Below are 57671 nucleotides of genomic sequence, written 5' to 3'. Positions count from 1 at the left end.
CTTTTCCGACGTAACCGCATGCTAAATAGCCCTCGCTCGGCTCAATAAAACGAAAACCATCCTGATATAGGACAGAAATATTGCGTTTGACTGCCGGATGATCATACATATGCACATTCATGGCGGGCGCAATCCATACCGGAGCTGTTGCCGCTAACAAGGTTGTTGTCAGCATATCATCTGCAATGCCGTTGGCCAATTTACCAATCACATTGGCCGTAGCCGGCGCTACGATAATCAGGTCGGCCCAGTCAGCCGCGTCTATATGAGAGATGACGCTTGGATTTTGTTCTTTAAATGTATCTGTATATACTTCATGGCGGCTCAATGCCTGAAATGTCAGCGGTGATACGAACTGGCACGCAGATTCAGTCATAATGACTTTAACATTTGCCCCCGCCTGCACCAGTTTGCTTGTCAGCGCACAGGCTTTATAAACAGCGATGCCTCCGCTCACGCAAAGTAACACATTTCGATTGTTCAGCAATGACTTCTCCCCCTCTGCGATATAAAAACAGCACGGAAAAAAATAACAACCTACATGATATAGGTTGCTACTTGTGCTACTATTCGCGGTCTTCCTTTTCAAACGAAAGCAGGCCTGCATCAATTTCTTCTAAAGCTTTGCCTACATATTTGTGTGAAATCGTATGTTCAATCATCTGGTCTTTTTTGATTTGCATTTCACGCGCGCGTCTAGCAGAAACGGTTACGAGCGTGTATTTTGAATCCAATTTATTCATTAATGAGTCAATTGACGGATCTAACATCAGTTATTCAACCTCCAGCATTTTCTTATATCTTGGTGCAACGCGCTCACGCTTCAAATGTTCCGCGAGAACGATTGCTTTAATTTTGTCGCAAGCCGTTTCGATATTATCATTTTCCACAACGTAATCATATGCGTCCATCATTTCGATCTCAGCTTTGGCGGCTTTCATGCGATTTTCAATCAGAGCATCTGTTTCCGTTCCTCTTGTCACAATTCTGTTCTTCAGTTCAGAAAGACTTGGAGGCGCAAGGAAAATAAACAAGCCTTCCGGGAAAGCATTTCTCACTTGAAGAGCGCCTTGAACTTCGATTTCTAAAAAGACGTCTTTTCCTTCTTGGAGCGTCTGTTCAACATAATCGACCGGAGTGCCGTAATAATTGCCTACATATTCCGCCCATTCAAGCAGCTTATTGTCTGCAATCATTTGCTCAAATTCTTCTCTCGTTTTGAAAAAATAATCGACTCCGTTCACTTCGCCCTCACGCGGGTTTCTCGTTGTTACTGAAATCGAATACTCGAATTTTGTGTCTTCCTGCGAAAAAATCGCTTGCCGAACCGTTCCTTTACCAACTCCTGAGGGACCTGAGAGAACGATTAATAACCCTCTTTCTTTCATGCGGCAATTACCCCTGCCCTTCATCCATAATTTCTTCTTTAACAGAAAGTCTGTGTGCAACTGTCTCAGGCTGGACGGCAGATAAGATAATGTGATCACTATCCATGACGACAACTGCACGGGTTCTTCGTCCGTATGTAGCGTCAATTAGCATTCCGCGGTCTCTTGCATCCTGGATCATCCGTTTGATTGGCGCAGACTCCGGGCTGACAATCGAAATCATCCGATTGGCGGAGATAATATTGCCAAATCCGATATTAATCAGTTTAATCGTCATCTTCTACGTTCCCCCTGTAAAATAGACGTCTCTAGTTTAACCTAGCAAGTCCGTCTGTAAACAATACGCACAGTTACTATTCTATATTTTGCACTTGTTCTTTTATTTTTTCAATAGAACTTTTCATTTCGACGACAAGCTTTGTGATCTGGTGATCATTTGCTTTTGAGCCGATTGTATTTGCTTCCCGATTCAGCTCTTGGACAAGAAAGTCGAGTTTGCGCCCGACAGCTCCGCCTTCAGCTAATATATCACGAAACTGAGCGAAGTGGCTCTTCAGCCTTGTAATCTCTTCTGTAATATCAGAGCGATCTGCAAAAATAGCGCATTCTGTAACAAGCCGGCTCTCATCCAACACGTCTTCGGTCCATTCCTTTATTCTGGCGTAAAGCCGTTCCCTGTAACGAGATACCGCATCGGCTGCCAAAGATTCGGTCTTTTCGGCCAGCTCTTCAAGCTGGTCAATATGCATCAGACAGTCTTTGGCTAGAAGCAGCCCCTCTTTTTCGCGCATCTCACAGAGTCCTTTTACAGCTTCCTCTGCAGCAGCTGTTAGTAACTCCTCAAGCTTTTCATTTTGGGTCTGTTCCTCATGAATCTGGACGACATGTTCAAGCTTGAAGAAGTCCATGACATCAGGCTCTGCGGACAATTGATATCGCTTTTTCATATCCTCTGCAGCTGCGACAAACTCATCGAGTAGCGGCCAATCAATGTCCAGCCTTCTCTCTACGAGCATATCACTGTCAACGGAGACGAAAAGCTCAATTCTTCCGCGCTGTATGTACTGCAGAATCGTCTGTTTCAGCTTATCTTCTAAATATAGCAAAGGCCTTGGCAAACGAGCGTTCACTTCTTTAAACCTGTAATTCACAGATTTAAGTTCAACGCTTACAGAGAGTTCATCTTGTGTTTTGCTTGCACTGCCGAAGCCTGTCATACTCCGTATCATAAATAAAACACCTAATTTCTTCCCTGTTCTCAAAATAAAAGGGCAATAGACATGCTATTACCCCTAAGATTATATCATATGAATTTATTTTTTTCTTGTCAAAAGTGACCCCGCCAGCAAAAAAGTAGGGATGGCCGACATGCCGATGACAAGCATCCAGTCTCCCGGCGTGATGGCAACCGTGTGGAAAATCGGCTGGAGCGGCGGATAGTAAATAACCACCAGCATCAGTAAAATTGATGACAATACAGCGCCGATCAGATACAAGTTTTCAAACGGATTTCTGGAAAAAACAGAAGTTTCGCTCCGGCAGTCAAATACGTGAATAAGCTGAGCCAGCACCAACGTCGCAAACGCAATTGTCTGAGCATAAGACAAATTCTCAGGATTGCGGTGATACACGATGATAAAAGCCAAAATTGTGGCAGCACCAATTAAAAATCCTCTGGAGACCACCTTCCATCCAAGCTTGCGGGCAAACACCCCTTCTTTCGGGTGACGCGGCTTCCGCTTCATAACGTCACCTTCCGGCTGATCCATGCCGAGCGCCATCGCCGGCAATCCATCTGTCACCAAGTTTACCCACAAAATCTGAATCGGCACGAGCGGCAACGGAAGGGCAAGCAGCATGGCGAAAAGCATGACCAGAATTTCTCCTACGTTAGAAGCCAGCAGGTATCGGATAAATTTTCTAATATTTTCATAAATATTTCTGCCTTCTTTAATCGCTGATTTGATGGTTGCAAAATTATCATCTACGAGAATGAGGGATGATGCTTCCTTCGCCACATCCGTTCCTGTAATCCCCATGGCAACGCCAATGTCAGCCTGCTTGATAGCGGGAGCGTCATTGACGCCGTCTCCTGTCATCGCAACGATATGTCCGTTTTCCTGATACGCTTTAACAATTTTCAATTTATGCTCAGGAGAAACGCGGGCAAACACATACACATCCTCCACTACGTCAGAAAGCTCTTCTTGTGAAAGCTCATTCAGCATCTGGCCGTCCATGATTTTTCCGTTTTTCGGGAGGAGACGCAAATCTTTCGCTATAGCTTTTGCTGTCTCAACATGATCCCCTGTAATCATGACGGTCTTAATTCCCGCTTCACGGCATTCTTTAATCGCCTGTCTGACTTCAGGCCGCGGCGGATCAATGATGCCTGAAAGGCCAAGCATTGTCAGATCTTTTTCCGCCTGCTCCATTGACGGTGTTTCCCCTGCTTTTACCGGTCTATAGGCAACAGCAATCGTCCGGAGCGCCTGGGAAGCCAGCTGCCGTAATACTGCCTCTGTTTCTGCTTTTCTCTCATTTGAGAAAGGGGCGGCAGAGCCGTCATAATAAATACGGTTGGACCGCTGCATCAGGACATCCGGCGCGCCTTTCGTAATGATATAGCGCTTTTTGTCCTGATCCTCTACAATGACGGTCATCATTTTTCGTGCTGAATCAAACGGAAACTCCTCAACCACCCGGTAATGAGATTCCACAAACTCCTTTGAAAAGCCGCCTTTTCTTGCCGCAGTGAGCAGCGCCCCCTCTGTCGGATCTCCGTCAAGCACATAGTCACCGTTTCTTTTCTCAATATTCGAGTTGTTACAAAGCGCGCCGAATAACAGCATTTGCTCAAGCGGCTTATGCTGATTCACACTGACCTCTTTATCGTTCAGTGTGAAGCCTCCTTTCGGATCGTAACCCGTGCCTGACACTCTCCATGTTTTTCCTCCGGACCATACATGTGTGACCGTCATTTTGTTTTGCGTCATCGTTCCTGTTTTGTCTGAACAAATAATAGAGGCACACCCAAGCGTCTCAACCGCTGGAAGCTTTCTCACGATTGATTTTTGCTTGATCATACGCTGTACACCCAATGACAGCGCTACTGTCACAATGGCTGGAAGCCCTTCTGGTATGGCGGCTACCGCTAGTGAGACACCGGCTAAAAACATACTGTACAGATCGTGTCCCTGGATCACGCCGACAGCGACAACGAGTACGGTAAGCAGCAAAGCGACAACAATTAAAATTTTTCCGAGCTGCTCGAGCCTTCTTTGCAGCGGGGTCGACAGAGTTCCCGCCGATTCAAGCATGTCAGCGATTTTCCCCATAGCCGTGTTCATTCCTGTACCGACGACAACACCGACACCGCTGCCGCGGGTGACGATGGTTCCCATAAAGGCCATATTCGTAATATCCCCCAGCGACACATCGGGTTTTTTCAATTTATCCGCATGTTTCACAACCGGGATTGACTCTCCGGTTAACGCTGATTCTTCAATTTCCAGGCTTTTCGCTTCGACAATCCGGACATCTGCTCCAATCCGGTCGCCGCTTGTAAACTTCACAATGTCGCCCGGCACCAGTTCTTTAGAAGGAATCTTTGTCCAGCTTCCTTCCCTGAGCGCCATCACATGAGGAGTTGACAGCTCTTTTAATGCCTGAAGAGATTGCTCTGCACGCCGTTCTTGAAAAAACCCAAGTATGCCATTCACAAACACAATCGCAATAATCGCAACCGCATCCACATATTCACCAAGAAACCCTGAAATGAGTGTTGCCGCAAGCAGCACAAGCACCATAAAATCTTTAAACTGGGCTAAAAACAAAATAAGCGCTGATGTTTTTTTCCCTTCTTGAAGCTCGTTTGGCCCATGCTTGTCGAGGCGTTTTTTCACCTCTTTTTCAGTTAATCCTTGTTTCATGGACGTATTTGTTGCCTCTAATAAATCTGTTTGTCCCATTTCATGAAACTTCATTCCGCTCGTCCACTCCCCTGCTCTCTTATAGAGATATCACTCTATAAGCATGCTTATTCTGACTCGTCCCATTTCATGCTATAATTATCGAATGCAGGAAGAATGGAGAGGGTGTATTATATATGTCGTTTGATGGCATGTTTACATACGGAATGACACACGAACTGAACGAGCGAATAATGGGCGGACGGATCACGAAAGTCCATCAGCCTTATAAGCACGATGTGATTTTTCACATCCGTGCCAATGGAAAGAACCAAAAACTTTTATTATCGGCACACCCAAGCTATTCACGGGTGCATATCACGGCCCAAACGTATGAAAACCCGAGTGAACCACCGATGTTTTGCATGCTGCTGAGAAAGCATATTGAAGGCGGATTTATTGAAAAAATTGAACAGGCGGGGCTTGACCGCATTATGATTTTTCATATTAAAAGCCGCAATGAAATCGGTGATGAAACGCATCGAAAGCTTTATGTCGAAATTATGGGCCGCCACAGCAATATCATTCTGACGGACGGAGAGGAAAATGCGATCATCGACGGGCTGAAACATTTATCCCCGTCAATGAACAGCTACCGTACCGTACTGCCGGGCTACGATTATAAGCTTCCGCCAGCCCAGGATAAGATCCCGCCGCTTGAAGCAACTGAAGACGACATTTTGCGTCATCTCAGTTTTCAAGAAGGGCGGCTAGATAAACAAATTGTTGACCATTTTTCCGGTGTTTCTCCGCTGTTCGCAAAAGAAGCTGTCCACAGAGCGGGCCTTGCCAACAAAGTAACACTTCCAACAGCACTGCTGGAGCTCTTTAGAGAGGTAAGGGAGCACCGCTTTATCCCTAACATTACGACTGTTAACGGGAAGGATTATTTTTATCTGCTGGAGCTGACTCACCTTAAAGGAGAAGCACGCCGCTTCGATTCGTTAAGTGAGCTGCTGGACCGCTTTTATTTCGGAAAAGCTGAGCGGGACCGGGTTAAACAGCAGGCCCAGGATCTTGAGCGGTTTGTTGTGAATGAACGGAAAAAGAACGCCAACAAAATCAAAAAACTGGAAAAAACACTGGAGTATTCGGAAAATGCTAAGGAATTTCAGCTTTACGGGGAGCTGCTGACTGCAAATTTATATATGATGAAAAAAGGCGACAAACAGGCTGAAGTCATCAACTACTATGATGAGGAAAATCCGACAATTACCATCCCGCTGAATCCGAACAAAACGCCTTCAGAGAATGCGCAGGCCTATTTCACTAAGTATCAGAAGGCGAAAAACTCAGTTGCCGTTGTCGAAGAACAGATCAGGCTGGCACAGCAAGAAATTGAATACTTCGATCAGCTGATTCAGCAGCTGTCGTCCGCTTCTCCGCGTGATATCAGTGAAATCAGAGAAGAGCTTGTGGAGGGGAAATATTTACGACCTAAGCAGCAAAAAGGACAGAAAAAACAAAAACAGAACAACCCTGTTTTAGAAACATACGAATCTTCTTCCGGTATCACTATTTTAGTCGGCAAAAACAACCGCCAAAACGAGTATTTAACGACCAAAGCAGCAGCAAGAGACGACATATGGCTTCACACGAAGGATATTCCGGGCTCCCATGTCGTCATCAGAAGCAGCGAACCTGATGAACAAACAATTATAGAAGCCGCCACAATCGCAGCTTATTTTTCAAAAGCAAAAGATTCAAGTTCTGTGCCTGTTGATTATACAAAAATCAGGCATGTCAAAAAGCCGAACGGCGCAAAGCCAGGCTTCGTGACTTATGACAGCCAGCATACCGTCTTTGTCACACCTGATGCGGATACTGTCATCAAGCTGAAAAAAAGCTGAGCAGCACAAAGAAAAGCCAGAGCATTGTATGCTCTGGCTTATTTCTTTCTTCTTACCTGATAAAGCCTGTCAACTTCAGCGACAAAATCGCCTTCAATCAGTTTATCCACTTTTTCAGCAAGCTCTTTTGTGTGCTTTGGACTGGCTCCGCTTGTAGAGACAGACACCGTTACATGCCCTCTTTTTACGATTTTCGGCATATACACATTACCCAACTCAGCATTACTGGCACAGTTGACAAGCTGGGAAGACGATGCGTTTTGAGCAATCTCTTTATTCACAGCGGCATCATCCGTTGCGGCAATAATCAAAAAAGCATCGAGATAATCCTCTTTCTCAATCTTTCGGCTCAGCCACTTGATCTGGCGATTGTCTGCCATCTGCCTGATTTCGGGTTCCGCAACCGGACTGACAATTGTAATATCCGCTCCCTCTGATAGCACCGATTTCAGCCTTCTGAGCGCAATGTTGCCGCCCCCTGCAATCACAACCTTTTTCTTCTGCAAACTAATGTGAAGCGGGAGCATATAAACCTCCGTCAAAATCAAATTGCCCCTCATGGTTGTCGGCCGTTTCTTTCACACGATGTAAAAACGCCTTTTTCACATGCGGGTGGAAACCGATATAGGAAGAGAGGTAGACATTTGGATTTTCCGCCTTCAATTTCTGGACCTCACGTTCAATCTCATTCATCAGCATCCCGGTAAACAGCAAATACGGAACAATAAAGGTCGTCACGCAGTCATCTTTTTTCAGTTCAGAAAGAATCTCTTTGTAATTGGGACCGCATGCTGTCATAAAACATGGAATCACTTCGCTGACGGGCATGATGTTTTGAAGCAATCCGGCAATTCCGGTTACGTCTCTTTTTACACCTGGGTCTGAGCTTCCCCTGCCGATGAGCACAACCCTGGCGTTTTCGTACGGAACACCTATGTCTTTAACACGATGATAGACCGCTTTGACCACTTCTTCGTTAATCCCGATCGGACTTCCGTATGAAATACGGACTGAAGGATAACGGGACGCGGCACGCGCAATTTCTTCCGGAATATCATGTTTGGCATGTGCAGCCGTTAAAAGAAGCAGAGGCACCACTGCGATATGAGTGGCGCCTTGCTTCACACATGCTTCAAACCCTGTCTCAATTGCCGGCTCCTGCAGCTCTAAAAAACTGATTTCCTGAACAGGCGCAGAGATGTGCGCTTTGCATCCTTCCAAAAATGCAGCGGCCTCTTGCTGCGCCTTTTTTACCCGACTGCCGTGGCCAACATATAAAATCGCTTGTTTCATTTACAACGCCTCGCTTAAATCTTGTTTTTTCAGCTCAGATTCAAACCATTCCAGCTTATAGTGATAATTTACAACATTTCCTACGACAATTAAACTCGGATTTTTAATGTCTTCTTTTTTCACCGTTTCTGAAAGGGTGTCAACTGTACAAAAAACAGATTTTTGCTTGTCCGTTGTTCCCCAATGAATAAACGCTGCCGGAGTAGCACCGTCCCGGCCGTTTTCCAGGAGTTTTTTTTCGATCTGCTGCACATTTTTAATGCCCATATAGATGACAAGTGTATCAATCCCTGTGGCCAGCGCTTTCCACTTTTCCTCAAAATCCTCTTCTTTTTTATAATGCCCCGTTACAAAAGCCACGTTAGAGCCCGCGTCCCGATGAGTGACAGGAATCCCGGCATAAGCAGCTGCCGCGATTCCCGATGTAATACCGGGGACAATTTCAAACGGAATGCCATTTTCAGAAAGGCATTCCGCTTCTTCTCCCCCTCTGCCGAACACAAATGGGTCTCCGCCTTTCAATCTGACAACGGTTTTCCCTTTTTGCGCATACTTCACAAGAAACCGATTGATGGTTTCCTGCTTCATTGTATGAAAATCTGGAAGCTTCCCGCAGTAGATCAGGTCCGCCTGCTCCTTGGCATATTGCAAAATCTCTTTATTTACTAATCTGTCATATAGGATTACGTCAGCTTTTTCAATGGCTTTCAGCGCTTTAATTGTCAGCAGATCAGGATCTCCGGGACCTGCTCCTACAATATATACTTTCCCCATCGTCTTTCCCCCGATCTATTCGAGTTCTTCCAGAACGTTCGCTGCGATGTTGTTCTAGTTTGCATTTTTTCGGCATCTGAGAAGAACACAGCTGAGCGGCGTTTAGCTCAATTGCTGCTTTACAAACTCGATCAGCTGATTTTTGCACTCTTCACGATCATATTGTCCTGAGTCAAGGACGAGCTCAGGGGCTTCCGGCTCTTCATAAGGAGAATCAATGCCCGTGAAGAACGGAATTTCCCCGTTTCTTGCTTTTTTGTAGAGCCCTTTTGGATCTCTTTGTTCACAAATATCGAGGTCGCATTTAATGTAAACTTCGTTAAATTCGCCTGCTTCCACAAGCTGGCGAACCTGGTCTCTGTCCTCGCGGAAAGGAGAGATAAAAGCAGTGATGACAATGGTGCCCTGCTGCACAAAAAGTTTTGCCACCTCTCCGATTCGGCGGATGTTTTCTTTTCGGTCTTCGTCAGAAAAACCGAGATCTTTATTTAAACCGTGGCGAATGTTGTCACCATCCAGCACAATAACTTGGTAGCCTTGTTCAAAAAGTTCTCTCGCAGCAGCATTGGCAATGGTTGATTTGCCTGAACCGCTTAAACCCGTCAGCCAGAGAATGGAGCTTTTATGTTTGTTTTTTTGCTGATACTCTTCTTTTGTAATAGAGGCTTCATGCCATACAATATCGCGATTTGTCACTGCCAGTCCTCCTTAAGAAACGCCTGCTTCTTCTTTTTTCTTCATGCCTTTAATTAACACTTCTACAACTTCTGCGCGGCTGAATTCTGCAGGCGGCAACACACCGTCTCTCAGCATCCCTCTCACCTTGGTGCCTGATAAAATCACGTGATGCTCTCTGCCATGCGGGCACGTTTTTGCCGTTCCCATATTTCCGCATTTTTCGCAGAAGAAGCTGTGCTCGAATTTCAGCGGTGTAATGCCGAGTTCTTCTGATTTAAATGTGTCAAACAGCTCCTGGGCTTCGTACGTGCCGTAATAGTCACCGACACCGGCGTGATCGCGGCCGACAATGAAATGTGTGCAGCCGTAGTTTTTTCTGACAAGTGCATGGAAAATCGCTTCTCTCGGACCGGCATAACGCATTGCAGCCAAGAAAACACCAAGGAAGACACGGTCTTTCGGGTAATAGTTGTCAAGAAGCACTTGATAGCTTTCCATCCGGACATCAGCCGGGATGTCATCAGATTTTGTTTCGCCGACAAGCGGATTTAAAAACAAACCGTCCACTGTCTCAAGAGCCGTTTTTTGAATATATTCATGCGCTCTGTGAACAGGATTTCTTGTTTGGAAACCGACAATTGTTTCCCAGCCTTTTTCTTCAAACTGGCGTCTTGTTTCCGCCGGTTCAAATGTAAACTCAGGGAATTGTTTAGAAGCTTTTTTAATCAATGTGATAGGACCGCCGATATATGTATCGCCGCGGCTGAACAGCTTTTTCACACCCGGATGAGCCTGATCATCTGTTTTATACACGTTAACAGCTTCTTTTTGTTTGTCAGGCACGTATAAGTCTTCGATTTGGATAACGCCGTATGTTTCTCCGTCATACGTTAATTTTACTGTTTCGCCGACTGACAGTTCGGCTGCTTTTTGTGCATCTACCGGCAGCGTGATCGGAAGAGACCATACAACACCGGAAGCAAGACGCATGTTTTCAACAACAGATACGTAATCCTTCTCATTAAAGAAGCCTTCGATCGGGCTGTATCCGCCGATTCCGATCAATTCCAGGTCAGCAAAAGAAATCAAATCAAGTTCAATTTCTTTCTGAATGCCGCTTACATCATATGACTCATTTACTCGGTTTACCAGTTTTCCTCCATGTGGTGCTAAACTCATAATATTCATTTCCTCCTAGTTAACAGATAAAATAACTCAGATTAATAGTTAAATTCCCCCGCCTTGATCGTGGACAGAGCGTCTCTCTTTACGAATGGCTTTTGTCAGGCTGACGGCACCGCCTGCAGCTAAAAGCACACTTACCATGATAAAGATTGAATAATAATCCGCCTTTAAAAACATAGAGACAAGCAAATAAGAGATGGATAAAGATAAAAACGGCGACACGATCCATACTTTCAGCATCGTTTGAACGACCTGTTTATGAAATACGTTTGGGCCGTTTTTCGCCATGCCTATTCCGATAATAGACGATGACGTTACTTGCGCCAAGGGTACTGGCATTCCAAATATAGAACTGATAATCACCAGTCCTGCTCCTGTTCCGGATAGGAGAATGCCTTCTCCTTTTGAAAACCTTGTAATTTTCTTCCCGTTTGTTTCTAATACCCTGCGGCCTAATATCAGTGCGCCCAGAGCTACAAAAGCTCCCCCATACAGGGTTCCTTTCTCTACATCCAGTACGCCGGCAGCCACTAACGGGCCAACGGCATTCGCCACATTATTCATGCCCGCAGAGAACGCTTCAAAAAAACCAGCGCATAGCAAAAGGATGCCAAGGACGTTTTGTTTTCGGGAAGACGTAATTTCAATCTTAAAATAACGAAACAGCTTTGCTACAAAAAATGTGAAACCGAAAGCGAACAGCGGAACGAAAATCCAAAATGAAACAATAATCAGAAGATTGTTTACAAACAACACTTTGTACGCCACGCCCACGCCGACAACTGCCCCGACCGTCACTTCACTTGTCGATAAAGGAATGCCGAGCAGATTAGCTGTAAATAGCGACAGCGCAGCAGCCCCGATAATGATGCAAACAATCGTCAGTGTAATCGTCTGTTCGGGGATAATCCCAGAGCTGATGGTTTTCACAACTTCGCCCCCGCCAATGACAGCCCCGGCCAGCACACCAACGGCGCATATGATCAAAGCGTAGGTTTTCTTTTTGATGGCCCCAGATCCGTAAGCAACTCCCATTGAAGCTGCAGCGCCGCTTGCGCCAATATTCACTGCAAAAAACAAGCTAAATAAAATAGCGGCTAATTCCATTTTGCAGCTCCTTATTCATGCAGTCCGCATTCTGTTTTCGCCATACCGTTCCATCTTCCTGAGCGCAAGTCCTCTGCAGTAAATGCAGGTGACGTACAAGGCGCGCAGCCAATACTTGGATACCCTTGGTCGTGGAGCGGATTGTAGTCCAGCTCATTTCGAGAAGTGTATCTCCAGATGTCTTTCCAAGTCCAATGGATAAGCGGGCAAACTTTTACTGATTTGAATTTCTCATCTTTGTTCAAAAAATTCGTATTGGCACGGCTTGGCCCTTGATCGCGGCGCAGGCCGGAAAGCCATGCCGGGTGGCCGGAAAGCGCCTCTCTTAAAGGAACGATCTTTCTGAGATAGCAGCATTGATTCGGCTCTCTTTCCCACAGTTTATCACCGTGTTCTTCTGCCTGTTCCTCAAGAGTAAGGTTCGGTTTCTTCAGGATGATATGAAGGCCGGGATAGCGCTCCTTGACGCGTTCTATCGTTTCATAGGTTTCTTTAAAATGAAGCCCTGTATCGAGAAATACAATCTCTGCGTCTTTTTTCACTTTATAGATTAAGTCAATCAGAACGATTCCTTCAATTCCGAAACTGCAGGCATAAACAAGCTGATTGCCGTAATGGCCGTAAGCCCATTTTAAAACTGACAGCGCCCCTTTATAAGGATCGTCCTCTGGAAATGTAATCGTTGGTTCTTCCCAATTATCGTACGTTAACATTTCTTCTTTCCTCCTTTCGGAGACAAACAAACAGTAGCTTTCTGCCGGTTGTCTTTTCCCATTGTAATGTGATGCGGCTGCTGTTTTCTCCGTAAACAGCCCCTCTTAAAATAAAAAACTTTCAATCCGGCGGAAAGAAAGACAGGAACTGCATGTAGCCCTTATCTTTCAAAATGGAATACATTTTGCTGGAAGTAGCACCTTACACATTGTGCAGGTTGCCGGGCTTCATAGGACCAGTCCCTCAGCCGCTCTTGATAAGTTTTTCAGATTTGTAGTAAATTTTAGCACAATTCTAACATAAGTCAACCCGAGTTTTTTTATAGGATTAATAAAAAAACAGACCCAAAGGCCTGTTTTCAATCGTGGCAAGGCATTAAAGCTCTTCAATTTATTTTTTAATTTTTAAACCAATCTTTTGACTCGGGATTCATTTTCCATGTTTGCAGCTTCTTCAGGTCGTCTGTATGAATATTTCCATTTTCAAGTGCAACCTCTGTCAGTGTGTCATAATCAGTTAACGAGTAGTATGGAAGATCAGCCTCAGCAAACGCTTCCTGCGCTTTAGGAAGTCCGTACGTAAAGATTGATACTACACCAAGCACTTCACAGCCAGCGGCTTTTAGAGCTGCTGCAGCTTCGAGTACGCTGCCCCCTGTGGAAATTAAATCTTCAATGACAACTGTTTTTTGGCCTTTTTGAACGGCACCCTCAATTTGATTGCCTTTTCCGTGTGCTTTTGGTTTGCTTCTCACATAACACATCGGCAGGTTCAAACGGTCAGCCGCCAATGCCGCATGAGGGATACCTGCTGTCGCTGTTCCTGCGATCATCTCAGCTTCCGGGAAATGCTCCTGGATAAGCTTGCTGATGCCTGCAGCAACATCATTTCTTACCTCTGGGAAAGAAAGGGTAAGGCGATTGTCACAGTAAATTGGCGATAAAATGCCGCTCGCCCATGTAAACGGATCGTTTGGGCGTAAAAATACAGCTTGAATGTCTAATAGATGTTTTGCGATGATTTGTTTCATTGTTTGATTCCCTCCCATTCGAGTTTGACAGCTTCATAGGCTTTCAGCGGATTTGCAGCTTTTGTAATAGAGCGTCCTACAACAATGGCTGATGACCCTTTTTCTCTTGCTATAGAAGGCGTTGCGACACGCACTTGATCATTCGCAGTGTCTGCTGACATACGGATACCCGGGGTCACCGTCAGAAACGACGGCGACACTGCTTCGTAAATGGCTTTTGCTTCATGGACGGAGCACACCACTCCATCAAGTCCGCTATTCTCCGCCAGTTTGCTGTAGTGCACTACCGTGTCAATGAGAGGCTTTCTGATGAGCAGCTCCTCCTTCACCATTTGTTCAGAAGTGCTTGTCAGCTGGGTTACCGCAATAAGTGACGGACGTTTTTTTCCTGCCGGCGTGCCTTCCTCTAAGCCTTCCAGGGCTGCTTCCATCATTTTTTTGCCTCCGGCTGCGTGAACATTGACAAGATCGACTCCGAGGCAGGCAAGACGCTTCATTGCTTTATTTACTGTGGTCGGTATGTCATGGAGCTTCAAATCTAAAAAGATCTCACAGTTTCTTTCTTTTAATTGTGCAATGATGGCCGGGCCTTCTTGATAAAAAAGCTCCATCCCGACCTTCACAAATAATGGTTCTTTGTGAAAAGGCGCTAAAAACGACAGTGTTTCTTCAGCTGATGCAAAATCAAGCGCGATGATGGGCAGGTTGTTTTTCATGATTCCAGCTCCTTCCGATGCATTCTTCAACAGATTCATAGCCGTATTGGCGTAAAACAGCAGGGAGCTGTTCAATGATGTCAGGGCATGCGAAAGGATTCACGAAATTTGCTGTTCCGACAGCGACCGCACTTGCTCCAGCCAGAAGAAATTCCAATGCGTCTTCGGCTGTCTGAATGCCTCCCATCCCAATAATCGGAATGCTGACAGCCTGGCTGACCTCATACACCATGCGGATGGCAACAGGCTTTACAGCAGGACCCGAAAGCCCTCCTGTTTTATTGGCTAATATCGGCTTACCTGATTTTAAATCGAGCCTCATGCCGATTAATGTGTTGATCATCGTTAGACCATCCGCACCAGCCTCTTCGATCGCTACTGCAATTTCTGTGATGTTTGCCACATTCGGAGATAGCTTCACATATACAGGCACATCTGACACTTCTTTAACCGCTTTCGTTAAATCAGCAGCCATGGCAGGATTTGTGCCAAAAGCAATTCCGCCTGTTTTGACGTTCGGACAGGAAATATTCAGTTCAAGTGCGTGTACATTAGGCGCTTTACTGATATGCTCTGCCACTTCAACATAATCCTCGACCTGCGAGCCGGCGACATTGGCAATAATAGGCGTATCAAATTGTTCAAGCCATGGCAGCTCATTTTCTATGACGCTTTCCAGACCTGGATTTTGCAAACCGATCGCATTGAGCATTCCAGCGCCAGTCTCAGCTACCCTAGGCGTCGGATTCCCGAAGCGGGGCTCCTTTGTCGTAGCTTTGATCATGATTGCTCCTAGACAAGACAAATCATAAAAACGCGCAAATTCTTTTCCAAAACCGAAGCAGCCTGATGCGGGAATGATCGGATTTTTCAAATCCAGCCCCGGCAATTTCACCTCTAGCATTACAGCGCCACCTCCTGAGCTTTAAATACAGGCCCGTCAAGACATACCTTTACATAAGCTGTCTCACTTTCGTTTGTATGGCACACGCAAGCGAAGCATGCACCGATACCGCAGCCCATTCGTTCTTCCATGGAAATGTAAACCTCTTTGTGGGCGTATTCTTGTTTGAGCGCCTTTAGCATCGGTGTCGGCCCGCAGCTGAGGAGGATATCAAATTCAAGACTTTTCTGTTTGATGACATCTGTGACAAACCCGGTTTCCCCGTAGCTTCCGTCAGCTGTTGCCACATACGTATCGCCATACTGTCGGCATTCTTTTTCGTAAAAAACATCCTTTGCCGATTGGAATCCTAAAACGTGTATGACCTTTACGCCTTTTTCCTTTAAACGTTTCGACAGTTCTTGGAGAGGCGGCACTCCTACACCGCCCCCTACCAGCAAAGCCGTCTTTCCGGGTTGGACTTCATCTACTGGAAAGCCATTGCCCAAAGGCCCGAGGACATCCACGAGATCTCCCTTCTGCTTCAGCGACAAGAGTCTTGTTCCTTCCCCATCTACTCGATAAATCATGGTGACTTCATTTTTTCCAAGGTTAACATCAGCAATGCTGATTGGTCTTCGCAAAAGAGGCGTAACCGCTTCGCTCACTTTCAGGTGAAGGAACTGTCCTGGGACAGTAAACCCTTGGACAAGCTCCCCTTTTAGGACCATTTGATACACCCGGTCTGCAATTTGCTGGTTAGCACACACCGTCAAATACGCTTTTTTCATATAGTGATTGCCGCCTCCTGATTTGAGTTGACTGCCGGCATTTGATCGGCACGGAACGTCATGCTTTCCAGCACCCGCAAAATCGCTTCTGCCGTATCTAAAGATGTTAAGCAGGCAACACCGTTTTCTACTGATTCACGTCTGATTCTAAATCCGTCTCTTGCCGGCTGCTTTCCTTTTGTCAGCGTATTGATGACAAACTGGGCCTCCCCATTTCTGATCACATCAAGCAAATTCGGGCCGTCCTGGCCGATTTTTCCGACGACCTTCGCTGGAATTGATGCTTCCTTGAGATACCCCGCCGTTCCTTCGGTCGCTAAAATGTTATACCCGATCGCATGGAATCGTTTAGCGATGGCAAGCCCTTCTTCTTTGTCCTTATCAGCCACTGTTAAAAGCACGGAACCGTAGTTAGGGATTTGAATGCCTGAAGCTATCAGGGCTTTATAGAGCGCCTTTTCAAGGGTGGAATCTTTCCCCATGACCTCACCTGTTGATTTCATTTCAGGCCCTAACGTAATGTCCACTCTTCTCAGCTTCGCGAAGGAGAAGACCGGTGCTTTTACAAATACACCCTGTTGTTCAGGCTGCAGGCCTTCATTGTAGCCAAACTCAGCCAGCTTTTGCCCGAGAATGACTTTTGTCGCGAGGTTCGCCATCGGAATGCCCGTGATCTTGCTTAAGAACGGCACCGTTCTGCTTGATCTCGGATTGACTTCAAGCACGTATACTTCACCTTGTGACAGGACGAATTGGATGTTGAGCAAGCCGACAATATTCAGCCCTTTCGCAAGTGCGATCGTATATTGTTCAATTTTTTCTTTAATGTCCTCCGTCAGGGACTGCGGCGGATAGACCGCGATAGAGTCTCCAGAGTGCACGCCCGCACGCTCAATGTGTTCCATGATTCCCGGAATGACAACGGTTTGGCCGTCAGACACCGCATCCACTTCGATTTCTTTCCCAGTCAGATATCTGTCAATTAAGACTGGATGCTGCGGATTGATTTTGACTGCGTTTTTCATGTAATGGAGCAGCTCTTCCTCATGATAGACAATTTCCATCGCCCGTCCTCCAAGCACATATGAAGGGCGCACCAGTACCGGATAGCCGATGTTGCTTGCGATGTTTACCGCCTGATCAACCGATGTCGCAGTTTTGCCAAGCGGCTGCGGCACTTGAAGTTCTTCCAGCGCCTGTTCAAACTTATCCCGGTCTTCCGCACGGTCTAAATCTTCTAATGACGTTCCAAGGATTTTGACTCCGCGTGCAGAAAGTTCGTCAGCAAGGTTGATTGCAGTTTGTCCGCCAAATTGCACGACAACGCCCATCGGCTGTTCGAGGTCAATGATATGCATGACATCTTCGATCGTAAGCGGTTCAAAGTACAGCTTGTCTGAGATACTGAAATCGGTCGACACGGTTTCCGGGTTATTATTGACGATAATTGCCTCATAGCCTGCTTGTTTAATTGCCCACACGGAGTGAACCGTAGCGTAGTCAAATTCAACCCCCTGTCCGATTCGAATCGGGCCGGAGCCAAGTACGATCACGCTTTTCTTATCTGTAACAACAGATTCATTTTCTTCTTCATATGTGCTGTAGAAGTATGGCGTTTCTGATTCGAATTCCGCCGCGCACGTATCTACCATTTTAAATACCGGTGCAATTCCCGCTTGTTTTCTCAAGCTGTAAAGCTCAGATTCTTTCATTTTCCACTCGCGGCTGATGTACTTATCAGAAAATCCGAGTTCTTTTGCCTGTCTCAGCACATCCGTATCGCCCGCATTTGATTTCAGCTCTTTTTCAAACTGAACGATTCCGAACAGCTTATGCAGGAAAAAGAGGTCGATGGCAGAGAATTCATGAAGCTGCTCAACTGTGTAGCCCCTTCTGTACGCTTCAGCCAGGTAGAATAAACGCTCGTCTCCGGCTTTTTTAATCCGCTTCTCGAGAAGCTCATCAGGTATATCGGCGGCATCTTTTAATTCAAGATGATACACATCAGCTTCCAGTGAACGCACAGCTTTCAGCAGCGATTCTTCAAGCGTGCGGCCAATCGCCATCACCTCTCCCGTCGCTTTCATCTGGGTGCCGAGCCTTCTGTTTGCTGATTCAAACTTATCAAACGGCCAGCGAGGTATTTTAGATACAACATAGTCCAGCGCTGGTTCAAATGCAGCGTATGTCTTCCCTGTCACCGGATTCATCATTTCGTCTAGTGAAAGGCCGACGGCGATTTTAGCTGCGAGCTTTGCAATCGGATAGCCTGTCGCTTTTGATGCAAGGGCAGATGAACGGCTGACACGCGGGTTCACTTCAATGATGTAGTATTGGAAGCTGTCTGGATCTAAAGCGAGCTGTACGTTACATCCCCCTTCAATTCCAAGCGCACGGATCAGTTTTAAAGATACATTCCGGAGGAGCTGATATTCACGGTCGCTGAGCGTTTGGCTCGGTGCGACGACAATACTGTCTCCTGTATGGATTCCTACCGGATCAATGTTCTCCATGTTACAAACGACAATCGCATGATCTCGGCTGTCCCTCATAACTTCGTATTCGATTTCTTTATAGCCGGCAATGCTTTTTTCAAGCAAACATTGGTGCACCGGGCTTAATTTTAATCCATTCTCAACAATTTCTTTCAGCTCGGCTTCAGTGGAGCAAATCCCTCCGCCTGTGCCGCCTAATGTATATGCAGGGCGGACAATGACAGGAAATCCGATTTGGCTGACGAAATTCTCGGCTTCTTCTAGCGAGTGAATGATCTCACTTTCAGGGACGGGTTCATTCAGCTCATTCATTAATGTTCTGAACAAGTCACGGTCCTCAGCCTGCTGGATTGCAGACAGCTTTGTGCCGAGCACCTCAACGCCGCACTCCTCCAACACACCTCGCTCAGAAAGCTCAACCGCAAGATTCAAGCCGGTTTGACCGCCGAGTGTAGGAAGAATGGCGTCAGGACGCTCTTTTCTGATGATCCGCGTCAGAAATTCAGGTGTCAGCGGTTCGATGTAAACCCGGTCAGCCATTTCTGTATCGGTCATGATCGTTGCAGGGTTTGAGTTGACAAGAATGACCTCATAGCCTTCTTCTTTTAATGCAAGGCAGGCTTGCGTTCCCGCATAATCAAATTCAGCTGCTTGGCCGATGATGATTGGTCCTGACCCGATTACTAAAATTTTGTTAATGTCTACGCGTTTTGGCATACCGCTTCCCCTTCTTTCTCCGTTGTTTCAATCATTTCGATAAATCTGTCAAATAGATGATTAGCGTCCTCAGGACCAGGTGATGCTTCTGGATGATATTGAACCGTAAATGCCGGCAGTGTTTTGTGTTGCAGCCCTTCAATCGTATCGTCGTTTATCGCGATGTGTGTGACTTCAAGCTCTGTTTCATTGATAGATGAAACTGTATAGCCATGGTTTTGTGATGTTAAGGCAACTTTTCCGGTTGCAAGCTCTTTTACCGGATGGTTGGAGCCCCTGTGACCGAATTTCATTTTCTCAGTATTGGCTCCGCACGCCAGCGCAAATAACTGGTGGCCGAGACAAATTCCGAATAATGGCACTTTTCCAAGAACACCTTTTATCATTTCAATTGCTTCAGGCACATCTTTCGGGTCTCCAGGTCCGTTAGAAAGCATGATGCCGTCTGGCTTCAGCTGAAGGACTTCTTCTGCTGTTACGTTGTAAGGCACAACGATGACATCGCATTTCCGTTTGTTCAGCTCTCTTAAAATGCCGTGCTTCATGCCAAAGTCCACCAGGACAATGCGTTTACCTCTTCCCGGGCTAGGGTATGCTGTTTTGGCTGACACTTGGGATACTTGATTTCTCGGCAGTTCAGTTTCGTTCAGTCTTTTCAGTACCGATTCGATATCTTCATCAGGTGAGGCAAACGTTCCTTTTAGCGCGCCGGCCGTGCGGATCATTCTCGTCAGCTTTCTTGTATCAATTCCTTGCAGTCCCGGAATGTTTTTCATTTTTAAATACTCATCCAATGTGTACGCTGAACGCCAGTTGGAAGGCAGTTCACATAATTCTTTTACAATCAATCCTTTAACAAAAGGCGTAATGGATTCAAAGTCATCACGGTTAATGCCGTAATTTCCGATAAGCGGATATGTTAACGTAACAATCTGCCCGCAATAAGAAGGGTCTGACAAAATTTCCTGATAACCAGTCATACCGGTATTGAAAACGACTTCCCCCATGCTGTGCTCCAAGCTCCCGAAGGCTTTGCCCTCAAATACCGCTCCGTTTTCCAGTACTAATCGTCTTTTCATTTCACAAGTCTCCCTTCTTCATAAGCAAGCGTTCCTGCTGCAATTGTAGCGACTGGCCAGCCGTTGCAGCTGAGGCCGTTAAATGGTGTGTTTTTACCTTTAGATAAGAATGTTTCTTTGTCTATCACTGCTTCTCTTTCCAAATCGATTAATGTGATGTCAGCTGCTTGTCCCGGTTTCAGTGTTCCATATGGGAGACCAAACGCTTGGCACGGCTTGATTGTCATATAATCGATCAGCTGTTTCAGCGTCCAGCTGCCGTTTTTGACAAAATGTGTGTAAAGAAGCGGGAACGCTGTTTCCAAACCGACAATACCGAACGGCGCCAGCTTCATTTCTGTGTTTTTCTCTTCTTCTGTATGCGGCGCATGGTCGGTTGCTATAAAATCGATCGTTCCGTCCAAAAGCCCTTCAATCAGTGCTTCTCTATCTTCCGCACCGCGCAGCGGCGGGTTCATTTTATAGTTTGTGTCCAGCCCCGGAATGTCCTCATCACAAAGCAGCAAATGATGCGGTGATACTTCTGCTGTCACTCTGATTCCCGCTTTTTTCGCATCGCGTACGACCCTGACAGACTCTTTCGTGCTGATATGGCATACATGATAATGGCAGTTTGCCGCCTCAGCCAGCAGCACGTCGCGTGCAATATGAACCGATTCACACACAGAAGGAATGCCGTTGAGCCCGTTTGCTTTGGAGAATGTCCCCTCATGTACGCTTCCTCCATAAATTAAGGAGTTGTCCTCGCAATGTGCAACAATCGCTTTGTCTATCGCGGCTGCGCGTTTCATTGCTTCATACATCATTCCTGCTGTCTGTATACCGACGCCGTCATCTGTAAATGCAAATGCCCCAGCTTCCTTTAATGCTTCAAAGTTTGTCATCTCATCACCAATTTGTCTGATCGTAATAGATGCATAAGGAAGGACTCTGACACATGATGTGTCTTTAATGCGCTTTTGCACCCATTCCATCTGCTCCTTCGTATCAGGAACCGGCCGTGTATTCGGCATGGCCGCTACGGTTGTATAACCGCCGCGCGCCGCTGCTTTTGCACCAGTTTCAATGGTTTCTTTTTTCTCTCCGCCAGGCTCTCTAAAGTGTACATGGAGGTCAACAAACCCCGGTGAAACGAGCAATCCTTTCGCATCAATAACCGTTTCTCCATCTGCTGCATCAAGCTTGCCGATTTCGGAGATGACCTCTCCTGTCACTCGAATATCCTGTTCTGTTTTTTCACCATTTTTGTTAAGTATCCAGCCGTTTTTAATGAGATATGACATACGCTGCTTCTCCTCTTTTCGCATTGGTTTGTAAGGCTCGCTGTAACACTGCCATTCTGATGAATACACCATTTTGCATTTGTTTGAAGATTCTTGATTTTTCGCTTTCTACTAAGCTGTGATCAATCTCCACTCCTCTATTCACAGGGGCGGGGTGCATAATAATCGCATCCTGCTTCATACGTTCAGCCCGTTCTACAGTCAAGCCGAATTCATTTAAATAGCCTTCCTGGCTGACAGCTGACTGATGTCTTTCATTTTGAATACGGAGCAGCATGACAACATCCGAAGTCTCTACTGCTTCTTCCATTGAGACATACGCGCCAAACGTATTTTCTTCATCCTGCCATTCCGGCGGACCGGAAAACAGAACGCGGGCACCGAGTCTTGTCAACACTTCAGCATTAGATCTTGCGACCCTGCTGTGCTTAATGTCGCCGTGAATGGAGACGGTAAGGCCTTTGAACGTGTTGAATTCTTCATTGATTGTCATTAAATCAAGCAATGATTGTGTCGGATGCTGACCGCACCCATCGCCTGCATTCAGAATCGGGATATTTACATGTCCGACAAGCTCTTTGTAGTACTCATCCTCACTGTGCCTGATAACACACGCGTCAACACCGATTGATTCGAGCGTTCGGATTGTGTCATATAAGGTTTCACCTTTTTGTACACTTGTGCTTGTTCCGTCGAGATTCAGGACATTCATGCCCAGTTTCTTTTCAGCTACCTCAAAGCTGAATCGTGTTCTGGTGCTTGGTTCAAAAAACAGATTCGCTGCAAATTTCCCTGGCAGCTGATGGTCTGTTTTTCCGTTTTTGAGGTCTTGCGCAGTTTGAAGCAAATCTTTGATTTCCCCAGTGCTGAGTTCACTCATCGTCGTTAAATGCTTCATTTTCTTTCCCCTCTCATTTCAACTTTTTAAGGCTGAAAAAAACCCCGGTCTTGGATAGACTCGGGGTACGGTTAAATAGAGGAGCAGCGTGAAGCTTTCTTCTCTTTATAACCCTTCCAAGCCTCTCTGGACTTTCATTAAAAGGTTTAGATATGATGTTGTTCGGATGTGTCTGCCTGCTCTTCCTTCACTTGCGGAAGAATCAGGTTTAAGATGACACCTACAATTGCCGCAAGCGCCATGCCTGACACTTGGAATCCTCCTTCAGACACCTGAATAAATGCGCCGCCTACGCCGATTACAAGGATGACTGATGTGATGATGAGGTTTCTGTTATTTTCATAATCAATTTTGTTGTCAATCAGCATTCTCAAACCGCTGGAAGCGATGATGCCGAACAGCAGGAAGGAAACGCCTCCCATAACCGCTGACGGGACTGAACTGATAAGCGCAGATATTTTGCCGATGAAGCCGAAACAAAGGGCAATCACTGCTGCGCCTCCGATAACAAAGACGCTGAACACTCTCGTAATGGCCAGTACGCCAATGTTTTCTCCATAAGTGGTTGTAGGCGGGCCGCCAATCAAGGAAGCAAGGATTGTGGCCGCGCTGTCGCCCATTATTGAGCGATGGAGACCCGGTTTTTTAATGAAGTCTTGTCCGACAACTTTGCTCAGCACCATCTGGTGGCCAATATGCTCTGACATGGTAACAAATGCGACAGGGACCATTGCTGCGGCAATGCCAAGTGTCACTGACGGCGTATAATCTTTGAACGGGATGATGAATTCAGGGATAGCAAACCATTTCGCGTCAAGCACCGGCTGGAAGTTGACAATTCCTTGAATCAGGGCAAACAAGTATCCGCCAATGATCCCGATCAAGACCGGGATTAAGCTTAAGAATCCTCGCAAGAAAATCGCGCAAATGATCGTGATCGCTAAAGTGACACCTGCAACACTGAAATGTTTTAAGCTGTAAACCAGCTCACTTGCATTCGGATCAGCATACATGGCCATATTTACCGCTGTACCTGCCAGACCCAATCCAATGACGATAATAACCGGACCTACGACGACAGGCGGGAGAAGCTTCATCAGCCAGCCTGTTCCGAGCTGTCTGATCAGCAAGGCAATCAGCCCGTACACAAGCCCTGCCAGAAACGCACCAACCATTGCTGCTCCCGGTCCGCCGGTCGCTTTTACCAAGATGATCGGAGAAATAAAGGCAAAGGATGAACCGAGGTACGCTGGTATTTGTCCTTTCGTGATCAGAAGGTAAGCAAGTGTTCCGATACCGCTCGTCACCAATGCAACTGCAGGACTCATTCCGACCAGCTTCGGAACCAAAATCGTTGAGCCAAACATCGCGAATAAATGCTGCAGGCTGAACGAAACCCAAGAGAAAGGTTTCGGGATTTCCCTGACTCCTAAATTAACTTTTTTCTTACTCATGATGATTTTCCCCCTGATTGATGACTTTTCATATTAGGATGACTTAATAACTGTATAAAAAAACCTCTTTGCTATTTTTACGCAAAGAGGCATACAAAGACCGGCCGCATACTTTCGGGGCTTCGCTGTGCACCTCTTTGCAACCTCTCTGGATTGCGTTTAAAAAGGTGATACATTATTCATTTTCATAAATGGCGACGAGATCGTTTTTGTCAACCTCATCAAGCTGCACCATAACCTTTTCAGCTTTTGAAGTCGGAATGTTTTTCCCGATGTAATCTGCTCGGATCGGCAGTTCTCTGTGTCCTCTGTCAACAAGCACAGCCAGTTGAATTGAGGAAGGCCTGCCTACATCGACAAGGGCGTCCATAGCGGCTCTGACCGTTCTCCCTGTGTAAAGAACATCATCTACGACAATTACTTTTTGATCTGTGATGTCTACCGGTATATCTGCACCTTTCACAAGCGGTTCTTCATTGCTCGTTTTTTTGGATAGATCATCTCTGTAAAGGGTAATATCAATTTCTCCAACCGTTACAGGATTTCCTTCAATCTGTTCTATCCGTTCGGCGAGGCGTTTTGCTAAATAAATGCCTCTTGTCTTGATGCCGACAAGGATGCAGTTGTTCATCCCTTTATTGCGTTCTATCATTTCGTGAGCAATTCTGGTCAGCGCACGTCTGATTGCCTGTTCGTCGAGAATGACAGCTTTTTGATTCATTATGTGACACCTCACAGTTCATTTAGAAGAAAAAACCCCTCTTGCCATTGGCAGAGAGGGGTTTAGGACAAGGTGCGTGCATATACACGTATCCCGTCAATCCGTTATCCTTCTCAGCCTCTCTGGACTGTTTTAAAGAATCTATTCAGCTTCGTTTATTATTTCAGAAAAGAGACGTCCTGTCAACGGGTTTTTCTCAGATTTTCGATTAAAGCAGACATATCCTCAGGAAGCGGTGCCTCAAATTCGATATATTCGTCAGTGCGAGGATGCTGAAAACCTAAAATTCCGGCATGAAGCGCTTGTCCGTTAAAATCGATCGTTTTTCTCGGCCCGTATTTCGGATCTCCCGCTAACGGGAAGCCGATATACTTCATATGAACACGGATTTGATGCGTTCTTCCTGTTTCAAGCTGGCATTCTACAAGCGTAAACTCCTGGAAGCGGTCAAGAACATGAAAATGAGTGACGGCGTTTTTGCCATCACGTGTTACGGTCATGCTTTGCCGGTCTTTCTTATCCCGCCCGATCGGCGCATCAATTGTACCGTCATCATGAGAAATAATTCCGTGGACAACCGCCGTATATTTCCGCGTGACCGTTTTGTTGACCAATTGGTTCACGAGAGACTCATGTGCCATATCATTTTTCGCCACCATTAATAATCCGGACGTATCCTTATCGATCCTGTGAACGATCCCCGGACGCATCACGCCATTTATTCCGGAAAGATCCGTGCAATGAGCCATAAGGCCGTTTACAAGTGTGCCCGTAAGATGCCCGGGTGCTGGGTGCACAACCATTCCGCGAGGTTTATTGACAACCAGCACATCTTGATCTTCATAGTATATATCCAGATCCATCGGTTCTGCCAGCACGTCGAGTGCTTCCGGCTCAGGTACAGTGACGGTCACCTGATCACCCGGCTGAATTTTATAATTCGCTTTCACCGGGCTTCCGTTTACGACAACTTGTCCGTCCTTCACCCATTGCTGAACCTGGGTTCTCGACCAACCATTTTCAGTCGATGCAAGAAATTTATCAATCCGCTCACTTTTTTGTTCTTCTGAAGCGGTTATGTCAAATTGATTCATTCTATTGCTCCTTCTTCTTTTTCCCGCTGTCCAACAGCATTTGTATAAATAAAAGCATTACGCCGACACATAATGAAGAGTCCGCGATATTAAAGATCGGGTAATTGTAATTGACGATAATGACATGGATAAAATCCACCACTTCCTGTCTGACAGCCCGGTCGATAAAATTGCCGATGGCGCCGCCAAGCATGAGTCCAAGGGAAACACCAAGAAGCTTTTGCCCTTTCGTATATCGCTGTATGTAATAAACAATACCAATAATGACTGCAGTTGTGATGAGGTAAAAAAACCACATCTGACCGGCTAATATCCCCCACGCCGCACCCGTATTGCGATGGGAGGTGATATAGAATACCTGATCAATGATCGGTATGCTTTGTCCAAGTTCCATGTTCTTGACGACAAGCCATTTTGTCAGTTGATCAGCTGCGATAATAAGTAGTGCGATAACGTAATACAGCACAAACGTTCCTCCATTGTACGGTTACTTTAATCCATTATGCATTTTATCAATAAAAAGCACAGGAGTAAAGAAATATCAGCCTCTGTACAGACTTAATTGGGAAGGCGCTGTTATTCATACAGCGCCTGATCATACTCAATATCAGTTGATTTCCACAGAGGAAGCGTTTTTTTTTCAAATTGGACTGAATACAGAAAATCGTTTGCTGTTCGCGCTGTCGGCAGCACCGCCAGCTTTGAAAGAGGAATGGGAGACCCAGTTTCTTCACAGTATCCGAATGTGCCGTCCTCAATTTTCGACAATGCGAGAAGAACGTCCTGAAGCTCTTCTTTAATATGATAGATCAGAGTTGCTTTTTGTTTATGATTGATTGCTGCCTGCGGGCTTGTTGAAACCTGAAAGCAAGAATACTCAAATAATCTCGACTGTAATTCTTCTTTCATCAGAAGAAGTTCCGTATAAATTGCGGTCAGTTGATCATTCATTCATCACAACTCCTGCTCTTAACGTAATACCTATATTGTTACCTGTGAATGATGATCTAAAGCCCATAAGATTTTTCCTGCCATTCTAAACGATGTCACTCTTGGCACAAAAAAGCCCAGCTTGTGCGCCGGGCTCTTTCATTAATTCTGATAATACTTTTCAACAATTTCAGCGTTGCGCAGTGACAGTGTAGGATATTTCGGGTTTGCACCTACATCTTTAGAAATCACACGGGATCTCTCACACATTTCGCCTTCAGCTTTCTCGACAGCGATTTTCCCTGTCTCAAAGCTTTGCGCATCGTTTGGCGCTTCATTTTCTTCACTGATGGTTAATTCAGAAACAATAAACAGCTGAGAAAGATTTTCTTTAATAGAAGCTAATAGCTCTTTGTTCTCTTTATTCGGATACAACTTCAGGCTTGCTTCCAATGATTTACCGATGATTTTTTCATTTCGCGCTGTTTCTAACGCTTTTAGCACATCATCACGAAGAGACATAAAACGGTCAAACTTATCTTCTGTGGCTTCGCTGTTTGGAACCGCAATCGTTTCCGGCATATCTGTCAGCTGAACGCTTTGCTCGTCAACAAATGTTAAGTGAGACCACAATTCGTCAGCAGTATGAGGCAGAATCGGTGCTGTAAGCTTCACTAATGCCAGCAGCGTTTCATAGAATACAGTCTGCATGCTGCGTCTATCCGGATGATCCGCATGCTCAATGTATACAATATCCTTAGCGAAATCCAGATAGAATGAGCTTAATTCAATTGTACAGAAATTGTGGATGCTGTGATACACAACCGCAAATTCGTACTCGTCATACGCTTTTTTCACTTTATCAATCAGTTTGTTTAGCTTAATCAGCATATACTGATCGACTTCACGAAGATCTTCCACAGCCACCGCATTTGTTTTTGGATCAAAATCGAATAGGTTGCCGTGAAGGAAACGGAACGTGTTGCGGATTTTACGGTATACTTCAGCAACCTGCTTCAGAATCGCATCAGACACGCGAACATCCGCCTGGTAGTCAACAGAAGACACCCATAATCTCAAAATGTCGGCGCCAAGCTGTTTCATAACTTTTGCTGGAACCACAACGTTACCGATGGATTTACTCATTTTGCGTCCTTCTCCATCTAGTGCAAATCCATGGCTGAGCACACCTTTATATGGCGCTTTTCCTGTTACGGCTACTGCTGTTGATAGAGATGAGTTAAACCAGCCCCGGTATTGGTCAGAGCCTTCAAGGTATAAATCAGCTGGCCGAACGAGATCCTCGCGCTCTTCAAGCACCGCTTGGTGGGAAGAACCAGAATCAAACCAAACATCCATGATGTCCTGTTCTTTTGTAAATGTGCCGTTCGGGCTACCAGGATGCGTAAAGCCTTCCGGAAGAAGATCCTTCGCTTCTTTTTCAAACCAAATGTTAGAGCCATGTTTTCTAAACAATTCTGAAACGTGCTCAATCGTTTCATCTGTGATGATTGGCTCACCGTTTTCAGCATAAAATACCGGAATCGGCACACCCCATGCACGCTGTCTGGAAATACACCAGTCGCCGCGGTCGCGCACCATATTGTGCAAGCGCTGCTCGCCCCATTCAGGAACCCATTTTGTTTCTTTAATGGCATCCAGCAGGTCTGATCTGAAATCTTTAATAGACGCAAACCATTGCGCAGTTGCTCTGAAAATGGTTGGTTTCTTTGTTCTCCAGTCGTGCGGATAGGAATGTGTAATGAATTCAAGCTTTACGAGCGCGCCCTTTTCTTCGAGCTGCTGAGTGATCGCTTTGTTTGCATCATCATAGAACATACCTTCAAAGCCAGGAGCTTCGCTTGTCATCACACCTTTTTCATCAACTGGACAAAGTACGTCTAAGCCGTATTTTTGGCCGATGATAAAGTCATCTTCCCCATGTCCCGGTGCTGTATGAACACAGCCTGTTCCGGCGTCAGTTGTCACGTGATCGCCAAGCATAACGAGTGAATCTCTGCCGTATAACGGATGTTCAGCGATAATATTTTCGAGATCTTTGCCTTTGATCGTTCTTGTCACTTCATACTGCTCAAAGCCGCATGCAGAAGCTACAGCTTCAACCAGTGCACTTGCTACAACAAAGCGATCATCACCAACAGCAATCACGCTGTATTCTAGATCAGGATGCACCGAAATGCCGAGGTTTGCAGGGATCGTCCAAGGCGTTGTTGTCCAAATGATGATGCGCTCGCCGTTTTCAAGCACGCCTTTTCCGTCTTTCACGCCAAACGCAACGTAAATAGATGCTGAGCGTTTGTCTTGATATTCAATTTCCGCTTCAGCTAAAGCAGACTCACTTGAAGGTGACCAGTTAACCGGTTTAAGGCCTTTATAAATGTAGCCTCGTTTTGCCATCTCACCGAAAACGCGGATTTGCTGTGCTTCATATTCCGGTTTCAGTGTCACATATGGATTTTCCCAGTCGCCGCGGACTCCAAGACGCTTGAATTGCTCACGCTGACCCTCAATTTGCTTCCATGCATATTCTTCACATAGCTTGCGGAATTCAGCTACTGACATTTCTTTGCGGTTCACTTTTTTGTTTTTTGTAAGAGCTGTTTCAATCGGCAATCCATGTGTATCCCAGCCCGGTACATATGGTGCGTTGTACCCGCTCATTGATTTGTAGCGGACGATGAAGTCCTTTAAAATTTTGTTAAGTGCGTGGCCCATGTGGATATCGCCGTTTGCGTACGGAGGTCCGTCATGTAAAACAAATTTCGGGCGGTCCTTCGTCCGTTCCTGTACTAGACTGTAGATATCCTGCTCCTCCCATTTCTTTTGCATGTCAGGCTCACGGTTTGGCAAATTGCCTCGCATCGGAAAATCTGTTTTCGGCATTAAGAGCGTGTCTTTGTAATCCATTTTCATTCCTCCACCAATTTTTTCAGAAAATAAAAAAAGCCCTCTCATCCCATAAGGGACGAGAAAGCTTATCTCGCGGTACCACCCTTTTAGAAAAAGCCAGGCTTACGCTTTTTCCTCTCGAGCATCGTAACGTGATGAACGTCCTAACCTACTGTGAGTTCAGAAAGGAAACTTAAGGGCTGATCTACATGATTCCGGCCATCCCGGACTTTCACCATCTCCGGGTCGCTATAAAGGCATGATGGAAACATGACTGTCCCTTTCAACCGTCTTTTCATCTGAATTTATGAACGTATTATATTCGACAAGCTAAGAAAATGTCAAGGTAATCAGAGAATTTATTCCTTTTCCTCAAACACAGCGTCGACTTCATATTCGAGCAGATGATCCCAATCATCATTTTTCAGAAGATCAAGCTGCGCTTCGATCAGCATTTGGAAACGTGTTCTGAACACTTTAGACTGTTTTTTCAGTTCTTCGATTTCCATTGCAATTTTTCTTGATTTCGATAAAGACTCATTGATGATGCGGTCAGCGTTTTTCTCCGCTTCCCGAACAATCAGCTTTGCTTCCTTTTGAGAATTGCGCTTTACGTCCTCAGCTGCTTCTTGGGCAACCAGAATCGATTTATTCAGCGTTTCTTCAATGTTGGCAAAGTGCCCGATTCTTTCATCTAGCTCATTCACTTTCGCTTCAAGCTCTGTTTTTTTACGGAGAACAATTTCGTAATCTTTTCTGACTTGGCTCAGAAATTCATTTACCTCGTCTTCATCATATCCGCGAAAACTTTTTGTAAACGTCTTATTGTGAATATCATTCGGCGTTAATGGCATGATGCCACCTCCATTTTTTACATTTCAGTACGGTTATCTAGTTCACATTATAAAGCAAATTCCACACAGATGGAGAAAAAAACTGAAAAACCGACTATTTTTGTCGTTCAAACGTGACTCTCCACTTGTCTTTTTTGGTTTTCCCTTCGATTTTTGTCAGACTGCAGCGGCCAAAGCCCCTGATAGAGAGCATGTCCCCTTCAGCAACCTGGTAAGAAGGATCTTCAACAACCTTCCAGTTCACTTTTACAAGACCGTTTTTCACCAGCGTTTGTGATTTCTGGCGTGATTGCCTGCTCATAGAGGCGCAGACTGCGTCAAGCCTTAAAGAAGAAACGGTATCATCTCTTATTTCGACATCTAGTGCGGGAATTTTAAGGTCTGACAAGTCAATTTTCTCAAGCTTGACCGCGGCTTTTCCGGCTTGGGTAAGCTGAGCTGCAACAAAATCGGCTGTTTCAGCTGAGACAATGATTTGCACTGCCGTCTCTGAAAACACTAAATCTCCAAACTTTTGCCGCTTCAGGCCGATTCCCATTAATGAACCAAGAAGAGACCGGTGATCGACCGTCACAAATTTTTCAGCATAGCGGACGTCGAACGCCTGAAGCTCAAAATCCGATTCTTCCGGCTTGATGTACTCAGGATATAAAATAGCCCGTTTTCGCTCCGCTCTGCCATAGCCGCCGAAAAAAGCCAGTCCTACATCTGCCTGTCCCGTGACAGCAGCGAGAATGACCTGTTCCCGGGGATCTAAAAAGTCGGTCAGCTTCATCCGGTACTGCTCCTGGACAATTCTTTTCCATTCGAGCGCCTGATCGATAAAGGCACGCTCGTCTTTTCTGAAGTGCTGATAAATATCGCTCATCGTCTTTCCCTTCTATGTAAAGAGGCTTGGCAGCAGCCAAGCCCCTATCAAACTGTCACCTTAAAAGGCAATCATGCGATAAAGCCCCCACAAGCCAGTTGTCGCAAACCGCAACACGAGAATGGCTACGATTGGTGAAATATCCAGCATTGCAATTGGGGGGATAATTTTTCTGAATGGCTCGAGATATGGTTCACAGATCGAAGCTAAAAAACGTCCGACTCCTGTTTCCCTCGTACTCGGCACCCATGACATAAAAATATATATGATCAGGGCAAATGAGTATATTGTAATTAATAAGCTTAAAACCGAAAAAACTTGATAAAGGATCATCTCGCTTTACCACCTCTGATCGTCTTCAGATATGAGCTCAGAAATTGTGCCTGATACATCTACGTTATCAGGCGTGCATAGGAAAATATCTGAACCAATTCTTTGGATATCGCCGCCAATGGCGTAAACGGTTCCGCTTAAGAAGTCAACAATCCGTTTCGCCTGGTCATGCTGTATCCGCTGAAGATTGACGACAACTGCCCGCCTGTTCTTCAGATGGTCGGCTATTTCCTGCGCCTCCGCATAAACGCGCGGCTCACTCAACACCACTTTAGAGGATTTCTGAACACTTTGCAAGCTTACCACGTTCTGTTTGGCTGCTGGTTTACCGGCATTATAAGCAGGTTTTTCTTTTTGTTCCTGTTCCTCATGAGAATCCCGCTCAGTTTCAATATATTCGTATTCGTATTCTTCTTCATCCATCGAGAAAAAGTTTTTCAGTTTATTTTTCATACTCATTGCTGTACACCCCCTGTTTCATTTCCGACTAACGATGAGCCGATTCTAATATAAGTAGCCCCTTCTTCAATCGCGATTTCAAAATCATTTGACATGCCCATCGACAGTTCTGTACATGGAGCGTTCGGCTGTTTCAGCTCTTGAACCTGATCACGAAGTTCTCTCAGCGCACGGAAACAGCTTCTGATCTGATCTTGGTCATCAGTCAGAGGAGCCATAGTCATCAGTCCGGCCACAACGATGTGTTCAAAGCCGGAAAGCTCCTGTATGAAGGGTATCACTTCTTCTTTTTTCATGCCGTGTTTAGAGGGCTCAAGCGAGGTATTGACCTGCACAAAGCATTGGACAGCACCTTCAGCCCGTTTTTCAATTTCTTTCGCTAATGAAAGCCGGTCCAGAGAGTGAATATAGGAAACAGAATTGACGACAGCTTTTACTTTTCTTGATTGAAGGCTGCCGATAAAATGCCATTCCACATTTCCTTTTATGATTTCCTGTTTGCGAAGCAGCTCGGCGTCCCGGTTCTCTCCGAGGCACGTAATGCCCGCATCGACCGCCTCCTGTGCTCTTTCTGGCGAGACATATTTTGTGACTGCAATAACCGTAACTTCATCGGAGCTGCGGCCCGATCTGTTACATGCTTCGTTTATTCGTTCGTTTATATGTCGTAAGTGATCAACAACACGCAAGATCTTTTATGCCTCCTTCATTCCGATAAAGGACATCATCCGTCCTGTTTTCCCCTGATCGCGCCGGTGGGAAAAGAAAAGTGACGGCTCACTTTCCGTACATAAACCGCTGACAGAAATCTGCTCATTTGCCAAACCGCTGTCGATCAGTATGAGTCGATTCAGCTCTTTCAGATCAAGCTGATACTGCCCCTGCCCCGTCTGATTTACGGCACGCTCTGCTGAAAACGGCAATGCGCGGACAGCATTCATCACACGATCATCCACGGTATAGCACGCACCGCAGATAGACGGTCCGACAACAGCGTATATATCAGAAAGCTTCGAGCCCTCCTGTTCGGTCCATTGTTTCACCATTTCTCTGCCAATCTGTTTGACCGTGCCTTTCCATCCGGCATGAGCGACCCCGACAAGCGATTTCACCGGATCGAAAAAGAAAAGAGGCACACAATCAGCAAAGCATAATGCCAGGAATACATTTTTATCATTTGTATAGAGCCCGTCTGTTGCTTTAAAAGCTGATTGATACTCACGGGCGCCTTTGCCCCTGTCCCTCTGCGTCACTTTTTGGACGCGATTGTCGTGTGTCTGGTCAGCAAATACCCAAGACTGCAAATCAATATTAAACATATCGGCTATATATTCACGATTTTTAACCACATCTGCATCTTTGTCATGAACGTGCAATCCTGTATTTAACGACTCAAAAGGTTTTTGACTGACACCGCCGTTTTTCGTAGTAAATCCGGCAATGATTTCTGCATGATTTTGATTCGTTTGTTTCCAGTCTTGTATCATGAGTGTCGAGGGGGTGGTGAGACTGAATGGGTGATATGTATTCATGATGATCCAACCTTTCGACAAACATTTATAAGGCGTAATTTCCCACTTATTTTACCACATCTTTCTGCATTCGTTTAGCGCCGATTTGCATATTTCATAAATGAAATGTGCCGGAAGAGTTCAGACTTCCGGCATTTGACAATCAGCGGCAAAAAAGCTAAGCATGGGATTCACTTAATCGGACTAAAATGACATCTTCACCGATTTTAACTATATTTCGCCAAGGAATGACCATTTCCTCTTCCTTTCCAAAAAAACCGAGAACTTTTCCATTTCCCCCTAGAATAATCGCCTGAATTTTTCCTGTAGTGACATTGATATCAATATCGCCGATGCTCCCCAATTTTTTTCCGTTAGAAACATTGACGACATCTTTCACCTGAAATTCTGAAATGCTGATCATTCCCATCACGTCCTTTTTCGGTCCTTTTTTCTAGTATATGAACGGGCGGGCTGAACCTTGTCAGCAAGGAGAAATTTTCATGATCATTGTTCTTTTTTACGGCTGCACCATCTAAGGATGAATGTGAGCATGATTTTCGTATAATCTACGAGCTGCTCAATCGATACCTCCTCATTAACGGAATGAGCATTATATAAATTGCCAGGTCCGTAGATCACGCTTGGGATACCGGCATTATAAAGCCATCCGCCATCGGTTACGGTCTGAGAGACGTCAACGACCGGGCGTTCGCGTTTGATTTCCTCGTGTGACGCTGTTAGGGCTAAAACGCCAGGATGAGCCGGATCAATTTCCAAGGCTGGAAAAATTTCTCCTCTTTCCTCAATCATTGAAGAGCCTCCCCATTTAAAGACAGGACGGTTTTCCCTCAGCCAAATATCACTGTCACTCAGCCGGTTGATGTAATCTTCTATTTCCGCTGCCACTTGTTCATGCGTTTCATTCGGGTAAAAATGGACTGTGATCCACAGCCGGCACTCATCCGCTATAAAGGCCGCATGTCTGCCTCCTTCTATAACAGCGGGATTAATTGTGTTTGTACCGGGTGCAAAGCCGGGATAACGTTTCATAATGGCCCAATGGCGCTCAAGCTCACCGAGTCCAGAAATGATTTTTGCCATTTTTTCGATCGCGCTCGCCCCGAATGTTCCTCCGCCAGCGTGGATCATATTGCGTCTTGTTCCATCGTGAAACGTTTGACTGCTTTTGATTTCGATCCAGCCTGTAATCACTCCGCCTTGACCTTGAATATGCATATCGCTCGTATCCGCCACAACTGCAAAGTCTGCGTGATAGCCCTTTTTGCAGCATTCAAGCGTACCGGCCTCTCCGACCTCCTCCCCGATGACCGATTGCAGAATCAAATCGCCCGGGAGCTCAATACCTGCTTCACGAATCAGCTTTACAGCAAACAGCACACAGGCCATTCCGCCTTTCATATCTGAGGCGCCCCGGCCGATTAAGAAACCGTTTTTCTCAATAGGACAAAACGGGTCATGCACCCATTCCTCGTCCTCTCTTACCTCTGCCACATCGACATGCCCATTGATGATTAAACTTTGATAGGCTGCTGAATTTGTTCCCTTTAAAACACCCACAACATTGGGATCTCCTGGATAAACGTCCCATTTGTCGATGAAAAATCCCCGCTCACGCAAAAACTGTGCAATCCATGTTTGGATGCTGTCTGTATTTCTCGCAGGCGGCGCCGGTGTTTTAAAAGAAATCAGCGTTTTCGCAAGCTCAATGAGTTCGTCCTTTTGTTCTTCCACTTTTTTTAGTAAAGATTCTACTTGATCAATCATGTTATCCGCTCCTATTTTTAATAGAAAAAAGCCGTTTCATATTCATGAAACGGCTTAATAAAGAAAGCAGAGTGCATGCTGCTGCATTCTCCACTTTTTTCACCGCTTCCCTCCGCTGGCATGATCCAGATCAGGTCAATAAGGGTTGAGACAAGCGTCTCTCTCAGCTTCTGAAGCACCCCTAGGATGAATCGTATGTCGTTATGCATTTGTTACCGTCTCAGCTCTTGTTAAAAACGGACGATCCTGATTCCATAATACACGGATCGGCGTATCAAAAAAAGAAGAAAGTGATTCATCTGTCAGCATGTCTTTCATTTGTCCTGATCTAAAGACTTCTCCCTTTTTTAACAAGAGGGCTTTATCAAAAATCGGCAAAATTTCTTCCGCATGATGCGTAACATAAAGAATAGACGGCGCATTTTCCCTGTTTGCAATATGTGTAATTGAATCTAACAGTTTTTCCCGGGCAATAAAATCAAGTCCTGTAACTGGTTCGTCCAGTATAAGCAGCTCCGGATCAGCCATTAGCGCTCTTGCGATTAAAGCTCTTTGTTTCTCTCCTTGAGAAAGAGTTTCATAGCGGCGGTCAGCATAATCGATGGCTCCTAAGTCCTCGAGCAGGGCAATCGCTTTTTCTCTGATATCCGCACTTGGAGTTTCATACAAGCCAATTGAAGCATATGCCCCGCTCAGAGCAATTTCAAAAGCTGAATCTGCCGGATACAATTTTTGCTGAAGACCCGCTGAGACAAGGCCGATTTTTCGCCTGAGTTTATCTCCCAGCTCCGTTTTTCCGAATACATGACCAAGCACCTGCATCTCGCCTGTTGTCGGAAAATAGTAAGAGCATAGCATATTTAACAGCGCGGTCTTCCCTGCTCCGTTTAATCCGTAAAGCACCCAGTTCTCCTTTTCTTCTACTTTCCAATGAATATCCTTTAGTATCCATTTTCCATTCCGTTTTAGTGAGACATTGTCAAGCTGCAAAATCATTGTGGTCCTCCTCTTTCCAAAGCAAAGAATTGTTTTAATTTTCACAAAACTGTGTACGGACTAGGATACCTTACTTTTTCGAAAACGTAAACCGCCCGCTTCTAAATAGAAAAGCCTTTAAAACAATTTCTGTTTTAAAGGCTTTCCGCGTCATGCTATTGATGAATATTCTTATTCATTTGTTTGATTGCTGCCTTTTCCAGTCTGGACACCTGTGCCTGGGAAATCCCGATTTCTTCGGCTACTTCCATTTGCGTTTTTCCTTGGAAGAACCGTTTTCTTAAAATCATTTTTTCCCTCTCGTTCAGCCTTCTCATGCCCTCTTTCAAAGCCAGCTCTTCAATCCATTGTGTATCTTTGTTGCGTTCATCACTGATTTGATCCATGACATAAATCGGATCTCCGCCGTCATTGTAGATCGGTTCAAAAAGAGATACCGGATCTTGAATGGCGTCGAGTGCAAACACGATTTCTTCGTGCGGTACTTCAAGAACTTTGGCGATATCCTCTGCCGTCGGCTCCTTGCTTGTCTCACTGATTAACCGTTCTCTTACCTGGAGTGCCTTATATGCGATATCCCTGAGTGATCTCGAGACACGTATCGGGTTATTATCGCGCAAATACCTGCGGATCTCTCCGATAATCATAGGTACAGCGTATGTTGAAAACTTAACATTGTGGCTTAGATCAAAATTATCAATGGATTTCATTAGTCCGATGCAGCCGACTTGAAATAAGTCATCAACATACTCCCCTCTGTTATTAAATCTTTGAATGACACTTAAGACAAGACGCAAGTTCCCGTTTACAAGCTTTTCTCTGGCTGAATCATCACCTTCGTCCTGCAATTGCCTAAACAGCTTTCTCATCTCTTCATTCTTGAGTACGGGTAATTTGGACGTATCCACCCCGCAGATTTCGACTTTATTTCTCGACACTTTTTTCCCTCCCTACAGGAGCTGCTGTACAACGTTAAGTATCTCCTCGGGTGGGAAAAATATGCACTGTACTCAGACCGAAAAATAGTCATAATTGGGAAATCCTTGTAGAATCAAGGGATTAACCCGCAAAAATTTTTTACACCATTTTGTTGAATTCTTTTCGCAATCTTTTAATGATTCGTTTTTCCAGACGGGAAATATAGGATTGAGAAATCCCCATCATATCCGCAACATCCTTTTGGGTTTTTTCCTCTTCGCCGACAAGCCCGAAACGAAGTTCCATGATTTGTTTCTCCCTCTCATTTAACTGTTCGAGCGCTTTTTTTAGAAGCTTTTTATCCACGTTTGCTTCAATGTCCTTTGTGATGATATCATCATCCGTGCCCAGCACATCAGAAAGCAGAAGCTCATTGCCGTCCCAATCAATATTAAGCGGTTCATCGAAAGATACTTCTGAACGGATTTTGTTGTTTCTCCTTAAATACATCAGGATTTCATTCTCGATACAGCGAGAGGCATATGTAGCCAGCTTGATTTTCTTTTCCGGATTGAAGGTATTCACAGCCTTGATTAATCCAATGGTGCCGATGCTGATTAAATCTTCAATATTAATTCCCGTGTTTTCAAATTTCCGGGCGATATAGACGACCAGCCGCAGGTTGCGTTCGATCAAAATAGCGCGGGCCGCCTGGTCACCGCTTGGGAGCTTCATTAATAGAACCTGCTCCTCGTCTTTTGATAATGGCGGCGGCAAAGCTTCACTTCCGCCTATGTAATACACTTCATCGCTTTTCAAGCCCAGTTTCATCAGCAGCTTATACCAGAGGTGCGTCAACCGCAATTTAAGTTTTTTCATCTTCCTCTCCCTTCTAAATGTCACGTCTTATGAGTATGATAAGTAACGGACATTTGCGAACATTAGGATACGTGTTTAATGGCTTTTCCTGACAGCATTTTCGGATGAATAATCGCGTCAAAATCTCCATCTGCCGACAGCTTTGACGTACTGATGCCAATTAAGCATTTATCCGCGGAAATCATTTCATCTTTTGTCATAATCGTTACATGATCCGGTTTGATACATAATAAGAATTGATGCTGCTGGCCTACTCCCCGGTATGGGATCAGCCTCATTTTATCTAAAAAACGAAACGAATCATCAAGCTGTTCAATCGCTTCCATCGGGTCTGCATTTCGAATAATCATCGTATCAGCCTCTCCGAAAATCGGTTCAAGCTTATCAATGTGAATTATCATGACCGGCGTTTTTGTGAGCGGGTCATACAGCTGGTTGCCTGAATCCACCAGGCCTCTTGCGTGCAGTGTTTGGCCGCCAAGGTCCGCCTGTACCCTGACTCGTTCCTCATATTGAATGTTTTTTGTTTCAATATCTTCGATTCTTCTCTTGGAAAAAAACCATAATGCGGGAAAGCCAGCCACGATAAACACCCAGCTGATCGGGTCCCCAAATCCGGTTTGATTGGTAATCATGACACCGTTTCTGACAATAGAGTTTGACTGCAGCAATGAGTGTGCTCCGATTATTCCTCCTCCCATTAGAAAAGTAGCAAAATAAAAGGAAAACAAATTTTGAAAGAAATAACGAAACCTCTTAAAACCGAATGTTACGAGGACAATGACAACCGAAAAAGCGAGCTTTCCGGCCGGGTTCTCAACGATCGGCGAGAAAGGAGTAAACATCAAAAGGACAATACTTGAACCGATAAACGCGCCGCCTATCAATCTTCTTTTTTTCACATGGCGTTTTAAAATAAATGCCGTCAGTAAAAGCAACAGTGCGTCAAAACAAAAGTTTAACAGCCAAATGACATCTAAATAGATTTTCACACCTGACCCCTTTCTTTCTTGCATCACGCTGTTCCCCTTCTTGTTTCATAAGTATAAAGCAAGCTCTGTGGGAAAGTCTGTCAATTAATGTTGAGAGGCCCATACAATTTTTCAGGGATAACTGCTTAATTTGTCGAGGGAATGAATGCGAGTATATAGAAAAAAAGCTGCCAAGGGCGGCAGCTTTTTTACACTTACTTTTCAGTATTGATATATAGTTTTCCATTCGCTGTTTTTCTAGTTTCATTGCCGTAATTGTCTCGAACGATAACCTCTACTTTCGCTCCATTTGCTTTAATAGAAGATGTTGCTGTCCAATAGCCTTCATATCGTCCCGGAGATATTTCCCTTAACGGCAGCTCGGTAGCGTTTTGTACATTCGCTCTTGCATTCGTGAGCGGAAGACGAATGACAAACGTTGCATCTGCCCCTTTCGTGCTTGAAAAAGCGATTTTGACCGATTCACCGGCTTTTAAGATTTTGTCCTCACCAGGAATTAGTCCGTTAATAACTGGCTTGTCAAAATTCACATCGACGACAGCTTTTTTCGTCGTCTTGTTGCCTGCTAAGTCAGAGGCTGTCACCTTTACTTCGTTGCTTCCGTTTTCCAATAGGATACGGGCGGAGTAGGAACCGTCTGTGACTGTTGCTTTTTTGCCATTAACCTTTACTTCTTTCAAGTTGTCATCTGAAACAGTGCCTTTAACAGTCAGCGCTTCTTTATTGATTTTCTCGCCATCCTTTGGATTGTCGAGCGTCAGTTCAGGCTTGTCTTGATCAAGTGTGACCGTAACAGGACTTGAAGCATCTGTCGTTCCGGAGTCTGTTGATGCAGCCGCTGTCAGCTTGTTTTCCCCTTTGCTGAGTGAAACCCCTGCTTCGAACGTGCCATCTGCGGCAGTTTTCGTTTCTCCTGCTTCATTATCACCATTATAAAGGGTTATAGTCGTCCCGGGAGATGCCTTTCCTTTTACAGTGACGCTCTCCTTATTGGTGTATGATTGGTCTGCAGGAGAAGTAATGTCAGGTACGGCAGCTTCATAATCGACTAATGCACGAATCATATAGTTGCCGTCTTCTTTATCCCCTTTTTGCCATGTTCCGTCAACATACTGCCAGTTGCGATCTGAGTACTGCCCGGTTTCATCCATTGCCAAGCCTGGTGAATATGGATCAGGTTTTGACTGGATATAGACAAGATAAAAGTCTTTATCGACCATAATCCCCTTCGAGCTGAGATCTACTTTCGTCCATTCGCCATTACGAAGAGCTTCAGCTTGATATGGTCCCGCAATTTTTTTGCCGGGTGCTCCATCTTTCCCTGTCGCATCGTAAACCTCGACCTTAAACTCTGTGCCGCCAGGATCAGGGAACTCCGTATCCCAGAATCTGAATAGCCCTCCTGTCAGCATGCCTTTTTCCTTGCCGTCAGCCAGTGACATTTTCACCGCCCATCCGTTTCCGGCCGCAAAATAGGAATTTGCATTCTCCGCTGTTCCGTCATCGTATCCGATCTCGCCTGGATAACCGACGAAAGGCTTTAGCACAGTTTCTTTTGTGATATCACCTTTTAACTCAACGGAAAATTCATCGCTGTAATAGCCCGGCGCAGCTACTTTAATGGAGTAAGAGCCCTCATAGGCCTCAAGTGTATATTCTCCTTTGTCGTTTGTAGTTGCCGGTTCAACCGCGGCATCCTCGATAACATAGACGGAAGCCCCTTTTACAGGCTTTCCTGTTGTTTTATTGATGACAGTGCCTTTTAATGTGCCTTTCTTTAGTTCTTCTAACGTAAAATTAGCTCGGGTTGTCTGATCTGCCTGCAAAGACACTTTTTGCGTTTTCGATTGATAGCCGTAAGCTTCTGCCATAAGCGTATAGTCTCCTGCTTTATGCGTCAGCTTGTACTGTCCGGTTGATTGATCTGAATAGGTTGATTTTCCTGTTTCAACCACACTGACCTGTGCTCTTAGCGGCAATGCTTGCGGCTGCATATCAGCGCTATGTTCTGTTTTGACAGCTGTATGTGTTGAAGGCTTAGCCTTTTTTGGATTAACCGCTTTTTTCTTTTGCTTTTCTGCCGTTTTTTGTACGCCCAGCTTATTCTTTTTAGCTGTTTTTCCGGCAGATTTGTCTGAAAGCTGAACATCATCAATGTACCAGCCCTCTTTCGCAATGCTTTCATCAGACTGAAGGTTGAACATCACTCGAATGTTTTGGCCTTTATATGCGGATAAATTAATTTCTTCGTTGATCCAGTTTGAAGTCTTTCCATTATAGACCCCAGCCTGCTCCCAATTCGTTTCGCCTTCCGGTAAAACAAAAACGTAGCCGTAATCAAAATCACTTTCCAGGTTGTGCCAGCTCTTGAATTGAAGAAACAGGTTCCCTGAATCCGGCACATCAATTGGAGGCATAGTGAGATTCATATTCGCTCCATTGGCATAATTTCCAGTCAGGTTTGTCCCAAATACTTTTTCTCCTGATGCAGCTGCATGAGGGCCTGATTCCGGAACTCCCCATTCCCAGTTATTGTTTGTGCCGCTCATAAGCCAGCCGCCTGGTTCTGTTTCAAAATCCTGCTTGTATCCAGTAGTGATGCTAGGTTTTACGGATACATCATATATGTCAGACTCAGCAACATGGCCGCCAAAATCCTGAATGATCCACTTATAGCTTAATGCGGTCCCCTTTATACTTGGGATTTCCGCCTGGTACGTCCCCTTCAAATGATCTCCGCTGATTCGTTTCGCATTGACCTCGTTCCATTCGCCTTGATCCAGCTTATAGGCCAATTTAACGGCAGTCACACTCACATTGTCTTCAGCTGTCAAGGTAAGCGGAAGGCTGGCACCTTCATAAGCTTCATTTACTTTCTCATGTTGATAGACAGGCATCTCTTCATCTTCCCCATCGACAGAAACTTGCCCTTCTGCTTTTCCTAAACCGTCTGTAACGGCTGATACAGCGTCTAAAGCATTAACCAAACCATGACCGTATCCGTTATTCGGAGAGTCAGGGAATGTAGAGTCTGTTAATGGCTCAGCCGTGCTTGTCAATATATCCTCCATCTCATCGACAGAAAGTGAGGCGTCTGCCTGCTTCAACAACGCGGCAACAGCAGAAACATGCGGTCCTGCCATCGAAGTGCCATCCCATCCGTCTTCATATGTCTGGCCAGGAACTGAAGACCGGATGTTTACGCCTGGAGCAGAAATTTCCGGCTTTGTTTCATCGTATGGCGACGGTCCCTGGAGTGAAAAATCGCCAAGCTTTTTGTTAATATCAGTCGCTCCGGTCGCAAATGCTTCCGGATAATTGGCAGGATTAGCGATAGAACCAGGTCCTCCCGGGTTAAAGAGATCAGCATTTCCCGCAGAGAATTCCGGGAAAATGTCGGCCGCCCGCCAGGCATTGACCATATCCCTGTACCATTCATCAAGGCCGGAGCCCCCGCCCCAAGAATTATTGACGACATCCGGAGCCATTTCCGGGTGAGGATTGCCCTCTGCGTCCTTTGGAGCTAAAATCCATTCACCGGCCTCCAAAATGTCAGCATCTGTCCCGCCATCTTCTGAAAACGCCTTAACGGCAATCCATTTTGCGCCAGGTGCGACACCAATTTGATTCGTGCCATCAGGCTCAGAACCAACCATTGTACCTGTTACGTGAGTGCCATGAGCAAGATCATCATAAGGACTTGACTCGCCCGCTACAGCATCAAACCAGTTCATGTTATTATCAGGCTCATTCGGGCTTTCCGGATTAAACCCGCGATATTTTTCTTTTAATGCAGGGTGTTCCCATTCAACCCCTGTATCAATGGAGGCGACAACCGTACCCGTTCCGTCATATCCAAGCTCCCAAGCCTTCGGTGCATCTATTTGGTTTATATTCCATTCTACACCGTCAGTCGCTTTTATCGCTTTTTGCGCTTTTTTCATATTGAATGGGGAGGCGGATGACTTAAAAAGCTGCCGTTTTTCATTTGGAAGCACTTTTTCTACTTCAGGAAACTGGGCCACTTTCTCCATGACCTCTTTTGAAGCATGTACTGCAATTCCATTTACTACATAATAGGAATGAATATCATCGGCATTCCCTTTATTTTTCTGGCTGTTTAAATATTTCAAGACGTCCTTCTGAGCTTTATCAGCTGTCACTTTTAACGAAGACACAACGGCGGAACGCTTTTGATATTCCGTTTTAGCAGCGGTCAGCTTTTTAGATTTCGCTCTTTTGACAGCTGATTTTGCCGCTTTTTGAGTGTCAGCTTGATCTTTAAATTTGATCAGAAAGGTAGTTTTTTCTTCTTTTTTAAAGCTTTTCTTTAATGAGCTGGATATCTTATTTTGAATCGTCTCTGAAGATTGAAGCTCCTGTTTTACAGAAGAAGCGGCGCCTTTGCTGCTTGCCACAGCTGCACCCGGAAACAGCAGTGAACTGACGACAACTGTACTCAAAACAGAACTGATCAGTCTGCTTTTCGTCTTTTTCCTCATTTTTTATCCCCCTTTTTTAAACCACTTTGTAAAAAAATGTCGTCCCTCCTTTAAAGTTCAATTTGTTTGTCAAAACTTCGCTGTATGATAACTGTAGACAATCTCAATTACAGATATTGTCGTTTCCTGTCATTTCATTTCCATATATATGAAAATGATTAGATGGTCATGAAATATCGGTAGGTATAATAGATTGATTTGTTGATCTGTGTAGGAAGACATAGTTCAAAAGGCATGATAGATGGATGGAAATGATTGAGGGAAAAATAAAAAAAGGACAAAATCGAAAACGATTTTGTCCTTTCAATTAGCCGCGTTTGTTGCGGTTTCTTAAAAATGTCGGGATATCAAGCGTATCGTCAGCCGGCTGTGAGGTTTGGCGGCTGACTGTGTTTTGATGCTGCGGTTCCTCTCGTTTCGGCTCACGTTTTGGAACACTCTGATTATGTGATTTGATATTCTGGTTTAATGATGGACGCTGGGGTTTCGTAACATCTTTCTCCTGTTCGATAAAACCAGTGGCAATCACAGTAACCACAATCTCGTCTTTAAGATTTTCGTTAATAACAGAACCGAAAATCATGTTTACATCCTGGTCAGATGCAGAAGCGACAATATCTGCTGCTTCCTGAACTTCATATAGGCTCAGATTTGTTCCGCCAGTAATGTTCATTAAGACGCCTTGCGCGCCGTCAATTGCTGCTTCAAGAAGCGGACTGGAAATGGCTTTTTTCGCAGCTTCTGCAGCACGGTTTTCTCCAGTCGCAATACCAATACCCATCAAAGCAGATCCTTTGTTAGACATGATCGTTTTCACATCAGCAAAGTCTAAGTTAATGAGACCAGGAGTAGCGATCAGGTCAGAAATACCTTGAACCCCTTGACGGAGTACGTTATCAGCTTCACGGAATGCTTCAAGCATCGGCGTGTTTTTATCAACAATTTCCAAAATACGGTCGTTCGGAATCACAATCAGTGTGTCCACCGCTTCTTTCATTGCAGAAATTCCGCCCGCCGCCTGCAGCTGTCTCTTACGGCCTTCGAACGTAAACGGTCTTGTAACGACTCCGACTGTTAATGCTCCTAAATCTTTTGCGATTTGCGCAATAACCGGTGCGGCACCTGTTCCTGTTCCGCCTCCCATACCAGCTGTTACGAATACCATGTCAGCGCCTTTTAGCGCTTCTTCAATCTGCTCCTTGCTTTCCTCTGCGGCTTTTTTTCCGACTTCCGGATTCGCACCTGCTCCCAATCCTCTAGTCAGCTTTGCGCCGATTTGCATTTTCACTTCCGCTTTTGACAGGTTAAGAGCTTGAGCGTCCGTATTTACCGCGATGTACTCTACTCCTTGCACTTCATTCTCAATCATTCGGTTGACCGCGTTATTACCGCCGCCTCCTACTCCGATTACTTTAATTGATGCTAAGCCGTCTATGTTTGTTTCGAACTCCAACATGCTAAATCCTCCTAATCTGCCGAATGACTATCTATCTATTCCCAAAACATGCTTAATAGTTTTTTCATTTTGCTCTGTTTGTTATGTTCGGCTTGTGTTTTTTGTTTTCCTTTTGGCCGTTGCTGCATCTCATTTTGGTGATGATGCTCTTCTTCCTCTGCTGATGAGACTGCGATTTCCTGTATCGCTTCTTCAGGCATCTTGAAGCCAATTTTTCTGCCTTGAATTCTAGCATTCCGGCAGGCGAATTGAATCATGCCAACTCCCGTCATATACTGAGGATCTCTTACACCGATATAATTCGGGCTCGCCACTCTGACATTGTTTTGCAGCACATCCTGCGCCAGTGACATGACACCAGGCATCGCTGCTTGTCCCCCTGTCAGCACGAAGCCTCCCGGCAGATCGCTAATTCCCATATTGCGAAGTTCTTCTGAAGCAATCTCAAGAATTTCTTCGACTCTTGCTTCAATGATATTCGCTGCTTCCTGCTGTGTAAATGTTTGTTTTTGATTGGTGCCTATAACGGTTACCTCAAATACTTCATCTTCTGAAGCCTCGTTATAGTAGGCATGTCCAAATTGTTTTTTCACACGTTCCGCTTCTTCTGTGGACGTTCTCAATCCGATGGAGATATCTTTGGTGATATTTTCGCCTCCGAGAGGAATGACACGGGTAGAAGTCAGGTGTCCGTTCTGGAATACGGCAATGGTGGTTGACCCTCCGCCTATATCAATGAGAGCCACACCGAGATTTTTCTCATCCTTTGACAAAGCAGCAGAACCGGCTGCCAGCGGCTGTAGACAAATATCAGTTATTTCAACACCGGCTCTTTCAACGCAGCGAAGCAAGTTATGTAATATTGTTTTTGAACCGGTGATCAGTGTGCCCTCTACTTCTAAACGCACACCAAGCATTTTTTTCGGGTCGGTAATTTCATCTCTTCCATCAACGATAAATTGTTTAGGAATGACGTCGACTATCAGCTGTTCATGCGGTATTGAAACAACCTGGGCCGCTTCCATGACGCGGCGGACATCTTCTACTTGAATTTCTTTATTTTCACTAGAAACTGCTACAACACCGTTTGTATCTTGAATATTGATATAATTTCCATTAACGCCGACAATAGCTTTTCTAAGCGGAAAACCTACCATTCTTTCAGCTTGGTCAAACGCTTTTCTTATAGAATGAACGGTCTCATCTATATCAACGATTGAGCCTTTTTTCAACCCTTCAGACGGTACATTTCCCACACCGATAATATTAAGGGAATCATCTGTCATTTCTCCGACGATCACTTTTGTATTGGACGTACCGATGTCAAGACTGACGTAAAGTTCATTGTTGTTCATTCTATGGCACCTCCTCACATTTCGATCATTTCTATTCTATTATTTGCGGAACAACAATACAATGAATGTGGCTTTACAAGTGTGTAACAAAAAATAACAACGGAATATTCTTATGTGCTTTTCACATTTTATGTTTATTGAAAATATTCGTTATATCCTATGTATATCCTCTTTTATATCACATTTTTTTTATTTTTTTTAGAAAGAGTCCACTTTGTTAGTAGATTTCTTCTTATAACGGCTATATTCTGAAATAATCTGACTCCAAATGCGAATATACCTGCTAAATACAAGTCTACACCAAGATGAACTCCCAGAAAAGCTAAACTTATTGCCAATATAATATTAAAAAAGAAACCGGAAACAAATACCATTTCATCATATGTACCTTGTAAATGCGCCCTGATTCCGCCGATTAGAGTATCAAGTGCAGCAAGCACAGCAAGTGATAAATAATTTGAGTATTCACTCGGTATTGTTAAGTTTGTCATCAGTCCGATCGTTATTCCGAGCACGAGTCCAAGCACGGGCAGCCACATGACAATTCTCCTCCCTTTTAGTCTTTAAGCGGTTTTAGCTGTTGTACGTCCACTGCTCTGTCATAAGCTTTTAATGTGAGGCTGCTGTCAGATTTACCTGCTTTTAACGCTACATTTTCAGAAGCAAAGATATCCTCTAGATCGGACCCCTTTACCCTGCTGTACAGCTTGTCCGGATCTTCAGCAAGCACTTTTACTGTTAAAGGATAATCATCTAGGCTGTATCCGTCTATTTTTGTTGTGCCGTTTATGTCCCGTATCACTGAAGAATTCACAACTCTTCGCTCATTTATTGAGATATGCTCAGCACCATAAGAGTTGAGTTCATTAATCAGCTTCTTTAATAAATCCGGCGGTGGATTTTTGATCGCCTCTCCAGTTACGCTTTCAGAAAAAAGCGGAGAAAGGGTGATGACAATTCCGCTACCTGTAATATCGGTCATGCCGGCTGTTTTTTTTAAGGTTTGTAATGTATTATTGAGCGCTGTTTCTTTTGTCAATTCTTTGTTTTGCGTATAGGTATTCAGCAATTTATCATACTTATTAATTTCAGCCAGCAGCTCTTCCTGCTTCTTCTGCTCTGATGTAAGCTCTTCTCTAATATCCCACATATCTCTTGTATCTCGGACTTGGGGATGCTTTAAAGAATTAAATTGAACAGATATCATAAGGCCGAATATGACCATAAGCACGCTAATGCTAATGAAGGAACGCTTTATTTTCAATCACTTCACCCGCTTTTCCAGTCATTCCTTCGTTTTCAGAATGGGCTCCATTTGTACATTTTTCTTTTTTTCTGCGGTAACAGAAATATGATCCATAGAAAGCTGATCGATCAGGCCTCCTGCTATATTTAACGAAGGAAGCAGGACATCGGGATCTCCAATGGCAGAAACGACAAATGGGGCGGGGTGCTGCACCCCGTCAACCGTTACGACCGGCCCGTTGCACTTGATGTAGGAATTATGGGTCAGCCGCTGGCCGTTGATGGAGACGGCTGCCGCACCAGATATATACAGTTCATTTATGACTTGAAAGAGATGGCTTTCGTGAACGATGTAGCTGTTCACGTTCTCTCCTTCCGGTATGTAAGAAGCATCTTCCAAAGTCACTTGAACGCCCTCTCCTTGTACACCGACTTCCCCAATATACATTCTGTACTTTTCTACATCTTCCAGAACGTTATAGTATTCTGTTTTTTCGTTTTTCAGCTTATTTTCAGTCTGACGGACTTTGTTCTGCTTTTGATACAGTTCTTTTTCAAGGTCCTTGTTTTCTTTCTCTTGCTTCAGCAGTTCATCCCGCAGGGCATATTCTTTTTTCCAATCTTCCGTCTCTGTCATGCTTTTGTGGTTTTCTCTTGTCGTCTGAAAGGAAAAAGAAATTAAAAAACCTGCGATTAGCATAATCAAAGAAAGAAGGACGGCTGATTTGCCCCTCAATTTTCATCTTCCTTTTTGGCAGACGAATCGCTTTTTCCAAACTCTTCAAAATAGGTAGCAACTTCTAAATGAATAATCCCTTTTTTACTGCCGTTGAGCTGTGAGATAATAGAAGGATACGTTTTCATTCGGTCTGCAAAGGTTTTGATGGAAGCAGTAACGACATACCCGTCGTTCATATATAATTTAATACGGTTTTGATCCATTTTGACAGGAGTATAATACACTTCTGAAATCGACTGTTTTAAAGAATTTGACAAAGCATCGAGCTGCTTGGCCATTTGAACACGTTTTTTAGCGTCTGTCCAATTCACCAAAATGGGTCCCGCATCATCCGGAGTTACTTCGTTTGGCAAAACTGAACCGTTTTCAAGGATTTCGTAATACACATTGTCTTTTTCTAAATAGGCAATCGCTTTATATTCTTCGATCGCAATGTTGATTTTATTAGGAAGGGATTTGCTGATTTCTGCTTTTTTCACTAATTTATTTTCCTGAATCTTTTTTGCTGTTTTTTTCTTATCCAGACTCCAAAATTCAGTATCTCCGCTTTTGATATCGGAAAGATCAATAATCTCCTTTTTCGAAACATTCTCATTACCGGTAACAGAGATTGATGAAATTTTACTAATCGGTGTCTGCAGATATACGATGATCAGCACCATCATAAAAAAGAGCATAATAAATGAAATAAGCCTTCGGTTTGCCTTCTGTTTTCTCTGCTCTTTAATTTTAGGGATCCGCTCTTCAATATTTACGATTTTTTCTCGGTCATGACCCGGATTCATTGCCTGTTCACCTCATTCAACTGAAACAGCCTTAAAAGTCTGCCTATTCCAAAACAAACGGCATACTATGATGCCGTTTGTCGTTTGCTTACAGTATATCATATGAACAGCTTCAGTTCAGAACTTGAATCAGCGATTTTCACCGATGATTTCAACCTCTGTGTGCATATCAATCTCGTATTTTTCACGGATTGTCTTTTTCACATGATCAATGAGATCAAGCACATCTTTTGCGGATGCTCCGCCCGCATTGACGATGAAGTTTCCGTGCATCTCCGATATCTTTGCACCGCCGATTTGATATCCTTTTAAGCCCGCTTTTTCCACTAGATTGCCGGCATGGTTCGGAAGCGGGTTTCTGAATATACTTCCTGCACAAGGGCTTGAATACGGCTGAGTATTCTTTCTGTAGTCTTTATTGCTTTGCATTTGCTGAACGATTGATTCTTTATCCTTCTGTTCAAGCTGGAGAACGGCTTCAAGACAAACACCAGGGCGTTTCTTTTGCAATACGGACGTTCTGTAGGTGAATTCCATCTCCTCATTTGTCAGCCACTCGATTGTGCCGTCTTCAAATAAAATATGCGCTTTGACAAGGATCTTACTCATATCAGACCCGTGAGCGCCTGCATTCATATAGACAGCCCCTCCGACGGATCCCGGAATTCCGGCAGCAAATTCTAATCCCGACAAGCCTTTTTTGCTCATCGATGTAGCAAGACGCACAACTGAATAACCGCCACCGACAGTGACTTGTTCCCCGTCAAGCTCTAGGTGGTCAAGACCCGCGCCCAGCTTGATCACCACACCTCTGATCCCTTCATCTAATACAAGAAGGTTTGATCCGCGGCCAATGACTGTCCACTTTACTTCATATTTTTTCACAACATCCATGATGTCCTTGACAGCATCTACACTGCTTGGAATGACCAATACATCCGCAGGACCGCCGATTTTCATTGTAGTATGATTTGCGAGCGGTTCATTTGCAAGCACCTTGCCGACTTCGCGTTCTTTTAATTCTTGTATCACTTTCTCCATCGTAAACCTCCGCATTCCATTTGCTTTTCTATTATTTTTTCAAATCTTCGAGTACGCTGTATAAACGGGCAGCCGCATCAGGAACACCTAGTGACTTTGTCCGTACGCTCATATCCTTTAATGTTTGTTCATCGAGCACAATCCGGTCAAGCGCTTCAATCAGCTTTTCCCCGCTGAGTTCTGTTTCTTTCAAAACAATCGCCGCATCATGCTGACCGAGAGATCTCGCATTGACCTCCTGGTGATTCGCCGTTACGTAAGGACTTGGAATCAGCACACTTGGGATTCCGAGTGCCGTAATTTCAGCAATGGTCGTCGCACCCGCTCTTGCTACAATCACATCAATCGCCTTTAAATACTCTGGCATCTGATGAAGAAACGGTTTTGTGACCATATTGTCAGCTGCACCCTTGTTTTTCAGCTCAGTCATTACTTTCTCATAGTGAACCTCGCCCGTAATATACAGTACTTGATACGCTCTTGATTTCAGCGCATCCTGCATATCAATGACCGCACGGTTAATCGGTGCGGCGCCTCTGCTTCCGCCGAAGATTAATACGGTTTTTTTCTCTTCAGAGAGCCCGAATTCTACCATCGAGCGGCCCGTCTTTATTGAGACGACCTCAGAGGCTCTCGGGTTTCCCGTAAATACAACTTTCTCACTTGGAAAATGTGATTTTGCTTCCTCAAAACATATTGCTACTTTATCAACATATTTTGAAAGAAACTTATTGGTGATGCCCGGCAGGCTGTTTTGTTCATGAACGATAGTCGGAATCCCCATTTTTGCAGCCGCGTATACAACCGGCCCGCACACATAACCGCCCGTTCCAATCACGGCATCCGGCTTAAATTCCGCTAAATACGATTTGCTTTTTTTAACGCCTTTTAGAAAACGCATGACCGTTTTGACGTTTTCAAATGAAAGCTTTCTTTTAAAACCTGTAATTTCAATGGAACGAAACGGTATATTTTCCCGTTCTACAATTTTTTTCTCTAATCCGTTTTCTGTTCCGATATATAGAAATTCTACATCAGGATGGCGGCGCTGCACCTCTTTGATAAAGGCAAGTGCTGGATAGATGTGTCCCCCTGTGCCGCCTCCGCTTATTGCAATTCGCATATCTCTTCCCCCAGTCTCAGTCTCTATAACATAACGATAACCCTGTTTTTATGGACAGGGTTATCGCATCAATTGTTTCCCAGCTTCCTGTTTCATAGGATCGCTTCACAAATAAAATTCATTAATACCTCGAGTACCGGCTCACGTTCAGCAGCACACCGACAGCCATCAGCATCAGCGTCAATGATGAACCTCCGTAGCTTAGAAACGGCAGCGTGATGCCAGTTACCGGAATAAGGCCCGTCACAACACCGATATTGATCATGACTTGGATCGCGATCATTGAAATAATCCCTACAGCGACAAAGCTGCCATATAGATCTGGTGCACCGAGCGCGATCCTGATTCCTCTCCACAGCAGAACGCTGAACAGAAGCAAAATAAGAGACCCGCCGATAAACCCAAGCTCCTCTGACAAGATGGCGAAAATAAAGTCCGTTTGCGGCTCAGGCAGATAAAAGAATTTCTGTCTGCTTTGGCCGAGCCCCATTCCGAACAATCCGCCAGGCCCTACCGCATAAAGCGATTGAATAATTTGAAAGCCGCTGCCGAGCGGATCTTCCCACGGATTCAAGTAAGAGGTAATCCGTTTAATTCGATACGGAGCCGACAGTACGAGCCCAACAAATCCGCTCAGGCCGATCAGCCCGAGAAAGACGAAATGGGCAATTCGCGCACCGGCTACAAAAATCATGACAATACAAGTACCGACCATTACCGTTCCCGTACCGAGGTCAGGCTGGCACATAATAATCAAAAATGCGGAAAACACGATGCCGAGCGCCGGAACGAATCCACGTCTGAACGATGTAATGTTTTTTTGCTTTTCAGAGAGAAATTTAGCAAGGAATGCTATCATCGCAAGCTTCATAAACTCTGAAGGCTGTATGCTGAATGCGCCGACACCGATCCAGCTTCTAGAGCCGTTCCGCACCATGCCTACGCCTGGTATTAAAACAAGCACCAGCAAGAAAAAACAGATAACCATCAGCAACTTGGACCATGTCCGCCATGTCCAATAATCAACATTCATAATAAAGAACATGGCAATAACGCCGATGCCCGCAAACAGTAGCTGCCGTTTCGCGAAAAAGAATGAGTCGTCAAATTTATAATCCGCCCATACCGCACTCGCACTGTACACCATAATTAATCCAATTGTTAATAATAATAACGTAATGATGACCAATAACAAATCAGGCGATGTTTTTTTAGTAGTCAAAGCAATCGACACCCCAAGCTTAAAGTCATTAGGGCTGCCGATTTCCAAGACAAGCCCTTACTTAAGCATATGCACGGCGTCTATAAACATGTCACCGCGTTCTTCAAATGTTTTGAATTGATCCCAGCTCGCACACGCAGGTGAAAGCAGAATGACATCTCCTTCATTTGAGAGCGCAAACGCCGCAGATACTGCTTGTTCAACATTATCGACACGTTTGACATGTTGTATTCCCAGATCATTTCCGAGCTTTTCGAGTTTCGGCGCTGTCTGTCCGAATGTAAGCACCGCTTTGACATGCTTCATGTAGGGTTTTAAGTCGTCAAAGCCGTTTCCGCGATCCAGTCCGCCTGCAAGCAGGATGACAGGTTTTTCAAAAGCCGAAAGCGCTTTGCTTGTCGCCAAAACGTTTGTTGCTTTGCTGTCATTATAAAACTTACGGTTCTTCACTGTTGTGACATACTGGAGACGGTGCTTTACGCCGGTAAAGCTTGTCAGCACTGTTTTGATGGCCTCGTTGGACGCTCCAGCCGTTTTCACTGCCGCAATCGCGGCTAAAATGTTCTCCAGATTATGCGCACCTGGCAGCACAACCTCTTCCAGAGGAAGAATAGCTTCGCCGTTGTACATAATCATGCCCTCTTTTACATAAGCGCCGTGTTCAAGCTGTTTGCTTACTGAAAAAGGAACAATTCCGGCTTCTCCGGCCTCAGCCAGGCGCACGACTGTTTCATCATCCTGGTTGACAATTGCTTTATCTGAAGCTTTCTGATGCAGATACACTTTTTGTTTCGCTTTTTCATAGTTTTCTCTCGTATGATGATAATCCAGATGGGCATCAAACACGTTTAAAATCAGGCTGATTTCAGGCCTGAAGTCGTGCGTTCCCATCAGCTGAAATGACGAAAGTTCCGTTACGATCCATTCATCTCCATCAGCGTGATAGGCAACCTCACTTGCGACTGTACCGATGTTTCCGGCGATCAGCGCCTTTTGAGAGTCTGCCTTCAGCATTTCATAAATCAGCGTTGTTGTTGTCGTTTTTCCATTCGACCCAGTGATCCCAATAAATTTGGCATTCGTCAGATGGTAGGCAAGCTCAATTTCCGTCCATATCGGGATGCCTCTTTTTTCTGCTTCCTGAACCATAATATTTTCATATGGAATACCCGGGTTTTTGATCAGTACAGTAATCTGATGCTGATCGAACAGAGAAACAGGGTGCTCTCCGCAGACAACTTCGACCCCTTTTTCAGAAAGTTTCTGGGCTGGTTCGTTCTCATCAAAAGGCTTTTGGTCGTTGACTGTAACATAAACACCTTTTTCATGAAGAATAGAAGCAGCCGCAAACCCGCTTTTGGCGAGTCCAAGGACTAAAAAATGCTGATTTTGCAAAAATAGATCGTTTTCCACTTATAACCACACCTCGATGTAAATTCCTAATACGGCAAGCAAAAGTCCCGCAGTCCAAAATGTTACAACAACTCTCCATTCAGACCACCCGACAAGCTCATAATGGTGGTGAAGCGGACTCATTTTAAAGATTCGTTTACCTGTCGTTTTAAAGCTGATGACCTGCAGAATAACGGATAATGTCTCAATGACGAATACACCGCCGATAATAACCAGCAGGATTTCTAATTTCGTTAAAATGGCAATGGTGACGATTGCTCCTCCCAATGCAAGTGATCCTGTATCTCCCATAAACACTTTGGCTGGATGCGCATTGAAGACTAGGAAGCCCAGCACCGCTCCGACAACCGCAACTGAGAAAATAGCAACATCATATTGGGATTGATTCCATGCCAGAATGGCAAAGGCGCCAAAAGCGATGGCTGCCGTACCTGATAATAGACCGTCAAGACCGTCAGTCAGGTTGACTGCGTTTGATCCGCCGACAAGCATAAATAGCACAAGGATAAAGTAAGCCCATCCAAGATCAAATGACAGATCAGTCCCCGGAATACGGATATCCGTCGCAAAATTGTAGTAATGATACACCGCATAAAACACAATTGCGATGATGATTTGTCCGATCAGTTTTTGCTTTGAGGTCAGACCGAGATTTCGTTTCATTACGACTTTGATGTAATCATCCAAAAAGCCGAGTAAACCGTAACCGATCGTGACAAACAGCAACAGGAACATTTCCGGACTTATTTCTGAAAACTTCTGCGTCATCACAATTGTTGTCACAATGATAGACAGTATGATCATGACCCCGCCCATTGTCGGTGTCCCTGATTTTTTCTGGTGTGATTTCGGTCCTTCTTCTCTAATACTCTGGCCGAATTTTAATCTTCTTAAAAACGGAATAAGAATCGGAGAGAGCAGAACACTGATTAAAAAACCCATTAAAATTGTAAACAGAATGACTTGCTCAAGCATTGTCCTTTTCTCCTCCTGTTTCTTTCAAACGACATACGTAGTTATCATATTCATGTTTTTTTTCCATATGAAAAATCTTTTCAAGCTCCATCATGCAATAACATCTCTTTCCTATGAATTCGTCTTATTTTTATTCAGTTCGACAATGGCTCTTGCCGCCACTTCGGCATCGTCAAAGTCAAAGGTTTCGTTTCCAATCTGCTGATAGGTTTCATGTCCTTTCCCAGCAATGAGGACAACATCGCCTTTTTTGGCGTTGGCAATGGCAAAGAAGATCGCCTGCTCGCGATTGGCAATGCTGTGGTAGTATTCGTTCTCTACCCCTGCTTCCATATCTCTTAAAATGGCACGCGGATCTTCGCTTCTCGGATTATCTGAAGTGAAAATCGGTTCGTCAGCCAGCTCAACAGCGATTTTCGCCATTTTCGGGCGCTTTGTCTTATCTCTGTCTCCGCCGCAGCCGACAACAACAAACAGCTTTCCTTCCGCCATGTCTCTGCATGTATTCAGTACGTTTTCAAGGCTGTCCGGCGTATGCGCGTAATCAACAATAACCGGAAACTCCTGCTGCTGATTAACCAGTTCAAAACGGCCTCTTACGCCATGCAATTCTTCCACGGCTTCTGTAATGGTTTCAAACGGAATGCCTGCCGCAATACAAGTCGCAACAGCAGCGAGCACGTTATACACGTTAAACTGTCCGACGAGCGACATCGTGATGTGCTTCGTGCCTTTGTTCGTCACCAGTTCAAAACTTGTGCCCTGTGCAGTAGTTTTGATATCTTTCGCCATTACATCAGCATTGTTTTTAATTCCATATGTAGAAATATGTGCCGCAGTGACCTTTTCAAAATAAGCGCTTGCCTCATCATCCGCGTTTAAAACAGCCCGTTTTGGATTTTCATGGTTGAATGCCCCGCCAAGCTGAGAAAACAGCAGGCTTTTTGCCTGTCGGTATTCATCCATCGTTTTGTGATAGTCAAGATGATCCTGTGTTAAGTTCGTAAACACGGCGATGTCATAATCACAGCCGTGAACCCGTCCCAGTGATAAAGCGTGAGAAGAAACCTCCATGATGGCCGTGTCGACATGCTTGTCATTCATTTTTTTAAATGTTTGCTGTAACGTGACGCTTTCCGGTGTCGTGTTTTTAACGGGAAGTGTTTCGTCATCGATTTTAATGTACATCGTGCCGATTAAGCCTGTTCGCTTCCCCGCTTTTTTGAGAATCTCATCAACCATATGGGTCGTTGATGTTTTTCCGTTTGTGCCCGTTATTCCGATCAGCTGCAGTTTCTTTGTCGGCTGTCCGTAAAACGCATCAGACAAAACGCTGAGCGCCCGCAGTGACTGCCGGACAATGATGACAGGCACACCCACATCGAGCTCCTTTTCAGCCACAATAGCCGCTGCGCCGTTTTCAACTGCTTTTTGCGCAAAATCATGGCCATCTACCGTATACCCTTTTACACATACAAAAAGACTCCCTTTCTTTACTTCCCTGGAGTCCATCTCAATTGAAGTTATTTCAGGGTCTTGTGAATCATTTACAGAAGGTTCGGTTGTTAAGTATGTAAGCAGCTTTGTAAGTTTCATCGTATCAAACCTCTCAACATTCTATTCGTTCTTTTTATCATTGAAGTCACATCAAATGATGTGATAATGACTTTTAAGCATACAGTTCATATTTTAGCGTAAAAAAAAGGATACATCCAGCTAATCTTGAAAGATATCAGCATTTTTCTGCAATAAAATAATAGGCAGCCCGAATTAATCGGCTGCCTCCTTTTTTTTATCTTCTTCAGTCAAATAAACACGTATCTTAGAGCCCTCTTTTACTTTCGTTCCTGCAGCTGGTGATTGTTTGACGATTTTGCTTCCTTTTCCGGAAGCATCTATATTCAGATTCACCAAAAGTGACTCAAGATCTGAGACAGACATCCCTACAACATTCGGAACTTCTACTGTTTTTGTGTCGTTCCATTGGTATTTTTTTTCGATTTGATTTTTCCTAGGCTTCACACCAAGCTCCGGCAGGCTGTCTCTCATAATACTTCCCACAATAGGCGCTGCAACGGTTCCGCCAAACTGAATTGTGCCTTTCGGGTTATCGACCGCGACATAGACGACAAGACTCGGGTCGTCAGCCGGCGCGAAACCGATAAATGATACAATATGGTTGTTTTCGAGGTATTTGCCATCTTTCACCTTTTGCGCTGTACCTGTTTTCCCGCCGACACGATAGCCTTCGACAAA

General features: G+C 44.8%; 54 protein-coding genes, 2 riboswitches and 1 other annotated feature (2 of these 57 cut by a window edge). Of the genes, 1 reads left to right on the top strand and 53 read right to left on the bottom strand.

What is annotated here, in order from left to right; genetic code table 11:
* The 6 genes from coaBC to NST56_RS08930 form a co-directional block, all read right to left on the bottom strand.
* Window positions 1–487: the beginning of a bifunctional phosphopantothenoylcysteine decarboxylase/phosphopantothenate--cysteine ligase CoaBC gene (coaBC, locus tag NST56_RS08955; protein WP_339181413.1), read on the bottom strand. Its footprint begins 734 nt before the window's first position; 487 of the gene's 1221 nt are visible here — the first part of the coding sequence; its start codon is at window positions 485–487; the stop codon falls past the left edge of the window.
* Window positions 488–566: 79 nt separating this feature from the next.
* A complete protein-coding gene (gene rpoZ / locus NST56_RS08950) occupies window positions 567–770 on the bottom strand; it encodes a DNA-directed RNA polymerase subunit omega (protein WP_003221520.1) in 204 nt (67 codons plus the stop codon).
* A 3-nt stretch (window positions 771–773) separates the two neighbouring features.
* Window positions 774–1388: a guanylate kinase gene (gene gmk, locus NST56_RS08945; RefSeq protein ID WP_168747782.1), complete on the bottom strand. Its 615-nt coding sequence runs from the start codon at window positions 1386–1388 to the stop codon at window positions 774–776.
* Between the two features lie 7 nt (window positions 1389–1395).
* Window positions 1396–1665 (bottom strand): extracellular matrix/biofilm regulator RemA, encoded by a 270-nt coding sequence (gene remA / locus NST56_RS08940; RefSeq protein ID WP_003154355.1) that lies wholly within the window; start codon window positions 1663–1665, stop codon window positions 1396–1398.
* 76 nt (window positions 1666–1741) lie between these two features.
* A complete protein-coding gene (locus NST56_RS08935) occupies window positions 1742–2617 on the bottom strand; it encodes a YicC/YloC family endoribonuclease (protein ID WP_339181409.1) in 876 nt (291 codons plus the stop codon).
* An 84-nt stretch (window positions 2618–2701) separates the two neighbouring features.
* On the bottom strand, window positions 2702–5374 hold the full coding sequence (locus NST56_RS08930) for a calcium-translocating P-type ATPase, SERCA-type (RefSeq protein WP_268450144.1): 2673 nt from the start codon (window positions 5372–5374) through the stop codon (window positions 2702–2704).
* A 122-nt stretch (window positions 5375–5496) separates the two neighbouring features.
* Between NST56_RS08930 and rqcH the strand changes: the two genes are divergently transcribed.
* Complete coding sequence (gene rqcH / locus NST56_RS08925; protein ID WP_339181405.1) at window positions 5497–7209, top strand: tRNA modification protein RqcH; 1713 nt, start codon at window positions 5497–5499, stop codon at window positions 7207–7209.
* A 38-nt stretch (window positions 7210–7247) separates the two neighbouring features.
* Here rqcH and sirC read toward each other — a convergent pair whose 3' ends face one another.
* The 47 genes from sirC to NST56_RS08690 all read right to left on the bottom strand — a co-directional run.
* Window positions 7248–7736, bottom strand: a complete 489-nt coding sequence (gene sirC, locus NST56_RS08920) for a bifunctional precorrin-2 dehydrogenase/sirohydrochlorin ferrochelatase (RefSeq protein WP_229150098.1) — start codon at window positions 7734–7736, stop codon at window positions 7248–7250.
* Complete coding sequence (gene sirB / locus NST56_RS08915; protein ID WP_339181403.1) at window positions 7717–8502, bottom strand: sirohydrochlorin chelatase; 786 nt, start codon at window positions 8500–8502, stop codon at window positions 7717–7719. Before sirB ends, sirC begins: the two co-directional genes overlap by 20 nt.
* Window positions 8503–9276 carry a uroporphyrinogen-III C-methyltransferase gene (gene cobA, locus NST56_RS08910; protein WP_168747777.1) on the bottom strand — a complete coding sequence of 258 codons (774 nt, stop codon included), beginning with the start codon at window positions 9274–9276 and terminating at the stop codon, window positions 8503–8505.
* Window positions 9277–9378: 102 nt separating this feature from the next.
* On the bottom strand, window positions 9379–9972 hold the full coding sequence (gene cysC, locus NST56_RS08905; protein WP_010334195.1) for an adenylyl-sulfate kinase: 594 nt from the start codon (window positions 9970–9972) through the stop codon (window positions 9379–9381).
* Between the two features lie 12 nt (window positions 9973–9984).
* Window positions 9985–11133: a sulfate adenylyltransferase gene (sat, locus tag NST56_RS08900; protein WP_339181399.1), complete on the bottom strand. Its 1149-nt coding sequence runs from the start codon at window positions 11131–11133 to the stop codon at window positions 9985–9987.
* Window positions 11134–11181: 48 nt separating this feature from the next.
* Window positions 11182–12246 (bottom strand): sulfate permease, encoded by a 1065-nt coding sequence (gene cysP / locus NST56_RS08895; RefSeq protein WP_268450135.1) that lies wholly within the window; start codon window positions 12244–12246, stop codon window positions 11182–11184.
* An 11-nt stretch (window positions 12247–12257) separates the two neighbouring features.
* On the bottom strand, window positions 12258–12959 hold the full coding sequence (locus NST56_RS08890) for a phosphoadenylyl-sulfate reductase (protein ID WP_010334192.1): 702 nt from the start codon (window positions 12957–12959) through the stop codon (window positions 12258–12260).
* A gap of 158 nt (window positions 12960–13117) precedes the next feature.
* Window positions 13118–13223, bottom strand: a riboswitch (SAM riboswitch).
* Between the two features lie 134 nt (window positions 13224–13357).
* Window positions 13358–13990, bottom strand: a complete 633-nt coding sequence (gene pyrE, locus NST56_RS08885) for an orotate phosphoribosyltransferase (protein ID WP_286058561.1) — start codon at window positions 13988–13990, stop codon at window positions 13358–13360.
* A complete protein-coding gene (gene pyrF, locus NST56_RS08880; protein ID WP_010334190.1) occupies window positions 13987–14706 on the bottom strand; it encodes an orotidine-5'-phosphate decarboxylase in 720 nt (239 codons plus the stop codon). Before pyrF ends, pyrE begins: the two co-directional genes overlap by 4 nt.
* Window positions 14675–15610, bottom strand: coding sequence for a dihydroorotate dehydrogenase (locus NST56_RS08875; RefSeq protein WP_339181394.1), 936 nt, complete (start codon window positions 15608–15610; stop codon window positions 14675–14677). Before NST56_RS08875 ends, pyrF begins: the two co-directional genes overlap by 32 nt.
* The gene (locus tag NST56_RS08870; protein WP_326202288.1) at window positions 15610–16380 is read right to left on the bottom strand and encodes a dihydroorotate dehydrogenase electron transfer subunit; all 771 of its coding nucleotides are present in this window, start codon (window positions 16378–16380) and stop codon (window positions 15610–15612) included. The genes NST56_RS08875 and NST56_RS08870 overlap by 1 nt, the downstream gene beginning before the upstream one ends.
* The gene (gene carB, locus NST56_RS08865) at window positions 16377–19592 is read right to left on the bottom strand and encodes a carbamoyl-phosphate synthase (glutamine-hydrolyzing) large subunit (RefSeq protein WP_339181392.1); all 3216 of its coding nucleotides are present in this window, start codon (window positions 19590–19592) and stop codon (window positions 16377–16379) included. Before carB ends, NST56_RS08870 begins: the two co-directional genes overlap by 4 nt.
* Window positions 19577–20671, bottom strand: coding sequence for a carbamoyl phosphate synthase small subunit (locus NST56_RS08860; protein ID WP_268446235.1), 1095 nt, complete (start codon window positions 20669–20671; stop codon window positions 19577–19579). The genes carB and NST56_RS08860 overlap by 16 nt, the downstream gene beginning before the upstream one ends.
* Window positions 20668–21954 (bottom strand): dihydroorotase, encoded by a 1287-nt coding sequence (locus NST56_RS08855; protein ID WP_326227016.1) that lies wholly within the window; start codon window positions 21952–21954, stop codon window positions 20668–20670. Before NST56_RS08855 ends, NST56_RS08860 begins: the two co-directional genes overlap by 4 nt.
* Entirely contained in the window at window positions 21938–22852 is a 915-nt protein-coding gene (locus NST56_RS08850; RefSeq protein ID WP_339181386.1) for an aspartate carbamoyltransferase catalytic subunit, read from the bottom strand. The genes NST56_RS08855 and NST56_RS08850 overlap by 17 nt, the downstream gene beginning before the upstream one ends.
* A gap of 146 nt (window positions 22853–22998) precedes the next feature.
* Window positions 22999–24306: a uracil permease PyrP gene (pyrP, locus tag NST56_RS08845; RefSeq protein ID WP_326227014.1), complete on the bottom strand. Its 1308-nt coding sequence runs from the start codon at window positions 24304–24306 to the stop codon at window positions 22999–23001.
* 175 nt (window positions 24307–24481) lie between these two features.
* On the bottom strand, window positions 24482–25027 hold the full coding sequence (gene pyrR, locus NST56_RS08840; protein ID WP_024121338.1) for a bifunctional pyrimidine operon transcriptional regulator/uracil phosphoribosyltransferase: 546 nt from the start codon (window positions 25025–25027) through the stop codon (window positions 24482–24484).
* 182 nt (window positions 25028–25209) lie between these two features.
* On the bottom strand, window positions 25210–26121 hold the full coding sequence (locus NST56_RS08835) for an RluA family pseudouridine synthase (RefSeq protein ID WP_168747755.1): 912 nt from the start codon (window positions 26119–26121) through the stop codon (window positions 25210–25212).
* 1 nt (window position 26122) lies between these two features.
* Window positions 26123–26587 carry a signal peptidase II gene (gene lspA, locus NST56_RS08830; RefSeq protein ID WP_010334181.1) on the bottom strand — a complete coding sequence of 155 codons (465 nt, stop codon included), beginning with the start codon at window positions 26585–26587 and terminating at the stop codon, window positions 26123–26125.
* 110 nt (window positions 26588–26697) lie between these two features.
* Window positions 26698–27072: a sporulation-related RNA polymerase-binding protein YlyA gene (gene ylyA / locus NST56_RS08825; RefSeq protein ID WP_010334180.1), complete on the bottom strand. Its 375-nt coding sequence runs from the start codon at window positions 27070–27072 to the stop codon at window positions 26698–26700.
* Window positions 27073–27213: 141 nt separating this feature from the next.
* Window positions 27214–29979 carry an isoleucine--tRNA ligase gene (gene ileS, locus NST56_RS08820; protein WP_326192131.1) on the bottom strand — a complete coding sequence of 922 codons (2766 nt, stop codon included), beginning with the start codon at window positions 29977–29979 and terminating at the stop codon, window positions 27214–27216.
* A gap of 51 nt (window positions 29980–30030) precedes the next feature.
* Window positions 30031–30258, bottom strand: a binding site (T-box leader).
* 62 nt (window positions 30259–30320) lie between these two features.
* Entirely contained in the window at window positions 30321–30815 is a 495-nt protein-coding gene (divIVA, locus tag NST56_RS08815) for a septum site-determining protein DivIVA (protein WP_010334179.1), read from the bottom strand.
* Between the two features lie 94 nt (window positions 30816–30909).
* A complete protein-coding gene (locus NST56_RS08810) occupies window positions 30910–31683 on the bottom strand; it encodes an RNA-binding protein (RefSeq protein ID WP_268446241.1) in 774 nt (257 codons plus the stop codon).
* A 60-nt stretch (window positions 31684–31743) separates the two neighbouring features.
* On the bottom strand, window positions 31744–32016 hold the full coding sequence (locus tag NST56_RS08805) for a YggT family protein (protein WP_010334177.1): 273 nt from the start codon (window positions 32014–32016) through the stop codon (window positions 31744–31746).
* A 6-nt stretch (window positions 32017–32022) separates the two neighbouring features.
* Entirely contained in the window at window positions 32023–32475 is a 453-nt protein-coding gene (gene sepF / locus NST56_RS08800; RefSeq protein ID WP_024121333.1) for a cell division protein SepF, read from the bottom strand.
* Window positions 32472–33164: a YggS family pyridoxal phosphate-dependent enzyme gene (locus NST56_RS08795; RefSeq protein WP_229148158.1), complete on the bottom strand. Its 693-nt coding sequence runs from the start codon at window positions 33162–33164 to the stop codon at window positions 32472–32474. Before NST56_RS08795 ends, sepF begins: the two co-directional genes overlap by 4 nt.
* A gap of 6 nt (window positions 33165–33170) precedes the next feature.
* Window positions 33171–34007, bottom strand: a complete 837-nt coding sequence (gene pgeF / locus NST56_RS08790) for a peptidoglycan editing factor PgeF (protein ID WP_168747752.1) — start codon at window positions 34005–34007, stop codon at window positions 33171–33173.
* Window positions 34008–34164: 157 nt separating this feature from the next.
* Window positions 34165–34410: a YlmC/YmxH family sporulation protein gene (locus NST56_RS08785; RefSeq protein ID WP_010334173.1), complete on the bottom strand. Its 246-nt coding sequence runs from the start codon at window positions 34408–34410 to the stop codon at window positions 34165–34167.
* Window positions 34411–34493: 83 nt separating this feature from the next.
* Complete coding sequence (locus NST56_RS08780; RefSeq protein WP_339181373.1) at window positions 34494–35774, bottom strand: acetylornithine deacetylase; 1281 nt, start codon at window positions 35772–35774, stop codon at window positions 34494–34496.
* Between the two features lie 90 nt (window positions 35775–35864).
* Window positions 35865–35967, bottom strand: a riboswitch (TPP riboswitch).
* Between the two features lie 8 nt (window positions 35968–35975).
* A complete protein-coding gene (locus NST56_RS08775; RefSeq protein ID WP_339181371.1) occupies window positions 35976–36770 on the bottom strand; it encodes an ABC transporter ATP-binding protein in 795 nt (264 codons plus the stop codon).
* Between the two features lie 155 nt (window positions 36771–36925).
* On the bottom strand, window positions 36926–37708 hold the full coding sequence (gene sigG, locus NST56_RS08770; protein ID WP_010334169.1) for an RNA polymerase sporulation sigma factor SigG: 783 nt from the start codon (window positions 37706–37708) through the stop codon (window positions 36926–36928).
* 139 nt (window positions 37709–37847) lie between these two features.
* Window positions 37848–38567: an RNA polymerase sporulation sigma factor SigE gene (gene sigE / locus NST56_RS08765; protein WP_024121327.1), complete on the bottom strand. Its 720-nt coding sequence runs from the start codon at window positions 38565–38567 to the stop codon at window positions 37848–37850.
* Between the two features lie 62 nt (window positions 38568–38629).
* Complete coding sequence (gene spoIIGA, locus NST56_RS08760) at window positions 38630–39559, bottom strand: sigma-E processing peptidase SpoIIGA (RefSeq protein WP_326333699.1); 930 nt, start codon at window positions 39557–39559, stop codon at window positions 38630–38632.
* Between the two features lie 194 nt (window positions 39560–39753).
* Complete coding sequence (locus NST56_RS08755; protein WP_339181367.1) at window positions 39754–44061, bottom strand: S8 family serine peptidase; 4308 nt, start codon at window positions 44059–44061, stop codon at window positions 39754–39756.
* A 307-nt stretch (window positions 44062–44368) separates the two neighbouring features.
* Window positions 44369–45517, bottom strand: a complete 1149-nt coding sequence (gene ftsZ, locus NST56_RS08750) for a cell division protein FtsZ (RefSeq protein ID WP_010334166.1) — start codon at window positions 45515–45517, stop codon at window positions 44369–44371.
* 35 nt (window positions 45518–45552) lie between these two features.
* Window positions 45553–46872 carry a cell division protein FtsA gene (ftsA, locus tag NST56_RS08745; protein ID WP_010334165.1) on the bottom strand — a complete coding sequence of 440 codons (1320 nt, stop codon included), beginning with the start codon at window positions 46870–46872 and terminating at the stop codon, window positions 45553–45555.
* 173 nt (window positions 46873–47045) lie between these two features.
* The gene (locus NST56_RS08740) at window positions 47046–47411 is read right to left on the bottom strand and encodes a small basic family protein (RefSeq protein ID WP_010334164.1); all 366 of its coding nucleotides are present in this window, start codon (window positions 47409–47411) and stop codon (window positions 47046–47048) included.
* A 17-nt stretch (window positions 47412–47428) separates the two neighbouring features.
* Window positions 47429–48136: a DUF881 domain-containing protein gene (locus NST56_RS08735; RefSeq protein WP_010334163.1), complete on the bottom strand. Its 708-nt coding sequence runs from the start codon at window positions 48134–48136 to the stop codon at window positions 47429–47431.
* Window positions 48137–48157: 21 nt separating this feature from the next.
* Window positions 48158–48853, bottom strand: a complete 696-nt coding sequence (locus NST56_RS08730) for a DUF881 domain-containing protein (protein ID WP_010334162.1) — start codon at window positions 48851–48853, stop codon at window positions 48158–48160.
* The gene (locus NST56_RS08725) at window positions 48850–49641 is read right to left on the bottom strand and encodes a cell division protein FtsQ/DivIB (RefSeq protein ID WP_168747744.1); all 792 of its coding nucleotides are present in this window, start codon (window positions 49639–49641) and stop codon (window positions 48850–48852) included. The genes NST56_RS08730 and NST56_RS08725 overlap by 4 nt, the downstream gene beginning before the upstream one ends.
* 129 nt (window positions 49642–49770) lie before the next feature.
* Window positions 49771–50682 carry a UDP-N-acetylmuramate dehydrogenase gene (gene murB, locus NST56_RS08720; protein ID WP_168747742.1) on the bottom strand — a complete coding sequence of 304 codons (912 nt, stop codon included), beginning with the start codon at window positions 50680–50682 and terminating at the stop codon, window positions 49771–49773.
* A 31-nt stretch (window positions 50683–50713) separates the two neighbouring features.
* Entirely contained in the window at window positions 50714–51805 is a 1092-nt protein-coding gene (murG, locus tag NST56_RS08715) for an undecaprenyldiphospho-muramoylpentapeptide beta-N-acetylglucosaminyltransferase (RefSeq protein ID WP_339181361.1), read from the bottom strand.
* Between the two features lie 121 nt (window positions 51806–51926).
* Window positions 51927–53027, bottom strand: coding sequence for a stage V sporulation protein E (gene spoVE, locus NST56_RS08710; RefSeq protein WP_003221421.1), 1101 nt, complete (start codon window positions 53025–53027; stop codon window positions 51927–51929).
* A 57-nt stretch (window positions 53028–53084) separates the two neighbouring features.
* Window positions 53085–54440 carry a UDP-N-acetylmuramoyl-L-alanine--D-glutamate ligase gene (gene murD, locus NST56_RS08705; protein WP_029441244.1) on the bottom strand — a complete coding sequence of 452 codons (1356 nt, stop codon included), beginning with the start codon at window positions 54438–54440 and terminating at the stop codon, window positions 53085–53087.
* Entirely contained in the window at window positions 54441–55415 is a 975-nt protein-coding gene (gene mraY, locus NST56_RS08700) for a phospho-N-acetylmuramoyl-pentapeptide-transferase (protein WP_168747739.1), read from the bottom strand.
* A gap of 111 nt (window positions 55416–55526) precedes the next feature.
* The gene (locus NST56_RS08695) at window positions 55527–57011 is read right to left on the bottom strand and encodes a UDP-N-acetylmuramoyl-L-alanyl-D-glutamate--2,6-diaminopimelate ligase (RefSeq protein ID WP_339181358.1); all 1485 of its coding nucleotides are present in this window, start codon (window positions 57009–57011) and stop codon (window positions 55527–55529) included.
* A 174-nt stretch (window positions 57012–57185) separates the two neighbouring features.
* Window positions 57186–57671 carry the 3' end of a stage V sporulation protein D gene (locus tag NST56_RS08690; protein ID WP_339181355.1) on the bottom strand. The gene runs 1458 nt beyond the window's last position, so the window shows 486 of its 1944 coding nt (coding positions 1459–1944); its start codon lies beyond the right edge, outside the window; it ends in the stop codon at window positions 57186–57188.

Origin of the sequence: Bacillus sp. FSL R5-0560 (genome assembly GCF_037966305.1) — a bacterium.
Lineage (GTDB): Bacteria > Bacillota > Bacilli > Bacillales > Bacillaceae > Bacillus > Bacillus mojavensis.
The sequence above is the reverse complement of the archived record's forward strand: the minus strand, read 5'-3'. Positions and strand labels throughout refer to the sequence as shown.

Coding starts and splice junctions, on each gene's coding strand:
- cobA (WP_168747777.1), bottom strand. CDS start 9,276: ATGGGGAAAGTATATATTGTAGGAGCAGGTCCCGGAGATCCTGATCTG.
- NST56_RS08805 (WP_010334177.1), bottom strand. CDS start 32,016: ATGATCCTTTATCAAGTTTTTTCGGTTTTAAGCTTATTAATTACAATA.
- sirB (WP_339181403.1), bottom strand. CDS start 8,502: ATGAAACAAGCGATTTTATATGTTGGCCACGGCAGTCGGGTAAAAAAG.
- NST56_RS08740 (WP_010334164.1), bottom strand. CDS start 47,411: ATGTGGCTGCCCGTGCTTGGACTCGTGCTCGGAATAACGATCGGACTG.
- rqcH (WP_339181405.1), top strand. CDS start 5,497: ATGTCGTTTGATGGCATGTTTACATACGGAATGACACACGAACTGAAC.
- sat (WP_339181399.1), bottom strand. CDS start 11,133: ATGAGTTTAGCACCACATGGAGGAAAACTGGTAAACCGAGTAAATGAG.
- NST56_RS08775 (WP_339181371.1), bottom strand. CDS start 36,770: ATGATTTTGCAGCTTGACAATGTCTCACTAAAACGGAATGGAAAATGG.
- NST56_RS08785 (WP_010334173.1), bottom strand. CDS start 34,410: ATGATCAGCATTTCAGAATTTCAGGTGAAAGATGTCGTCAATGTTTCT.
- NST56_RS08875 (WP_339181394.1), bottom strand. CDS start 15,610: ATGCTAGAGGTGAAATTGCCGGGGCTGGATTTGAAAAATCCGATCATT.
- pyrE (WP_286058561.1), bottom strand. CDS start 13,990: ATGAAACAAATCATCGCAAAACATCTATTAGACATTCAAGCTGTATTT.
- gmk (WP_168747782.1), bottom strand. CDS start 1,388: ATGAAAGAAAGAGGGTTATTAATCGTTCTCTCAGGTCCCTCAGGAGTT.
- ftsA (WP_010334165.1), bottom strand. CDS start 46,872: ATGAACAACAATGAACTTTACGTCAGTCTTGACATCGGTACGTCCAAT.
- carB (WP_339181392.1), bottom strand. CDS start 19,592: ATGCCAAAACGCGTAGACATTAACAAAATTTTAGTAATCGGGTCAGGA.
- ileS (WP_326192131.1), bottom strand. CDS start 29,979: ATGGATTACAAAGACACGCTCTTAATGCCGAAAACAGATTTTCCGATG.
- NST56_RS08860 (WP_268446235.1), bottom strand. CDS start 20,671: ATGAAAAGACGATTAGTACTGGAAAACGGAGCGGTATTTGAGGGCAAA.
- rpoZ (WP_003221520.1), bottom strand. CDS start 770: ATGTTAGATCCGTCAATTGACTCATTAATGAATAAATTGGATTCAAAA.
- remA (WP_003154355.1), bottom strand. CDS start 1,665: ATGACGATTAAACTGATTAATATCGGATTTGGCAATATTATCTCCGCC.
- NST56_RS08935 (WP_339181409.1), bottom strand. CDS start 2,617: ATGATACGGAGTATGACAGGCTTCGGCAGTGCAAGCAAAACACAAGAT.
- pyrF (WP_010334190.1), bottom strand. CDS start 14,706: ATGAAAAACAACCTGCCCATCATCGCGCTTGATTTTGCATCAGCTGAA.
- mraY (WP_168747739.1), bottom strand. CDS start 55,415: ATGCTTGAGCAAGTCATTCTGTTTACAATTTTAATGGGTTTTTTAATC.
- NST56_RS08855 (WP_326227016.1), bottom strand. CDS start 21,954: ATGTCATATCTCATTAAAAACGGCTGGATACTTAACAAAAATGGTGAA.
- ftsZ (WP_010334166.1), bottom strand. CDS start 45,517: ATGTTGGAGTTCGAAACAAACATAGACGGCTTAGCATCAATTAAAGTA.
- sirC (WP_229150098.1), bottom strand. CDS start 7,736: ATGCTCCCGCTTCACATTAGTTTGCAGAAGAAAAAGGTTGTGATTGCA.
- NST56_RS08810 (WP_268446241.1), bottom strand. CDS start 31,683: ATGAGCGATATTTATCAGCACTTCAGAAAAGACGAGCGTGCCTTTATC.
- NST56_RS08780 (WP_339181373.1), bottom strand. CDS start 35,774: ATGATTGATCAAGTAGAATCTTTACTAAAAAAAGTGGAAGAACAAAAG.
- NST56_RS08835 (WP_168747755.1), bottom strand. CDS start 26,121: ATGAATCAATTTGACATAACCGCTTCAGAAGAACAAAAAAGTGAGCGG.
- NST56_RS08695 (WP_339181358.1), bottom strand. CDS start 57,011: ATGAAACTTACAAAGCTGCTTACATACTTAACAACCGAACCTTCTGTA.
- divIVA (WP_010334179.1), bottom strand. CDS start 30,815: ATGCCATTAACGCCGAATGATATTCACAATAAGACGTTTACAAAAAGT.
- ylyA (WP_010334180.1), bottom strand. CDS start 27,072: ATGAATGATCAACTGACCGCAATTTATACGGAACTTCTTCTGATGAAA.
- NST56_RS08725 (WP_168747744.1), bottom strand. CDS start 49,641: ATGAATCCGGGTCATGACCGAGAAAAAATCGTAAATATTGAAGAGCGG.
- sepF (WP_024121333.1), bottom strand. CDS start 32,475: ATGAGTATGAAAAATAAACTGAAAAACTTTTTCTCGATGGATGAAGAA.
- NST56_RS08755 (WP_339181367.1), bottom strand. CDS start 44,061: ATGAGGAAAAAGACGAAAAGCAGACTGATCAGTTCTGTTTTGAGTACA.
- NST56_RS08870 (WP_326202288.1), bottom strand. CDS start 16,380: ATGAAAAAAGCGTATTTGACGGTGTGTGCTAACCAGCAAATTGCAGAC.
- murG (WP_339181361.1), bottom strand. CDS start 51,805: ATGCGAATTGCAATAAGCGGAGGCGGCACAGGGGGACACATCTATCCA.
- cysP (WP_268450135.1), bottom strand. CDS start 12,246: ATGGAATTAGCCGCTATTTTATTTAGCTTGTTTTTTGCAGTGAATATT.
- NST56_RS08890 (WP_010334192.1), bottom strand. CDS start 12,959: ATGTTAACGTACGATAATTGGGAAGAACCAACGATTACATTTCCAGAG.
- pgeF (WP_168747752.1), bottom strand. CDS start 34,007: ATGAATACATATCACCCATTCAGTCTCACCACCCCCTCGACACTCATG.
- sigE (WP_024121327.1), bottom strand. CDS start 38,567: ATGAAAAAACTTAAATTGCGGTTGACGCACCTCTGGTATAAGCTGCTG.
- NST56_RS08850 (WP_339181386.1), bottom strand. CDS start 22,852: ATGAAGCATTTAACGACGATGAGTGAACTCAGCACTGGGGAAATCAAA.
- pyrR (WP_024121338.1), bottom strand. CDS start 25,027: ATGAATCAAAAAGCTGTCATTCTCGACGAACAGGCAATCAGACGTGCG.
- murB (WP_168747742.1), bottom strand. CDS start 50,682: ATGGAGAAAGTGATACAAGAATTAAAAGAACGCGAAGTCGGCAAGGTG.
- pyrP (WP_326227014.1), bottom strand. CDS start 24,306: ATGAGTAAGAAAAAAGTTAATTTAGGAGTCAGGGAAATCCCGAAACCT.
- NST56_RS08930 (WP_268450144.1), bottom strand. CDS start 5,374: ATGAAGTTTCATGAAATGGGACAAACAGATTTATTAGAGGCAACAAAT.